This is a genomic window from Micromonospora inaquosa, from assembly GCF_003857055.1.
GTDB classification, from domain to species: Bacteria; Actinomycetota; Actinomycetes; order Mycobacteriales; family Micromonosporaceae; genus Micromonospora; species Micromonospora inaquosa.
Window position 1 is genome coordinate 1 of the sequence record NZ_QGSZ01000264.1, and the last position, 42,993, is coordinate 42,993.

Annotated in this window: 39 protein-coding genes; 17 read left to right on the forward strand and 22 right to left on the reverse strand. The window is 70.9% G+C overall.

The genetic code is table 11. The annotated features are described in order from the left end of the window. Positions 1-319: 319 nt before the first annotated feature. On the forward strand, positions 320-601 hold the full coding sequence (locus tag DLJ59_RS23875; RefSeq protein WP_124774843.1) for a hypothetical protein: 282 nt from the start codon (positions 320-322) through the stop codon (positions 599-601). Positions 602-683: 82 nt separating this feature from the next. Here DLJ59_RS23875 and murQ read toward each other — a convergent pair whose 3' ends face one another. After that, on the reverse strand, positions 684-1,577 hold the full coding sequence (gene murQ / locus DLJ59_RS23880; RefSeq protein WP_124774844.1) for an N-acetylmuramic acid 6-phosphate etherase: 894 nt from the start codon (positions 1,575-1,577) through the stop codon (positions 684-686). Between the two features lie 261 nt (positions 1,578-1,838). Here murQ and DLJ59_RS23885 point away from each other — a divergent pair, with 261 nt between their 5' ends. From DLJ59_RS23885 to DLJ59_RS23895, 3 genes are read left to right on the forward strand one after another with little or no spacing between them, the layout of a single operon-like run. Continuing rightward, positions 1,839-3,398 carry a sodium:solute symporter gene (locus tag DLJ59_RS23885; RefSeq protein WP_124774845.1) on the forward strand — a complete coding sequence of 520 codons (1,560 nt, stop codon included), beginning with the start codon at positions 1,839-1,841 and terminating at the stop codon, positions 3,396-3,398. Positions 3,399-3,412: 14 nt separating this feature from the next. After that, entirely contained in the window at positions 3,413-4,597 is a 1,185-nt protein-coding gene (locus tag DLJ59_RS23890) for an anhydro-N-acetylmuramic acid kinase (protein WP_124774846.1), read from the forward strand. Positions 4,598-4,620: 23 nt separating this feature from the next. Further along, on the forward strand, positions 4,621-7,506 hold the full coding sequence (locus DLJ59_RS23895; RefSeq protein ID WP_124774847.1) for an FAD-binding and (Fe-S)-binding domain-containing protein: 2,886 nt from the start codon (positions 4,621-4,623) through the stop codon (positions 7,504-7,506). A gap of 124 nt (positions 7,507-7,630) precedes the next feature. Here the strand turns inward: DLJ59_RS23895 and DLJ59_RS23900 are convergent, their stop codons facing one another. The 3 genes from DLJ59_RS23900 to DLJ59_RS23910 form a co-directional block, all read right to left on the reverse strand. Beyond that, complete coding sequence (locus tag DLJ59_RS23900) at positions 7,631-8,857, reverse strand: RNA-guided endonuclease InsQ/TnpB family protein (RefSeq protein ID WP_244236191.1); 1,227 nt, start codon at positions 8,855-8,857, stop codon at positions 7,631-7,633. A gap of 138 nt (positions 8,858-8,995) precedes the next feature. Next, a complete protein-coding gene (locus DLJ59_RS23905; RefSeq protein WP_124774848.1) occupies positions 8,996-11,023 on the reverse strand; it encodes a hypothetical protein in 2,028 nt (675 codons plus the stop codon). Between the two features lie 81 nt (positions 11,024-11,104). After that, positions 11,105-12,349, reverse strand: coding sequence for an MFS transporter (locus tag DLJ59_RS23910; protein ID WP_124774849.1), 1,245 nt, complete (start codon positions 12,347-12,349; stop codon positions 11,105-11,107). A 45-nt stretch (positions 12,350-12,394) separates the two neighbouring features. Between DLJ59_RS23910 and DLJ59_RS23915 the strand changes: the two genes are divergently transcribed. Then, the gene (locus DLJ59_RS23915) at positions 12,395-12,940 is read left to right on the forward strand and encodes a CGNR zinc finger domain-containing protein (RefSeq protein WP_124774850.1); all 546 of its coding nucleotides are present in this window, start codon (positions 12,395-12,397) and stop codon (positions 12,938-12,940) included. An 88-nt stretch (positions 12,941-13,028) separates the two neighbouring features. On the opposite strand, the gene DLJ59_RS23920 is transcribed toward DLJ59_RS23915, so the two are convergent. The 7 genes from DLJ59_RS23920 to DLJ59_RS23950 all read right to left on the reverse strand — a co-directional run bounded on the left by DLJ59_RS23920 (position 13,029) and on the right by DLJ59_RS23950 (position 19,304). Beyond that, positions 13,029-13,217, reverse strand: coding sequence for a hypothetical protein (locus DLJ59_RS23920; RefSeq protein ID WP_124774851.1), 189 nt, complete (start codon positions 13,215-13,217; stop codon positions 13,029-13,031). 91 nt (positions 13,218-13,308) lie between these two features. Next, positions 13,309-13,950, reverse strand: coding sequence for a GNAT family N-acetyltransferase (locus DLJ59_RS23925; RefSeq protein WP_124774852.1), 642 nt, complete (start codon positions 13,948-13,950; stop codon positions 13,309-13,311). A 172-nt stretch (positions 13,951-14,122) separates the two neighbouring features. Further along, positions 14,123-14,977 carry an ABC transporter ATP-binding protein gene (locus DLJ59_RS23930; protein WP_244236192.1) on the reverse strand — a complete coding sequence of 285 codons (855 nt, stop codon included), beginning with the start codon at positions 14,975-14,977 and terminating at the stop codon, positions 14,123-14,125. Next, entirely contained in the window at positions 14,974-15,963 is a 990-nt protein-coding gene (locus DLJ59_RS23935) for a FecCD family ABC transporter permease (protein WP_244236193.1), read from the reverse strand. Before DLJ59_RS23935 ends, DLJ59_RS23930 begins: the two co-directional genes overlap by 4 nt. A 110-nt stretch (positions 15,964-16,073) precedes the next feature. Then, complete coding sequence (locus DLJ59_RS23940) at positions 16,074-16,862, reverse strand: class I SAM-dependent methyltransferase (RefSeq protein ID WP_124774854.1); 789 nt, start codon at positions 16,860-16,862, stop codon at positions 16,074-16,076. After that, a complete protein-coding gene (locus DLJ59_RS23945) occupies positions 16,859-17,767 on the reverse strand; it encodes an ABC transporter substrate-binding protein (protein WP_208648812.1) in 909 nt (302 codons plus the stop codon). The genes DLJ59_RS23940 and DLJ59_RS23945 overlap by 4 nt, the downstream gene beginning before the upstream one ends. Before the next feature lie 307 nt (positions 17,768-18,074). Further along, positions 18,075-19,304 carry a cellulose-binding domain-containing protein gene (locus DLJ59_RS23950; protein ID WP_124774855.1) on the reverse strand — a complete coding sequence of 410 codons (1,230 nt, stop codon included), beginning with the start codon at positions 19,302-19,304 and terminating at the stop codon, positions 18,075-18,077. A gap of 404 nt (positions 19,305-19,708) precedes the next feature. Here DLJ59_RS23950 and DLJ59_RS23955 point away from each other — a divergent pair, with 404 nt between their 5' ends. The 5 genes from DLJ59_RS23955 to DLJ59_RS23975 all read left to right on the forward strand — a co-directional run bounded on the left by DLJ59_RS23955 (position 19,709) and on the right by DLJ59_RS23975 (position 23,314). Beyond that, positions 19,709-20,095, forward strand: a complete 387-nt coding sequence (locus DLJ59_RS23955) for a YciI family protein (protein ID WP_124774856.1) — start codon at positions 19,709-19,711, stop codon at positions 20,093-20,095. Further along, positions 20,095-21,309: an RNA polymerase sigma factor gene (locus tag DLJ59_RS23960; RefSeq protein ID WP_124774857.1), complete on the forward strand. Its 1,215-nt coding sequence runs from the start codon at positions 20,095-20,097 to the stop codon at positions 21,307-21,309. Before DLJ59_RS23955 ends, DLJ59_RS23960 begins: the two co-directional genes overlap by 1 nt. A gap of 255 nt (positions 21,310-21,564) precedes the next feature. After that, positions 21,565-22,056, forward strand: coding sequence for a sigma-70 family RNA polymerase sigma factor (locus tag DLJ59_RS23965; RefSeq protein WP_244236194.1), 492 nt, complete (start codon positions 21,565-21,567; stop codon positions 22,054-22,056). Between the two features lie 14 nt (positions 22,057-22,070). Next, the gene (locus DLJ59_RS23970) at positions 22,071-22,913 is read left to right on the forward strand and encodes a hypothetical protein (RefSeq protein WP_124774858.1); all 843 of its coding nucleotides are present in this window, start codon (positions 22,071-22,073) and stop codon (positions 22,911-22,913) included. A gap of 47 nt (positions 22,914-22,960) precedes the next feature. Next, positions 22,961-23,314, forward strand: a complete 354-nt coding sequence (locus DLJ59_RS23975) for a VOC family protein (protein WP_124774859.1) — start codon at positions 22,961-22,963, stop codon at positions 23,312-23,314. 149 nt (positions 23,315-23,463) lie between these two features. Here DLJ59_RS23975 and DLJ59_RS23980 read toward each other — a convergent pair whose 3' ends face one another. The 4 genes from DLJ59_RS23980 to DLJ59_RS24000 all read right to left on the reverse strand — a co-directional run bounded on the left by DLJ59_RS23980 (position 23,464) and on the right by DLJ59_RS24000 (position 28,363). Next, on the reverse strand, positions 23,464-25,944 hold the full coding sequence (locus DLJ59_RS23980; protein ID WP_124774860.1) for a M14 family zinc carboxypeptidase: 2,481 nt from the start codon (positions 25,942-25,944) through the stop codon (positions 23,464-23,466). Between the two features lie 15 nt (positions 25,945-25,959). Continuing rightward, on the reverse strand, positions 25,960-27,357 hold the full coding sequence (locus DLJ59_RS23985) for a glycoside hydrolase family 6 protein (protein WP_124774861.1): 1,398 nt from the start codon (positions 27,355-27,357) through the stop codon (positions 25,960-25,962). A 232-nt stretch (positions 27,358-27,589) separates the two neighbouring features. Further along, positions 27,590-27,727, reverse strand: coding sequence for a hypothetical protein (locus tag DLJ59_RS23990; RefSeq protein ID WP_244236195.1), 138 nt, complete (start codon positions 27,725-27,727; stop codon positions 27,590-27,592). A 201-nt stretch (positions 27,728-27,928) separates the two neighbouring features. Further along, positions 27,929-28,363 (reverse strand): glutaredoxin domain-containing protein, encoded by a 435-nt coding sequence (locus DLJ59_RS24000; RefSeq protein WP_124774862.1) that lies wholly within the window; start codon positions 28,361-28,363, stop codon positions 27,929-27,931. 261 nt (positions 28,364-28,624) lie between these two features. Here DLJ59_RS24000 and DLJ59_RS24005 point away from each other — a divergent pair, with 261 nt between their 5' ends. The 4 genes from DLJ59_RS24005 to xynC all read left to right on the forward strand — a co-directional run bounded on the left by DLJ59_RS24005 (position 28,625) and on the right by xynC (position 34,453). Beyond that, positions 28,625-30,139 carry a family 43 glycosylhydrolase gene (locus DLJ59_RS24005; RefSeq protein ID WP_124774863.1) on the forward strand — a complete coding sequence of 505 codons (1,515 nt, stop codon included), beginning with the start codon at positions 28,625-28,627 and terminating at the stop codon, positions 30,137-30,139. Between the two features lie 93 nt (positions 30,140-30,232). After that, entirely contained in the window at positions 30,233-31,879 is a 1,647-nt protein-coding gene (locus DLJ59_RS24010; RefSeq protein WP_124774864.1) for an RICIN domain-containing protein, read from the forward strand. 119 nt (positions 31,880-31,998) lie between these two features. Then, positions 31,999-32,523 (forward strand): hypothetical protein, encoded by a 525-nt coding sequence (locus DLJ59_RS24015; RefSeq protein ID WP_124774865.1) that lies wholly within the window; start codon positions 31,999-32,001, stop codon positions 32,521-32,523. A gap of 190 nt (positions 32,524-32,713) precedes the next feature. After that, positions 32,714-34,453 (forward strand): glucuronoarabinoxylan endo-1,4-beta-xylanase XynC, encoded by a 1,740-nt coding sequence (gene xynC, locus DLJ59_RS38335; RefSeq protein WP_124774866.1) that lies wholly within the window; start codon positions 32,714-32,716, stop codon positions 34,451-34,453. Between the two features lie 64 nt (positions 34,454-34,517). Here the strand turns inward: xynC and DLJ59_RS24025 are convergent, their stop codons facing one another. Then, a complete protein-coding gene (locus DLJ59_RS24025; protein WP_124774867.1) occupies positions 34,518-35,783 on the reverse strand; it encodes a prolyl oligopeptidase family serine peptidase in 1,266 nt (421 codons plus the stop codon). Positions 35,784-35,930: 147 nt separating this feature from the next. Here DLJ59_RS24025 and DLJ59_RS24030 point away from each other — a divergent pair, with 147 nt between their 5' ends. The 3 genes from DLJ59_RS24030 to DLJ59_RS24040 all read left to right on the forward strand — a co-directional run bounded on the left by DLJ59_RS24030 (position 35,931) and on the right by DLJ59_RS24040 (position 38,472). Continuing rightward, positions 35,931-37,070 (forward strand): sensor histidine kinase, encoded by a 1,140-nt coding sequence (locus DLJ59_RS24030; protein WP_124774868.1) that lies wholly within the window; start codon positions 35,931-35,933, stop codon positions 37,068-37,070. Beyond that, positions 37,067-37,729, forward strand: coding sequence for a response regulator (locus DLJ59_RS24035; RefSeq protein WP_124774869.1), 663 nt, complete (start codon positions 37,067-37,069; stop codon positions 37,727-37,729). The genes DLJ59_RS24030 and DLJ59_RS24035 overlap by 4 nt, the downstream gene beginning before the upstream one ends. Before the next feature lie 98 nt (positions 37,730-37,827). Next, positions 37,828-38,472 (forward strand): DUF2306 domain-containing protein, encoded by a 645-nt coding sequence (locus DLJ59_RS24040; RefSeq protein ID WP_124774870.1) that lies wholly within the window; start codon positions 37,828-37,830, stop codon positions 38,470-38,472. Here the strand turns inward: DLJ59_RS24040 and DLJ59_RS24045 are convergent. The 6 genes from DLJ59_RS24045 to pcaH all read right to left on the reverse strand — a co-directional run. Beyond that, positions 38,459-39,286, reverse strand: a complete 828-nt coding sequence (locus DLJ59_RS24045) for an IclR family transcriptional regulator (protein WP_244236196.1) — start codon at positions 39,284-39,286, stop codon at positions 38,459-38,461. The two genes, DLJ59_RS24040 and DLJ59_RS24045, sit on opposite strands and share 14 nt — an antisense overlap. After that, positions 39,283-39,663 carry a 4-carboxymuconolactone decarboxylase gene (pcaC, locus tag DLJ59_RS24050; RefSeq protein WP_124774871.1) on the reverse strand — a complete coding sequence of 127 codons (381 nt, stop codon included), beginning with the start codon at positions 39,661-39,663 and terminating at the stop codon, positions 39,283-39,285. The genes DLJ59_RS24045 and pcaC overlap by 4 nt, the downstream gene beginning before the upstream one ends. After that, the gene (gene pcaD / locus DLJ59_RS24055; protein ID WP_124774872.1) at positions 39,660-40,439 is read right to left on the reverse strand and encodes a 3-oxoadipate enol-lactonase; all 780 of its coding nucleotides are present in this window, start codon (positions 40,437-40,439) and stop codon (positions 39,660-39,662) included. The genes pcaC and pcaD overlap by 4 nt, the downstream gene beginning before the upstream one ends. Continuing rightward, positions 40,436-41,776, reverse strand: a complete 1,341-nt coding sequence (gene pcaB, locus DLJ59_RS24060) for a 3-carboxy-cis,cis-muconate cycloisomerase (RefSeq protein WP_124774873.1) — start codon at positions 41,774-41,776, stop codon at positions 40,436-40,438. The genes pcaD and pcaB overlap by 4 nt, the downstream gene beginning before the upstream one ends. Then, positions 41,751-42,323, reverse strand: coding sequence for a protocatechuate 3,4-dioxygenase subunit alpha (pcaG, locus tag DLJ59_RS24065; protein WP_124774874.1), 573 nt, complete (start codon positions 42,321-42,323; stop codon positions 41,751-41,753). The genes pcaB and pcaG overlap by 26 nt, the downstream gene beginning before the upstream one ends. After that, on the reverse strand, positions 42,316-42,993 hold a 678-nt coding region (pcaH, locus tag DLJ59_RS24070; RefSeq protein ID WP_124774875.1), incomplete at its 5' end, for a protocatechuate 3,4-dioxygenase subunit beta. The genes pcaH and pcaG, both read right to left, overlap by 8 nt.

A 42,993-nucleotide genomic window follows, 5' to 3' on the forward strand; every position in this document is an offset into this window, starting at 1 on the left:
GGGTTTACGCTGTGGCACGCGGCCACCGCCAGATATAACGTTATGTCCACAACAGACAGACGATCATGCGGTGGCCGCACCTCGTCCACCAGCCCCAACAGCTACATCTCAAACGGCGGCTGTCGTACTAGCACCAGCGGCGCCGATCCGCCCACGTCAACAGCCGAAGCTCCGCTGCCCGCCCCGCCGCTGTGCCCAGGGCTCACCATCAGCGTCGTCGACCTGCGCGCCACCAGCCGACCGGTGGAGCGCGGCCCTCCCCCGCCCCGACAACTCCTGATCACCCACTCACGTCCACGACGTTGATCAGGAGAGGTTCATGGAAATCGCCGTTATCTGGATCCCCGCCGACATCGAGCCGTCGGAGCCCGCCGTCGAGAGGTGTCTCAGCCACCTTCGCCGACACTCCTACCGATTCGCGGGAACCATGCGGGCACCGTGGGAGACCGTCGAACAGAGCATGATCGACGGGGAGGTGGATGTCGTCGTCGTCGCCGACCTCGCCCACCTACCACCGGATCGGTCCCCCCGGATCGAGCTGGCTACCACCGGCGACGACACGGACGGGGAGCACCCGGCTCCCGACACAGAGTTCAACTGACACCACGAAGCGCCCCGTCCTCCATGGACGGGGCGCTTCGTCGATCTGGTCGGCCCCGGCGGCCGAAGGCTGCCCTGGTGTGTCAGGCTGCGACGGCCGCCCGGACGTCGTCGTCGGCGGCGCGCAGCCGGGCTGCTGCCTCCTCGGCGGTGCAGTTCGCCAGCAGCAGCACGATGGCGGTCTTGGCGTGCCCGTGCGCCGCCGCGAGGGCCCGCGCGGCCGTATCGAGGTCGGTGTCGGCGGCTTCGGCGACGATCCGACGTGCCCGGTCGACGAGCTTCTCGTTGGTGGCGTTCATGTCCACCATCAGGTTGCCGTAGACCTTGCCGAGCCGGGCCATCGCGGCCGTGGAGAGCATGTTGCAGACCAGCTTCTCGGCGGTGCCGGCCTTGAGCCGGGTGGAGCCGGTGAGCACCTCGGGGCCGGTGGGCACCTCGATGGCGACGTCGGCGTGCCGGCTGGTCACCGCGCCCCGGTTGCAGGCCACGGAGACGGTCGCCGCGCCGCGCGCACGGGCGTGATCCAACCCGCCGACCACGTACGGGGTACGACCGCTGGCGGCGAGCCCGACCACCGTGTCGCGGGCGGTCAGGCCGATCGCGTCGAGGTCGGCGACGGCGCGGTTCGGGTCGTCCTCGGCGCCCTCGACGGCGACGCCGAAGGCTCGTGCCCCGCCGGCGAGCAGTCCGACGACCCGGTCCGGCGTGGTACCGAAGGTGGGTGGGATCTCGACGGCGTCGAGCATCCCGATCCGGCCGCTGGTGCCCGCGCCGAGGTAGATCAGCCGGCCGCCCTGGCGAAGCGACGCCACGATGACGTCGACGGCGGCGGCGATGTCCGGCACGGCCCGGCGGACGGCCGCGGCGACCGTCTGGTCCTCGTCGTTCATCGCGAGAAGCAACTCGGTAGGAGACATCCGGTCGAGGTCGCTGGTCTTGTCGTTGCGGGTCTCGGTGCCGAGGGTGCTGAGGTCCACGGGGTGCTCGTTCCTCTCGCTGGTGTTCAGTCACCGGCCGGCGGGGCGCGGATCTGCGGTTGCCCGACGGCCCGGGTCGGCTCGTCGTCGAGCGCGTCCTCGCGACCCGCCGCCGCGGCCAGGCCGAGGCGCAGCCGCGAACAGTCCCCGTATCAGCAGGCTGAAACCACAGCGTAACCAGCCCGGACGGGCGCTGGCAAAAAGTTTCGCGTTACCCTGGTCCAACGTCACTTATTGACAATCGCTGGTTGGGAGCGAGCCGTGCGTCAACTCGACCTCGTCGTGATCGTGCTGTACCTCGTGGTGATCGCGTTCGTCGGACTACGCCTGTCCGGTAAACAGAAGTCCGCCAAGGACTACTTCGTGGGCGAGGGTCGACTGCCCTGGTGGACCGTCTCGTTCTCCGTGGTCGCCACCGAGACCAGCGTCCTGACCGTGATCAGTGTTCCCGGCGGCGCCTACAGCGGTCAGGGCTTCGGCAACGTCGAGCTGGCCCTGGGCTACGTCATCGGCCGGGTCGTCGTGGCCGCGGTGCTGATCCCGCTCTACAAGCGGGGTGGGTTCGTCAGCGCCTACCAGTACCTCGGTGAGCGGTTTGGCCTGAAACTTCAGGGTCTGGCCTCGGTCACGTTCGTCTTCACCCGCCTGCTCGCCGAGGGCGTACGGCTGTTCGCCTCGGCCATCCCCATCAAGCTGCTCCTCGACGAGTTCGGGCTGAACGTCGGCTACCAGGCCATCATCATCGTGCTCACACTCATCACGGTGATCTACACCTACCTCGGTGGCATCAAGGCGGTCATCTGGACCGACGCCATCCAGATGGGGCTGTACCTGGGCGGGGCGATCCTGGCCATCGCGGTCCTCAGCCACGCCGTCGGCTTCGACGGCTACTCGCAGGCCCTCGACGCCGGCAAGTTCCAGCTCTTCGACACCAACTTCACGCTCGCCCACGTGCTCACCAGCCCGTTCGCCCTGCCGACCGCGATCATCGGTGGCGCGATCTTCGCGATGGCCAGCCACGGGTCCGACCAGTTGATCGTCCAGCGCATCCTGTCCACCCGCACGCTGCGCGAGGGGCAGCAGGCGATGATCTCCTCGGGCATCTTCGTGGTGATCCAGTTCGCCGCGTTCTCCCTGGTCGGCGCGCTGCTGTGGTCGTACAACAAGGGTCAGACCTTCAAGGAACTCGGCCTGGACAGCAGCGACAACCTCTACCCGAGCTTCATCCTGCACGCCCTGCCGGTGGGCATTTCGGGTCTGCTGGTGGCCGGCATCCTCGGCGCCGCGATGGGTTCGCTCTCCTCCGCGCTGAACTCGATGTCGAACTCCACAGTCGCCGACTTCATCCACAGCTTCTTCCGGAAGGTCCCGTCGGACGACGTGATGCTCCGGCTCGCCCGGGTGATGACCCTGATCTGGGCGGTGCTGATGGCGATCTTCGCCTGCGCGTTCAGCTCCAGCACCGGAAACGTCTACCTGACCGGTTTGACCATCGCCGGTTACACGTACGGGGCCCTGCTCGGAGCCTTCCTGCTCGGCCGCCTGGTCAAGCGGGCCAACCAGGTCGACGCGGTGATCGCCTTCCTCGTCACCGTGGCGGTGATGACCTACATCGTCCGCTACGTCAAGATCGATGTGACGACGGCCGGGACCACCACCGCCACCGCCATCGCCGCGCAGTGGCTGGTCCCGATCGGCGTCCTGATCACCCTGGTCGTCGGCGCGGTGTCGAGCCGGTTCCACCCGGCCCCGGAGACGCCGTACGACCATGGACGCACCGACGAGGTCGACGACGCGCCAGCGCCCGCCGGCCGGGCGTGAAGAAGGAGGACGTGATGCGTGTGATCGGCCTGATGTCCGGAACCTCCTACGACGGCATCGAAGCCGCCGCGGCCGAACTCGACCTGAGCGGCGACACAGTGCGGATGCGACAGCTGGGCCGGCTCAGCCACCCGTACTCCGACCAGCTACGCACCCAGATCGCCGCCGCACTGCCGCCCGCACCGACCACCACCGAGGCGATCTGCGTGCTGGACACCGGGATCGGCCAGGCCTTCGCCGAGGCCGGCGTGCGGGCCCTCGCCGAGCTGTGCGACGGCCACGCCGACCTGGTCGTCTCGCACGGCCAGACCATGCACCACTGGGTCGAGGCTGGCACGGTGCGGGGCACCCTCCAGCTGGGTCAGCCGGCCTGGATCGCGGAGGCAACCGGCCTTCCGGTCGTGGCCGACCTGCGCAGCCGCGACGTCGCCGCCGGCGGCCAGGGCGCCCCCCTGGTCGCCCTCTTCGACGCACTGCTGCTGGGCGGCCTGCCCGGCGTCCCGGCCGCGCTGAACCTCGGCGGCATCGCCAACATCACCGTCGTCGCGCCCGACGCGGACCCGCTCGCCTTCGACACCGGGCCGGCCAACGCGCTTCTCGACGCCGCCGCGCGGCACTTCAGCGGTGGCACCGAGGAGTACGACCGGGACGGACGCGGGGCGGCCGCCGGGCAGGTGAACCCGGGCCTGCTGCGGCGGCTGCTCGACGAGCCGTACTACCGGCTGCCCGGCCCGAAGACCACCGGCAAAGAGCTCTTCCACATGCCCTACCTGCTCGCCGCCCTCGCCGACGCGCCCACGCCGGATCCGCAGGACGTGTTGGCCACGCTCACCCGGCTGACGGCGGTCACGGTGGCCGAGGCCTGCCGCGAGCACGGCGTCACCCGACTCGTCGTCTCCGGCGGCGGTGCGCACAATCCGACGCTGATGCGGATGATCGCCGACGAGCTGCCCGGCGTCGACCTGTCGTCCAGCGACGACCTGGGCGTCGCGTCGGACGCCAAGGAGGCACTGGCCTTCGCGCTGCTGGGCTACCTGACCGTGCACGGGCTGCCCGGCAGCCTGCGCTCGGGCACCGGCGCGCGGCACGCCTCCGTGCTCGGCACCATCACCCCCGGCCGGCAGCCGTTGCGGTTGCCGACCCCGGTCGGCACCGCCCCCCGCCGACTGCTGATCGCCGCGTCTCCGGTGGCCAACTGACCACCCTCCCGGGAGGATCGCCCATGAGCACCGCCGTACCCGCGCCAACCTCGTCCGGCGTCCGCGCCCGCGAGGTCGCCGAGCTGCTGCGCTCGCGCCTCGGCGATCCGAGCCGGGCCAGCGCCGAGCTGCCCCGGAGGCTCGCGGCGGCACACGACGCCTCGCCGTACCTGTTCGAACCGCAGGCCGTGGTCCGCGCCGCCTCGGCGGCCGAGGTCGGGGCGCTGATGGCCGGCGCCCGGGAGGCCGGCGTGCCGCTGACCCTGCGCGGCGGCGGCACCAGCCTCGCCGGGCAGGCCGGCGGCGCAGGCGTGCTGGTCGACGTCCGCACCGACTGGCGGCACGCCGAGGTCCTCGACGACGGCCGCCGCATCAGGCTCCAGCCGGGCCTGACGATCCGGCAGGCCAACGCCCGACTGGCCCGCTACCGACGTCGGCTCGGCCCGGACCCGGCCAGCGAGGCCGCCTGCACTGTCGGTGGCATGGTGGCCAACAATTCCAGTGGCATGACCTGCGGCACCACCGACAACGCGTACCGCACCATGGAGTCGCTGCGCTTCGTGCTCCCGTCCGGCACCGTCGTCGACTCCGGCGCCCGCGACGCCGACGACCGGCTGCGCGCCGACGAGCCCGAACTGCACGCCGGGCTGCTGCGGCTGCGCGACCGGGTGCGCTCGGCGCCGCAGTCCCGCGCCACCATCGAGCGGCTGTTCGCCATGAAGAACACCATGGGGTACGGGCTGAACTCGCTGCTCGACCACAGCAGCCCGGTCGAGATGCTCGCCCACCTGATGATCGGCAGCGAGGGCACGGTCGGCTTCGTCGCCGAGGCCGTCTTCCGTACCGTCGAGATCCACGACCACGCCGCCACCGGCCTGCTGATCCTGCCCGGTCTCACCGACGCCACCGACGCGTTGCCGGCCCTGCTCGCCGCCGGCGCCCGTACCGCCGAACTGCTCGACGCGGCCGCGCTGCGGGTCAGCCAGCGCGACCCGGGGGCGAGCCCGGCCCTGCGCGGGCTGACCGTCGCCGGCCACGCCGCCCTGCTGGTGGAGTTCACCGAGGAGAGCGCGGAGCGGCTGGCCGCCACACTGGCCGACGCCCGACCCGTGCTCGACCGGCTGCCGACCGTCACCGGCACCGAACTGACCCGCGACCCGCGCGAACGGGCCAACCTCTGGCACCTGCGCAAGGGCCTCTACACCGCCGTCGCCGGCGCTCGCCCGCCCGGCACCACGGCCCTGCTGGAGGACGTCGCGGTGCCGATGCCGCGCCTGACCGGCACCTGCGACGGGCTGATCCGCCTGTTCGACAGGCACGGTTACCCGGACGCGGTGATCTTCGGACACGCCCGCGACGGCAACCTGCACTTCATGCTGACCCAGTCCTTCGACACCCCGGCCGAGATCGACCGCTACGCCCGGTTCACCGACGACATGGTCGACCTGGTGCTGGCCGAAGGGGGCACCCTCAAGGCCGAGCACGGCACCGGCCGAGCCATGGCGCCCTTCGTCCGCCGACAGTACGGCGACGAACTGTACGACGTGATGCGCGAGCTGAAGCGGTTGTGCGACCCGAGTGGCCTGCTCAACCCCGGTGTGCTGCTCAACGACGACCCGACAGTGCACCTGCGGCAGCTCAAGGCCGTCCCGACGGTCGACCCGGAGCTGGACGCCTGCGTCGAGTGCGGCTACTGCGAGCCGGTCTGCCCCACCGCCGACGTCACCACCACCCCCCGGCAGCGCATCGTCCTGCAGCGGCAGATCGCCCTCGCCACCGCCGCCGGCGACGAGGAACGCCGCCGGGAACTGACCGCCGACTACGCGTACGCCGCGGTGGACAGTTGCGCCGCGGACAGCCTCTGCGTCACCGCCTGCCCGGTCGGCATCGACACCGGGGCGGCGATGAAGCGGTTGCGCGCCGAGCGGCACACCCCTCGCGCCCAGCGCACCGCCCGCACCGCCGCACGGCACTGGCAGGCGGCCGTCGCTTGCGTCCGGGCGGGACTGACCGCCGCGCACGCCGTGCCGGCGCCGGTGACCCGCGCCGCCACCGGGGTGATCCGTGGGCTCGGTGCCACCGAACTCGTGCCGCGGTGGAGCGACGACATGCCGCGCGCCGGCGCGCCCCGACCCGCACCCCGCAGCGCGCCGGACGCCCAGGCGGTGTTCTTCGCGGCCTGCGTGGGCAGCCTCTTCGCGTCGGAGGACGGGCCGTCAGGCGGAACGGCTGCGGCGTTCCTGCGTCTCTGCGAACTGGCGCGGGTGCCGCTCGTCGTCCCGACCGGCACGGCCGGCCTGTGCTGCGGAACCCCGTGGCAGTCCAAGGGCTACCCCGCCGGTCACCGCGAGATGGCCGAGCGGACCCTGGCCGCGCTGTGGGCGGCCAGCGACGAGGGTCGCCTGCCCGTCGTCTGCGACGCGTCGTCCTGCACGCACGGGCTGACCCAGCTGACCGCCGCGCTGGCCGAGGAGGACCGGGCACGGTACGCCGCGCTGCGCTTCGTCGACAGCGTGACCTTCACCGCCGAGCAGCTCCTGCCGGCGCTGCCGCAGCCCCGGCGACTGGGCTCACTGGCCCTGCACCCGACCTGCTCCACAGTGCACCTGGACGGCCTCGACGATCTGCGCGCGGTGGCCCAGGCCGTCGCCGACACCGTCACCGTGCCGGACAGCTGGGGGTGCTGCGCCTTCGCCGGTGACCGGGGGCTGCTGCATCCCGAGGTCACGGCAGGCGCCACCGCAACGCAGGCCGCCGAGATCAATCAGCGCGAACACAACGCGTACGCCTCCTGCAACCGCACCTGTGAGATGGGCATGAGCCGGGCCACCGGCCAGCCGTACCGGCATGTGCTCGAGGTTCTCGTCGAGGCGATCGAACCGCCGGCCCAGCCGGTGCCGTATCCATGAGCGCGCCGCCCGCCGCAGAGCTGCGGCGGGCGGCGCGGGTGAGTCGGTGAAGTCCGAGACCGATCGTTGCCGCTGTTGTAGTATTGACGTCCTCTACGCCCTGAAGGGCGAAGATTCCGGTCTGCTATACCCCTGAAGGGGCAAGCTCCCGGTGAGTTACCGCTTCCCTGCGCGGTGCCGGCACGGATGCCGGTCTTATCTGCGCTCCACGGCCGTTGAGGTCCGCCCGTCCGGCGGCCCTGATGTTCCTGGCGGCGTTCACGTCCCGGTCGTGGTCACTGCCACACGGGCAGACCCACGTACGAACATTGAGCGTCATCTTGTCGGTGACGCGGCCGCAGTCCGAGCACATCCGGGTGGACGGGAAGAACCTGTCCACCCGAGCGAAGGTGCGCCCGTACCGGACAGCCTTGTACTCCAGCATGGCCGTGAACTGCGCCCACCCGGCGTCGTGCACCGACTTTGCCAGCCTCGTGCGGCCAAGCCCGCTCACGCACAGGTCCTCGACGTACACCGCTTGGTTGTCGCGGATGATCGCCGTGGACAGCTTGTGCTGCCAGTCCCGCCGGGTGTCGGCCACCCGCGCATGGGCGCGGGCAACCTTCACCACGGCCTTCTTACGCCGGTTGCTGCCCTTAGTCTTGCGGGACAGGTCCTGCTGCAACCGCTTCAGCTTGCGTGCCGCGCGACGCAGGAACTTCGGCGCGGTAACCTTCGTGCCGTCGGACATGACCGCGAAGTGCGTCAGGCCCAGGTCGATACCGATCTCGCAGTCCGTCTCCAGCAGCGGTGCGTCGGTGATCTGCACGACAAACGACGCGAAGTACCGACCCGCCCCGTCCCGGATCACCGTCACCGACGTCGGCATGGCGGGCAGCGTCCGCGACCAGCGCACCTGCACGTCGCCGATCTTCGGCAGCCTGAGCCGTCCGTTGTCCAGCACCTTGAACCGGGCGTTGGCCGTAAACCGGATGGCCTGCCGGTTGTCCTTGCGGGACCGAAACCGAGGCGCAGCCACCGTGCGGCCCTTACGCTTGCCGGAAATTGAGGTAAAGAAGTTGCGGTACGCGGTGTTCAGGTCCGCGAGGGCCTGCTGCAACACCACCGACGACACCTCACCCAGCCACGCACGCTCCGGGGTGAGCTTGGCCGCCGTGACCTGTCGGGACAGCTCGGCGTCCGTCACATATGGCAGGCCAGCCTCCCGCGCCTGCTGACGTGCGCGCAGCCCATCGTTGAACACCACCCGCGCACACCCGAACGCCCGCGCCAACGCTTCCTGCTGGCCCGAGGTCGGGTAGACGCGGAAGTTGAACCGAAGCAGCACCACCACAGTCTGCCATTGGTTCATGGCCGATCCGGGAGACATTCCGGGGCACGCTCGGGCCTTGGCGACCCTCCGCGCGGGCTTTCACCACCGCTTGAAGGGCGGCGCACTAGCCTGCATTTCGGTAGCGTGCCCCGGCCCGCCGGGATGGCGGGCCCGGTGTCACGGGCAGGGTGTCCGCCCGCAGACGTCGACGACCTTTCCGGTGAGCAGGAAGACGACCTTCTGTTTCTGGGCCCCGGCCTGGGCGCGGGGGAACTCGTGCGGGTCGTCGCCGAACTCGGGCCCGGCCGGGGCGAGGTTGGTCGGCGGTGGCGCGTGGGCCGCGCCGCTGTTCCAGATCACCATCGCCGAGCCGGTGTACGGGTAGCGACGGATCGGCGGGATGCCCCAGTACGGTCGCACGTCCAGTGACCAGCCGTCGGCGAGCGCGGGGGTGTGCAGGCGCGCGCCGATAGTGCGCGCCTGCACCTCCGCTGCGGCGGGCGAGACCTGCTGGTCGCCGAAGGCCACGTGCATCAGCACCTGGTGCGCCGGGGTGCGCGGTAGTGGCCGGTCGGTCATGTGCTGGGCGTACCCGTTGGCCTCTGCCCGGTCCCACAACATCTGCAGCAGCGCGAGGATCAACTGCTGGTCGGCCTTGTCCGGGTAGGAGCCGTCCAGCACGCTCTGGAACGGTGCGAAGTCCACGCTGCGTTGCAACAGTGTGGAGTAGTTCATCGCGGGTACGCCGAGCACCGATCGGGTCCAGTCCTGGGCGATGGCGGTGAGCGCGCCTCCGTTGATGCCGCCCTGGCTGTTGCCGTCGTAGTACAGCCCGCCACGCCGATCGATCAGTGGTTGTGCGGTGGCGTCCCGGAACGCCGGGTGGGCGGCGAATCCGTCCGGGTGGATCATCGCGCGGCCCAGGAAGAGGAAGTTCAGAAAGCTCTGCTGCAACCGGTCGGCCACCGCGGGGAAGGCACTGAGGTCGGTGAAGGCACCGGCCACATAGGGGACGTCGGCGGCGGCCATGCCGGTCCAGCTGGTCGCGCAGAAGGTGAAGTTGTGGGTATTCGACATCGTCTTGACGTTGCCCGCGTTGATCTCGGTCGGGCGGCCGAGCAGTCCGTGGCCGTAGAGCGAGAGGTGCGCCGGTCTCGCGGCCGAGGCACTGCGCGGGATGTTGCAGACGAAGTCCGCCGCCACCGTCGCACCGGACGGCGTGGGCAGGGCGTTCGGCGTGGACCGCGTCCCGGCTCCGCCGGCCGGCCCGTAGTGCAGCCGCGAGCCGGGCCCGCCGTCGCCGGTCAGATACGACGGCACACCGATGGTGCCGGTTACCTGCCGGGCGATCAGCGGATCCTGCTCCGGCGGATAGTCGGTGACCTGGGTGACGGTGATCGACGGCGCGGCCCGGCCGAGGTCGGCGAACGCGTCGTCCCGGACCGCCACCATCCGGCCGGTCAGCCCGTGCCGGCTGGCCACCGTGAAGTCCCAGGCCAGGTAGAGGCTGTGCCGCTGGACGCCGGCCCGGGTCAGATCGGTGAGGACCCGCCTCAGCTGCGGCACCCGGGCGTCGTGCCGTTTGAGGCCGGCACCGGTCACGTACGCGGTGAACGTCTTTGGCGCCCGGATCGACCCTCCGTTGCGGTCGCGCAGGCCGCGCAGCCCGACGACGTAGCGGGTGCCCTCGGTCAGCGCCACCGCCGGCCGAATGATCAGCAGCTGCCGGTCGGGTTGGCCGGCGGCGTGTGCGTCCAGCTCGGCCCAGTACGGCGTGCGCTCACCGGTGCGGGTGTTGAGCAGCACGATCGGCGCGTCCGGCGCCAGCGAGCGGCCGATGTCGGTGACCGGCGCGATCCCGCTCGCCGTGGCGTCGAGCCCGGGTACGCGCACCAGGATCGGCGAGCCGGGACTGAACCCGTCCTGCCGGTTCCACTCCGTCGGGTCGATCGGGGTCCCCTGCACGTTCGCGGGCATGGCGGCGGCCGCGAACCGTACCCGTTTGCCGGTGGGGCTGCTCCGATCCGGCACCGTGAAGTAGTCGTTCGGGAACGGCAGCAGACAGGCGGTCGGGTCGATCGGATCGCAGGACGGGTGCCCGACCGGCGCGGTCGGCGGTGCCGCGGGGGCGGCGGTGCCGAGCAGGACGGCGCCTGCTGTCACCAGCACGGACACGGCGAGACGGAGCCCTCTGGAGGTGGTCACACGCATCTCCTTCGATGCTGGACGGCGGATCGATGCTGGGGCTGACGGTGGTGGTGTTCTTCCTACGCTTGTGAAAGAAGCTCAGCAAGCATCGACGCGTCCGCCCGCACCCGAGCACGGGCGCCGTCGCAACAGCAGGCCGCCTGCGATTCCCGCGACGATCGGGAAGGCGGCGACCAGCAGCAGTTGAGCGCTCGCCGACAGTGGGGCGGCGAGGCCCAGGAGCCCGGCGCCGATGGCCGAGGCCGCCACCTTCAGCCCGGCGCCGATGGTGAAGACCTGGGTACGGATCGCCTCGGCGGCCAGTTGATTCCGGGCCAGGAACAGCGCCGCCGCGAACGGCCCGGTGCAGAGGCCCGACAGCGCGAACAGCGCTACGGCCAGTGCCAGGGAGTGCACCGCGGCGGCCAGCGTGAGCGGTACGCCGACCGCGGCCATGGCCCAGACCGTCACCCGGGGCGCGAGGGACGCCGGCAGCGGCCGCCATGCCCAGAGCAGCGATCCCACGAACGCGCCACCGGCGGTCACGCTGAGGAGCAGCCCGGCTCGGGTGGGTTCGTGTGCGGCGGCAGCGAGGGTGGTGGCGACGACGGCCAGACCGCCGAGGCCCAGTTGGCCGAAGCTGGTGGTGAGGGTGATCGTTCGCAGGGCCGGGACCCGGGCGATCGCGCGGGCACCCTCGAACAGGCCGGCCGCTCGTTTCCGCTCCGCCGTGGCGGAGGCGACCAGGCGCAGGGATGCGACGCCGAGGGCGCCGAGCACGGCGGCCACCGCAAGCGCGAGGATGCCGGTGCCCGGATTGGCGGCCGCCGCCACCAGCCCCACCGTCGCCGGCCCGAGCATGCCGGCGACGCTGTAGGACAACGAGTCCAGCGCGAAGGCGCGTGCCTCCTGCCCCGGGCCGGCCAGTGCGGCCAGTCGGCTGGTCAGTCCACCGGTCAGCGCGGGCCCGCAGCACCCCGCCATCGCGAGGACGAGGCAGGTCTGCCACAGCGGCGCGTGACCGAGCAGGGCGACCGGGGCGGCGAGGGCTGCGGCGAAGACGGCGATCGCGCCGGCCAGCACTGCTGCCGGCCGTCGCGACCGGTCGACCAGCGCACCGACCAGGGGCGCGGCCACGACGTGTGGGAGGAGCAGGGTCGCGACCAACGTTCCGCCGACGGCGGCGCTGTCGGTCCGGTCCAGCGCGAGGATCACCAGCGCGACACGTGCGCCTTCGTCGGCGGTACGCGCCAGCAGCGCCGCGGCCAGGTAGTGGGTCAGCCGAGCGCCATCCCGGCGGGTACCGGGATACGCGTACGTCACCTGTTCAACCGGTGATGCCATCGCATCACTCTTGCATCGGATCACGTCACCGGTCAATATGGTGACGTGACGTTCGAGTTCATCGCCGATCGGCCGGTACTGGACTTCCTCCCCACGCTCGCCGAGCGCGGCCACGCCGATGTCGAGCAGCTGACCGCCCCGAGAGATGTCGCCGACTGGGCCGTCCAGGCCGGCATCGTCGAGCGACCGCCCGCTGTGGACGACGCCGGGCTGAGCCACGCCAAAGGGCTCCGAGAGGCGATGTTCCGCCTGGTCCAAGCACTGATCAACGACACCGAGCCGATCCGGGCAGACCGTGAGCTGGTCAATGCGGCCGCGGCGGAGCCGCTACCCGCGCTGCGACTTGAGGCCGACGGGGTGCACCGCGACGGCGACCTGGCCGCCGTCCTGGCCGTTCTGGCGCGCGACTGCCTGGAGTTGCACGCCAGCGACGACCGTCTGGCCCTCCGCTGGTGCGCCGACGAGCACTGCACCCGAGCGTTCGTCGACCGGTCGCGTGGCGCGCGGCGGCGCTGGTGCGGCATGCGCGGCTGTGGAGACCGCGCCAAGGCGGCCGCGTACCGCCAGCGACGGCGCACCCCGGCCCCGTGAGGACCACAGACTCACGGTCGGCGGCCGACAGCCCGATCGTGCTCAGGCTACCGGCCACCGACCGCACCAACGATCACTCACGGAAAGGTCACGCGGTGATCACCGGCCAGGCGTAGGCGAGCAGGGCGCAGGCGGCACCCAGAAGCGCGAGCGAGACACCCCTCGTGGGCAGCGGCAGGGCGGCGAGCACGATCAGGATGACGGCGATGACGTAGAGAAATGCCTGGGCCGACATGGTGTTCTCCTCGATCAGGGGTGGTGGGCGGCTGCCCTTCATCCGCCGAGATGCCCCCGGGCGTGATCGCGGAAACGTCCCGCCGATCACGGTTCGGCCCACAGTGGTACGACCGGCTCGTCCGGCACAGCGACTACGTCTGGCGGAGAAGCGCCTCAGCGCCCACCGGCCGAAACCCTGCCGCCTGGAAGGCGCGCACGCTGCGCGCGTTCCCGGCCGCCTGCTGGGCCCAGACCGGTTGGCCGTCGGACACCAGATGTCGGGCGGCCGTCGCCAACGCCCGCCCCAGGCCCCGGTGGCGACGCTCGTCGTCGACCTCTATCGCCGCCTCCCAACGGCCGGCCACCCCTCGGCCGAGAACGAGCACCCCACCCTCGGCGGCCCAGACGCGGACGTCGTCACGGCGCCGACGGGCCCTGACCTCGCGGGGATGATCGCCGCCCGCAAGCTCGACCAGCCGCAGTGGCGGCGGCCCGGCAAGGCAACTCGCGACGGTCAGCAGGTCGATCGTGTCCATGGACCGCCGGGTGCGGTCGAGCAGCGCGACCAGAAAACGCGGATTCATCGTGGCCGCCAGCGAGTCACAGTCGAGAGTGGCAAGCGTACGACGAACCCACTCGGGGTCCTCGTCAGTGAACACCACCGAGTGTCCGGTGAAGGCGATGACTCCGGCGTCGCGGCGGCTCGGTTGCGACACCACTGTCGTTCCGCCGTCGGGTGGCGGGAAGTGCCCGTGCGCCGCCGCGTCCAGGATGTCGGCCAGCGTGCGGTCCATGGTCGACCTCTCCTCGGTCTTGGACCGCGCGGCAACCGAGAGCAGACGCGGTCAGGCGCCTCCCGCCCGCAACCGCCGCGCGGACCAAACAGTGTCCAGACATCCTCCCCCGTGAGGTGCGGGGCCGTGTGCCGCGGTGTTCCGGCCCGCGCGTCGGCAGCTCCGTCGGCGCCTACGTCGCGCGGCCGCGGTACCAGATCCGGGGCCGGCCGTCAGCGGCGATGTCCACGTCCGTGCGCACGTGGTAGACCTGCTCGATCCGGCTCGTGGTGAGAACCTCGACGGGCGTACCCGCCGTCACCACCCGGCCGCCGTCCAGAAGCACCAGGCGGTCGCAGTACTGCGCGGCCAGGTTGAGATCGTGAAGGGTCACCACGACGGTGCTGGCCGACCCGGCCAGGAACCGCAGCAACTCCAGTTGATGCCGAATGTCCAGGTGGTTGGTCGGCTCGTCGAGGAGCAGCAGATCCGGTTCCTGCACCAGAGCACGGGCCAGGTCCACCCGCTGCCGCTCACCACCGGAGAGGCTGGACCAGCGCCGCTGCTCGAACCCGGCCAGGCCGGCTTCGGCGAGCGCGCGCCGCGCCAGGTCCAGATCGGCGGCGCCGACCCCGGCAAGACGTGGCCGGTACGGAGTCCGGCCCAGCAGAACCACCTCCAATGCCGACATCTCCACATCGGTGGCCACCTGTTGGGTTACCACCGCGATCCGCCGAGCCAGCGCACGCCGGGGTATCGCGTCCAACGCGACGTCGTCGAGCAGCACCCGCCCGGAATTGGGCCGCGCCAGCCCGGCCAGTAGCCGCAGCAGGCTCGACTTGCCGGAGCCGTTCGGGCCGAGCAGCCCCACCGTGGCGCCCGGTTCGGCGGTGAGCGCCACCCCGGCCAGGATCCGTACGCCAGCCACGCCCCACCCGACGCCGTCCGCGTGCAGCCACGCCGGCACCGTCTCCGCCGGGTACGGATCACCGCCGGTCGCCCGACCACTGCCGCCCATTTCCCGGCGGGCGGTGTCCGACCCGATCACGGTGTGCCCGTCCGCCGTCGCATGACCAGTGCGAACACCGGCACTCCGAGTAGCGCGGTGAGCACACCTACCGGCAGTTCCTGTGGCGAAAAAACGGTACGCGCCACGGTGTCCGCCCAGGTCAGGAAGATCGCGCCGATCACCGCGCAGGTGGGTAGCAACGTACGGTGCCGGGAGCCGAACAGGAACCGTACGGCGTGTGGCACGGTCAACCCGACGAAACCGATGGCACCGCTCGCCGCGACCAGCGCGGCTGCCATCAGGGCGGTGACGGTGAACAGCAGCAGCCGGGTGCGACCGGGAGAGAAGCCGAGCGAGCGAGCGGTGTCGGTGCCGAACGCGAACACGTCCAGCGCGGTCGCGCTGGCCCAGCAGACCAGCAGGCCGACGCCGACAACCACGGCGCTCAGCGCCACCGACGGCCAGGAGGCGGCCGTCAGCGAACCCAGCAGCCAGAACGTCACGCTACGGGTGTCCTGGGTGTGCGCGTCGGAGATCACGATCAAGCTGGTCACCGCACTGAAGAGCTGCGAGACGGCTACCCCGGCGAGAACGATCCGGGTCGGCTCGCCGGCCCGCCGGCCGGCCAGTAGCAGCACCGCGCCGAACGCGGCCATACTGCCGACAAACGCGCCGGTGGTCAGGTCGACCGGGCCCGCGCCGATCTGAACTCCGAGTACCAGCACCGCCACCGCGCCGGTGGAGGCGCCGGAGGAGACACCGAGCAGGAACGGGTCGGCCAGCGGATTACGCGTGAGCGCCTGTAGCACCGCCCCACACACCGCCAGACCGGCACCGACCAACGCGGCCAACAGCACCCGGGGCAGTCGGAGATCCCACACGATGCTGTCCGGCAGCGCCGGTAACGGGTGTACCGGCACGCCCACGTGGCTGGCCACCGCGCGTAGAACGCTGTCGACCGGCAGATCGGCCGAGCCCACGCTGACCGCCGCCGCGATGCTGACCAGCAGCAGGAGCAGGGCCAACGGCAGGAGGTACCGGCCGCTTCTCGAGATGCGGGCAGGGGGTGACGAGTCCCATGGCGTCGGCGCGGGCAGGCCGCTCGCCGAGACGAGGGATCGTGCGGCTCGCAGGTTCATCGGCGGGCGAACACCACGTAGTCGTCGAGGTACTGCCAGACCGTGCCGACCTCGGCGAAGCCGGCGGTGCGCAGGGCAGCCAGGTGGAATTCCAGTGACGCCGGGGCTGGCGGCGGCCGGTCGGCGAATCGCCGATCCCGCTCGGCGGCCAGCCCGGCCAGTTCCGGGTGCCGGGCGGCCTCGGCGTACCAGGCGGAGTAGGTGAGCGTTCCGACAGCGAATGCCTCCTGCTGTACCTGCGCGTCGTGCCGGCCGGCGATGTCGCGCAGGGCGGGCGCCGATTCGCCGTAGCGGAAGTGGTCGGCATTGAGCAGCAGGCCACCGACGGGCAGCAGCCGCGCCACGGTGCTGTATACCCGCAGCAGTTGCTCCGGCGAGAGCCAGTGCAGTGCCGTCGAGGTGAGCACGGCGTCGACTCGCCGTCCGGTGAGCGCCTGCTCCCAGCCGTCGGCCACCAGGTCGACGTCGTGGACCTCCACCCGGCCGGTGTACCGGTCCAGGGCACGCCGTGCGACCTGCAGCAGGATCGGGTCGTAGTCGACCGCGACGGTGGTGGCGCGGGGGAACTGGGCCAGGATCCGGTCGCTGATCGCACCGGGGCCGCAGGCCAGATCCAGGATGGCTGGGTCGTCCGGGCAGTGCAGCCGCAGCACCTCGGCCATCGCGTCGAACCGCAGGTCGCGGTGGGCCACGTAGGCGGACTGCTGGTCGTTCCAGAGTTCGAGCAGGCGCCGGGCGGCCGACTGACCCAGCGCGGCGACATCGGTGCCGGCCGGCGGGGTCATCGGGCGGTCCCGTGCAGGTTGGCGCCAACCAGTTCCGCCGCCTGGACGCTGCGGATCGACGGGTCCATCGACGAGCCGGGCACGGTCACGATCCGTCCGGCGACCACCGCGTCCAGCTTCGACGTCACCGGGTTGCGGCGCAGGTAGTCGATCTTCGACTGGGCGCTGTCGCCGTCGCCGCCCCTGCTCAGATCGGCCAGCACGATGACATCCGGGTTGCGCTTGGCGATCTCCCCCCAGTTGCCGGCGGGCCACTTCTGGCTGGCATCGGTGAACGTGTTGCGGACGCCCAGCAGCGAACTGATCGCGTCCGGAACCCCGCCGTGCCCGGCCACGTACGGGGTGCTCGTTCCGGAGTAGTACCAGAGGAGCGACGGGCCGGCGCTCGGCGTGGCCATCGGTGCCGCACCTCGGGCGGCGTCCAACCGACTCTGCTGGTCGTGGATCAGCTTGTCGGCCCGTTCCGGGACGCCGAAGACGCTGGCGATGTCGCGGATCTCATCGAAGATCCCGTCGAAGGTGACCGTCCGGGTCGCGTCCGCCGGCTTCTCGCAGGCGAACTCGGAGAGGTACGCGGGCACGCCGAGCGTGGCCAGGTCAGCGCGGGGGCCCGCAGCGTCCGGAGCGTACGCCGAGGTGTAGGTCGAGTAGACGAAGTCGGGGTTCGCTGCCCGGACCGCCTCCCGCGAGGGGTAGAGCTTGGCCAGTACCGGCACCTTCTCGTACGCGGGGCGCAGGTCGGGCAGCACCGGGTCGGTCTGGTAGCTGGTGCCCGCCATCCGATCGGCGAGACCGAGGCTGAGCATGATCTCGGTGGCGTTCTGTTCCAGTGCGATCGCTCGTTGGGGTGGCGCGGTGACGTTGACAGACACCCCGCAGTTGGTCAGGTGGACCGGGGCGGTCAAGCGGTCTGGCGTGGCTGGCGTGGCGGCTCCACCGTCGGAGCATCCCGCGGCGGCCAGCACCATGCACAGGCCCGCCTTAACGAAAATGGTTTTCATGAGCGGGAACATATCAACAGCGCCTCGGCGGCGTTGCGGGCGGGGGGCGATGCGGCAACTCGCGCCGACGCCGCGCCGTGTTCCGGTGCGCAGCCCGGCCAGGTCGACGCCCACGAAGTCGAGGGTGTGACCCAGGTTCCAGGTCACACCCTCGACACATTCATCAACGTTGCGGGCGCCACTGACGACCGCCGTCCACGACCTCGACGGGTCAGCAGCCGATCCGGCTGGACCCCACCGCGACGTCGTCGTACCAGAGGGTGTCGGCTCCGCCGCCGTAGCTCTCCCAGCCCAGCTTCAGGTCGGTGAGCTGCGGTCGCCAGGTGCGGTTGTACCACTGGCCGTCGATGTCGTGCGTCGGCGCGCCGTCCGCGGTCAGCCCGGTGACTGCGGTGCCGTCCACCCAGGTACGCAACTGACCGGCCGCACCGTCCACCATGAACTCCACGCAGGCCCACCGGTTGGTGGGTAGCGGCAGGCTCTGCGCCACCCCGGCCGGGCTCTGCTCGGGCAGGGTCGCGTCGTCGGAGGCGCGGTTCCATTGCAGGGCGCCGTTCTGGCCACCCAACCGCAGGTCCTTGTTGCCGTCGGCCGCATCGGCCATCGCCATCATCGTGGTGTGTTCGGTGGGCTGGGCGGTGGTGTGCCGGACCCAGATCCGGCCGTACCGGACGTTGCCCACGCTGCTGAGGTTCTTCGTTGACCTGATGAAGACGTGGTTGCAGTAACCGGCGGCGCCGTTGATCCGGACCGACCGGCCGCCACTGTGCGAGGTGGTCGTGTCGATGGCGGCGGTACCAGCGCCGGAACAGTCCGGGCTCACCACGGCCCAGTCACCGGACGGCGTCGACCCGGCCTGGCCCTCGAAGCCGTCGCAGAGCACCGCGCCGGCACACCCGACCGGAGGTTCGGTGGTGGGCGGCGGCGTGGTCGGCGGAGGTGTCGTCGGAGGCGGCGTGGTCGGCGGGGGCGTCGTGGGCGGCGGGGTGGTCGGCGGAGGCGTGGTCGGCGGGGTGGTGGCGCCGTTGCACGGTACGCCGTTCAGGCTGAACCCGGTCGGCGCTCCCGCACTGGAGCCGTACGTGCCCTGCAACCCGAACTCCGTGGAGCCGCCGGCCGGGATGCTGCCGTTGTACGACATGCTGCGGGCGGTCACCGTCGATCCTGACTGGCTGACCGTGGCGTTCCAGCCGCTCGTGACCCGCTCGTCCCCGGCGTACGTCCAGGTGACGGTCCAACTGGAGACGGCCGCGTCCCCCGGGGAGACCTTGATGTTGGCGGTGAATCCCCCGGGCCACTGGTTGGGCGTGTAGTCGACCTGGCAGCCCTGGGCGGCCACGGCCGGGCCGGTGAGCAGGGCCGCTCCGGCGGTGGTCGCGGCGGCGGCCAGCGCGGCGACGACCACCAGGGTCGCGGCGGGGCGGGCACGGAAAATCGTCATGGAAGGTCCTTCTGGATCGAGCTGGGTGGAGGCGGCGTGACGGCGCGTCCTTCGACGGACGCGACGCGACAACGCGCCCTGGATGCGGCGCGGCGGTGCGCCACAGCGACCGGTCGTGCGTACGACCGAAGTGCCCGGCTCGGGGTGGACCTGTCAGTCGCCGACGGCCCGGTCTCCCGGACCCCGGCGGCGCCCACCCTCAATCTATTGACGAATGCCGATTGAATCAAGCGTCGGCGTTCGGGGTTCCGCTCCGACGCCACCCGCCTGGCGTGCTCGCCGACGGGAGAGGTCCGGCGTCGACGGGGAAAGAATGCTCCGGGCCCGTGTCGATCCGCGGACCGTCCGTTCGACGTGGGGATGCTAGGGCCGGGAGACGGCCCCCGTCGGATGAGGAGAACGCGATGTCCAAGTACCTGTTGATCATGCGGGGCACCGATGAGACGAACGCGGCCATGCTGGCCGATCTCGACCAGATGATGGCCGCGACCCACCAGTTCATCGAGGACATGATGAAGGCCGACGTTCTCGTCGCCGCCGAAGGGCTGGACGATCCGCGCCAGGGCGTCGTGGTCGATTTCGGCGGCGAGACACCGGTGGTCACTGACGGCCCGTACGGCGAGACCCGGGAGTTGTTCGGGGGCTATTTCGTGCTCGATGTCGCCACGAAACAGGAGGCGGTCGAGTGGGCCAAGCGGGTCCCGGCGGTCCGCGGCTCCAAGATCGAGGTCCGGCGGGTGGCCGAGGCCGACGAGGTCCCGCTGGGCGGCGAGAGCAACGGCCAGATCTGATGGGTACAGCCGACGTCGAGGCCGTCTGGCGGATGGAGTCGGCCCGGATCGTCGCCGCGCTGACCCGCTTCACCGGTGACTTCGGTCTGGCCGAGGATGCCGCCCAGGAGGCGGTGGCCGAGGCCCTGGTGTCCTGGCCGGGTGCCGCTCCGACCAATCCGGCCGGGTGGCTGATGGCCACGGCCCGGCGGCGGGCGATCGACGCGATCCGCCGCCGGGCCGCCCTCCAGGAGCGATATGCCCTGCTGGCCGCCGACCCCGTGATCGACCAGGAGATCGACAGTGACCGGATCGACGATGACGTGCTGGCGCTGATGTTCGTCAGCTGCCACCCGGTGCTCCCCCGCGAGGCGCGGGTGGCGCTGACTCTGCGGGTGGTGGGCGGCCTGTCCAGCGAGGAGATCGCCCGCGCGTTCCTGGTGCCCGTGCCGACCGTGCAGGCACGCATCACCCGGGGCAAGAAGGCGATCGCGGCGGCCGGAGTGCCGTTCGAGTTGCCACCGGCCGACGAGCGCCGGGAGCGGCTGGGCGGCGTGCTCAGCGTCCTCTATGTGATCTTCACGGAGGGGTCGACGGCCACGTCGGGCGACCGACTGTTGCGCCCCGACGTCGCGTACGAGGCGATCCGGCTGGTGCGCACGCTGGCCGCGCTACAGCCGGACGAGCCGGAGGTGCACGGCCTGCTCGCGTTGTGTGAGCTGACGGCCGCGCGCTTCCCGGCCCGGACCGAGCCGGACGGCACGCCGATCCTCCTCGAGGACCAGGACCGTCGGTTGTGGGACCTCTCGGCGATCCGTCGTGGGCTGGCCGCGCTGGCCAAGGCATCGCAGCACGGTCTCGGCCCGTACAGCCTGCAGGCCGCGATCGCGGCCACTCACGCGTCGGCGCCCTCGGTCGAGGCGACCGACTGGGCCCGGATCGTCCGGCTCTACGAGGCGCTCGGCCGGGTCGCGCCCTCGCCGGTCGTCGAGCTCAACCGGGCCGTCGCCGTCGCCATGGCCTCGGGCCCGGCACCAGCCCTGGCAGTCGTGGACGAGCTGATCGCCTCGAACCGACTCCCCGGCTCGCACCTCGTGCCGACCGTACGCGGTGAGCTGCTGACCCGCCTCGGCCGGCTTCCGGAGGCGCGCGCCGAGCTGGAGCTGGCCGCCCGGCTCTGCGCCAATCAGCGCGAACGCTCAGTGCTGCTCGGCAAGGCGGCCGCGCTGAGCTGACTGCTCCAGCACCGCCGGCCGAATCCGAACCCCGAACGCCCGTCCATGGTCGCAACCTCGCCGACCGGGAACGCCTGGTGATGCAGATCCTGTCCGGTGTCCGCACCGGCTGACACCTCAACGACCACGTCCAGGTTCTCGGCGCAATGGAAGCCGAGCGGCGTGCAACCCCCGGGCGGGAGGGCCGCGTCGTACGGCCGTGAGAGTCAGCGCAGAGAACAGACCCGTGCTGGTCGCCGGAAGGGACAGATCCCGGTGAGGCGGGCCGACGAGACCGACTTCCACGACTTTGTCGCGGGCCGAATGGATCGCTGGCGACGCAGCGCGTTCCTGCTCTGCCAGGACTGGCACACCGCCGACGACGTCGTGTCGGTGACCGTGGCGAAGCTCTACCGGAACTGGCGCACTGCGGGTCGGGCGGACAACCGTGACGCGTACGCCCAGCGGGTCCTGACCCGCGCCTGGCTCGACGAGCGGCGCCGGCCCTGGAAGCGGCGCGAACAGGCGAGCGCGGCGCTGCCGGACGTGGCCGCGACGGATCCGGAGACAGTCACCGACCGCGAAGGACTCGCCGTGTTGCTGCGTTCCCTCGGCCCTAAGCAGCGGGCGGTGCTCGTGCTCCGCTACTACCTGGACTGCTCTGTCGCGGAGACCGCGCAGATCCTCGGCATCTCCACCGGCACCGTCAAGAGTCAATCGGCACGCGGGTTGGCGAACCTGCGCGCCGTCGTCACCGGCCAGTCCTGAGGAAGAGGCAGCAGATGGGTCACCAGTTGTTCGACGAGTTGATCGGGACGCCACCGCCGCCCCGGGTGGACGTGGCGGGCATCGTCCGGCGTGAGCGGCGCGCGAGCCGCGCCCGGCTGGTCGGCGGCCCGCTGGCCGCTGTCCTGGCGGTGGCGGTCGGCGTCGGTGTCGCCGTACACGAACAGGAGCCCGACCGGCCGCTGGCCGCGCCCTCCCCCACGGCCGCCGACGCCGGGTTCCGGCTGGTCTTCGACACCGACGAGAGCGCCGAGGCCAGCGCGAAGCGCCTCGGCGCGGAGTTCGACGCCGCGCTGCGTGCGGTGGCGCCCGGGTCGACGTGGTTCTGGATCCCCGACCACGTGGGCGAGGACCGCCAGCCGGACGGGCGACCGCCCGTGTTCACCCACAGCGGCCGGGACGACATGGTCGGTGGCGGATCCGGTCTGTCGTATCAGGGCCGGAAGGGTCCGTTGGGAGTGTCGATCTCCCCCGACGTCCTCGAACCGGCACCGACCGGCCAGCCGGTCGCTCCCTCGGCACCCGAGGGGCCCGCAGGGTTCCACTGGCCGTGCGAGCTGCCGGAGGGCGCGGGAGACAACCGCTACCACCGCGTCTGTCTGGCCGGGACGACCCCCGGCGGCCTCCGGATGAAGACCGAGACGCTGACCGGGAAGCGGACCGCAAGCGTGCAGCACATCGTCTCGATCCAACTGCCCGGCAACCGGGCGCTCAGCGCGAGCGTCAGCAACCTGGTGGGGGTCGACGAGCAGGCCGTCGCCGCACAGCCGGAGCCGCCGCTCAGCGCCGATCAGCTCAAGGCCGTCGCGGTACGGGTCGCCGAGCGGATCAGGGCCTGACGGTCGGCATAATCAGGGGGCATCGATCCCCTGAGCTGGAGGTCCCCATGCGCGTCATCCGCATTCTGCCCAACCTTCCGGTGGCTGACGTCAGCGCCGCGAAGGGCTTCTACACCGACTTTCTCGGCTTGAGCACTGAGGCGTTCAACCTGGGTTGGGTGGCCCGGTACACCTCCTCCGACCCCGACGTGGCTGTGCAGCTCGTCTCCGGCGACGCGACCGCGCCCGAGGACTCGGTCATCAGCGTGCAGGTGGATGACGTGGACGGTGCCTGTGCCGAGGCACAGCGGCTCGGCTACGAGATCGTGCACCCGCTGACCACCGAGCCGTGGGGCGTGCGCAGGTTCTTCGTCCGCGCTCCGGACGGCAACATCATCAACGTGGCGGCGCACCGCGCCTGAGGCGACCCGGCCCAGGTGCGAGGGATTGACCCGCCCAGACGCCCGTTGTGGGCAGGCCGACGCGGCTGACCGCCGCGCCCTGTTCGTGCAGAAGTTGCCCCGTCGGCGCGGGTGGTCCGCACCGACGGGGCAACTGTCGTCGCAGAGCGTTACCGCTTGGCGATCCTGATCGTCGCGCTGCGGTAGTTGTTGCGCCTGTCGTTCTTCGTCGGGTCGTAGTTCTTCTCGATGTTGCCAGCGCTGTCGACCGAGAACCAACGGAACGTCGTCGTCTCGGTCACGTGGAATACCTGCCCCGGCTCACGGAACTCTGTCGCCGCGTAGCGGGGCGACTCGAGCGTGGGCCGGCTGCCGTCGGTCGTGTAGTAGATGGTGGCCGGCTCGCTGGTCTCGAAGTGCACGTCGACAGGCCCGGAGTAGCGTCCCGCGCCCGGCACCAACTGGGACGTCGGGTTCTTCTTGTCCCTGCCCCAGTCCGCAGCGACCCGGAACATCTCCATGATTCCGTTGGCGTACTCCATCGTCTCGGCGTGGCCGCTGACGAGCTCGGGGTTGCCGTCCCACGCCGGTTGGAACGAACCGCCCTGCCAGTCGCCGGTGGCCGGGTTGTAGACGGAGCCGCCGACCTCCCAGCCGAACGCGTAGATCCCGTAGGTGTGGTACAGGTCCTCGCGTACGTTGCCCGCCGAGGAGTAGAGGACGTCGGACGAGCCGCCGACGTTCTCCGGCGTGACGACGGTTTCCCGGTGCGCCTTGACCTGCGACAGGATCCTGGCGGCGGACTGCCAGTAGAACGCCTCGTCACCCAGCGGCGGGCGCGGCGTGGTGATCCGGCCGTCCGCGATGTAGGCGCCGGGCTGCCAGAAGAGCTGGCCGCCGTTGGAGTGCACCGACATCATGAACTTGATGTTCTTGTACTTCTCGACCAGCCAGATGATGTTCTTCGACTCGGGCTCGGACAGCTCCTCCGGCCCCTGGTAGGTGCCACTGACGCAGTTGGTCGACCCTCCCGCGTAGCCGTCGTGGCCCGACCCGACCCGGTAGTTACGGTTCAGGTCGACGCCCCAGGAGTTCCGCTGCGCCGGATCGGCGCTCACGTCCGGGCAGTGGTTCGTCATGTTCTTACGCTGCGAGGCGAAGTTGTAGAAGCTGTAGTTCGCCCCGTCGGGGTTGTTGGACAGGATGAAGAAGACATCGGTGTTCTCGACAATCTTCTTCGTCTCCCGGTCGGACCGGTAGTTGTGCACCAGACGTTCGGCCGACTCCAGGCTGGTCGTCGCCGGCACCCACTCGCGGGCGTGGTCCTGCGCCTGGATGAGGACGCCGGGCTTCCTACCGTCACGGTGCTTGCCGATCCGCAGGACCGGGATCGTCGCGGGGCCGCGCGGCACCTCGCCCTCCGGTGCTCCGACGCGCTTCTGGTCGAGGAAGTCGGTCAGCGCGACCGGGCCGGCCGTCGGAGCGACGATGCCGGTGCCCTCGTTGGTGCGGTACGGGTGCGCCCGGTCGATGAGCCCCGCTGAGCGGGTCCGCAGCGCCTCGGCCACCTCTGCGGCCGTGCTCGTCGGCGCACCCGAGGCGTCCGTGGCGAGCAGGACACGGACCGCCTTGCCGGTGACCTCCACCGACAGCGGGAGATTCACCTCCGGCCGGTCCACGAAGTCCACAGTGATGTCGTTGCCGCCCTGGTGACCCCACGCCGCTGAGGTGACGACGACAGCCGCCTGCCCCGTACCGCCGATCTGGGCCTGCGCCTTGCGTTGGTACCCGTTCGTCTGGTTCGGCAGGTAGACGATCTCGGCGATGTCCGGGTACTGACGGGCGATCTCCTTGGCACGGCTGTAGAGCTGCTGCGGGTGCCGGTAGCCGTCCACGAAGTCCGATTTGTAGGACGGGTTCGCCGTCAGCGGCGGCGGGGCGTCCTCGAGCCAGTTGGAGACGGCGCCGGTCGCGACGCCACCGGTGGAACTCGTCAGCTTGATCTTGTTGGGGCGTACGTCGAGTTTGAAGAGGTTCCGGTGGAACATGTACTGCCCCGAGTCGACGAACCGGCTCATCGTCCGGGCGAAGCCGAACGGCGTGCCCTTCCCAGAGTCGTTCTCCAGCTGCATCCCGACGATCGGGTCCGCCTGCTGCCCCTCGGTGGTCCGCGCCTCGACGTAGAGGAAGCCCTGACCCTTTGTGGTGAACCAGTCGGCGCGGACGACGCGTACCGTCGCGTCGTGGTTCGCCGGCTGGGCCGCCCGCGCGCTGGCCGCATCGATGCCAAGGCCACCGTCGGCCTCGTTGCTCCAGGAAAAGCCCGCGTCGTCGCCGAGCAGCTCGACGCCCATCGCCGTGAGTTCGGTGACCTGCTCGGCGGTCACCACCGCTTCGCCCTCGATGCCGTTCGGCACGCGCCGGAGGCCGTGTTCGAGGTCGAAGCCGGCCGCGGCCACCTTGTCCAGCATGTCGGCACCGGTCAGCCTGATGTGCACGAGGCGTACCGACTCACGATCCTCAGGCTGGGATCGGCTGGTGGCGGCTGACGATCCTGTGGGATCCGCGCCCGCAGGGCCGGTCGTCACGAGGATGCTGCCCACCAGGGTGGACAGCGCGAGTAGCGCGATGCGCCGTTGTGATCGCCGCATTCCCCCTCCTTCTGCCTACGACGGGTGATTGCCGGCGGACCGGTCCGGTGAGCCTATGTGCGTTCGCGGCTTCAGCGGCTGACGTCGATCGAATTTGAGCATTCCTTGAGGCGACAGTCGCCAGCCCCGCACCGCCCGCGGGTACGGCGAAGAGATCCTGCCGCGAGGCGGCAGGTAGTTCGGGTCGCACAACGGCTCGTACGGTTGGCCGACGTTCGGGCTGCCGCTGGCGCCATCGGACTCGCCGGGCGGCTTGACCCAGACGTAGGCGTCGATGCCTGGTTCCGGCTCGGCGACTGGACGCTGGCCGAGGCCGGCGCCCCTCTGGTTGCACCAGTTCCCGATCGCTGCCCGCCGGTCGATCCGGCTGCCGTCGACGTAACGGTTCACATCGCTCGAGGGCGCCGGGCCGGTGGGTCGGCTCGGGCCGCCCCAGCCGTTGCGTGAGGTGTCGACGACCACGCCCGCGCTCGGGGAGAAGCCCGCCTCGGTCAACAGACCCCGCAGGTGTCGCACGTAGGGCACCTCGTCGATGAACGGGTTCCAGTCGACCCACTTGGACTGGTACACCGGTTGGCCGTTGATGACATCGTCGGAGCGGAAGTACTCCTCGTGCAGGACGGAGTAGTTGGCGGTGTTGGCGACGAAACCATGAACGTCGGCCAGCGTGCTGCCGGCGGTGGTCGCGGCCTGCGACAGCAGCGCCGTCAGCGGACCGGAGTCCTCCGGCCAGCCGACTTCGGCGTGGTGACTGATGTCGAGATACGAGTAGACATTGGGTACGGTGCCGAGCCGGGCCAGGGCGTACCCGATCCCGTGCTGGTAGGTGCCGCGCGCCAGCGCCTCCTCACAGGCCGCTGTGGCCGCGTACCGGTTGCCGGTGTTGACGACAAGGTCCGGCAGCGAGTTCGGCTCGACGAAGACGACGATCCGCAGGTCGGCGTAGTCGGGAGTGGCGAGGATCTCGACGATCCGATCGACGAACTCCGCCCGGTACCGGGCGAGGTCCCCGATTGACAGCTCACCCTGCGGGGCCTGCCGGCCGCAGTCGCGGCCCGGCAGGTTGTACAGGGTCAACTGGACGAGGTCGGCGTGCTGTGAAACGGCGGCGTCCAGGTGCTCGCGCAGGCCCATCCTCCCGTCGTCTCCCTCGATCCTGGCGATGCGGTCCAGCCAGACCGCTGTCGGCTGTCCGGCGACCGCGTCGCCGCCGGGCTCCGCGGTGGCGTGATCGACCCACTCGGGATTGACGTAGACCTGGGCTCCGACATAGGGATTGGCCGCCCGGTGCGGCGGATCGGCGGCGTTGGCCGGACCGGCGGCGGCGAGCACCCCCACGACGAGGACGGAAACGGCGGCGGCGAGGACCGGCCGCACCCGGACGGGTACGTGTTCCCGGCGTGACATGGTCATGGTGGTAGCCCTCTCAAAACCTGACCCGGCACCGCCCCGCGGCTACCGGCCCGGCCGGTCGCTCCGACCGCGTCGCAGCGCGGCCACAGCCCTGCCAAGTATCCATGTCCTTCTATCTATAACAGCATTATGCAGTACGGGCTTCGGACCGGGGGCCCTACGCGGGCGCGATGGCCGCCATTGCTGTATCTGTGGCCGACCACCGATGCGGCGGCAGACGCCGCGCGCGTGGTCAGAACGTGGCGATCGGGCTGACCGGGCTGCCGGACGTGCCGGCGAAGCGGACCGGTGCGATCGCCAGCTGAAAGTCCCACTGGTCAAACTCGACGGCCGTCGTCGCGCACGCCTCCAGGTACGTGGGCTGCGGCATTCCCGCCACCGTCGCCCTCGCCGCGGCCACCCCGGTCGGCGCCGAGGTGTGGTCTGGGGCGATGCAAGGGCCGGGTCCGCCCCGGGTTCGAGGCCGACCTGTTGATCGTGGACGGCGATCCGACGAGTGACATCGCGGTGCTGCGCCGCAAGCTCGCTGTGCACCTCGCCGGTGACCTCGTGAGGTGAGGGTGTCGCCGGGTCAGGACGAGCGGAGCTGCTCGCGGAACCAGGCCCGGTCGGGGTTCACCACAGCCCGGTCGCCGAGCACGACGGTCGGCACTGTCTCGTTGCCGCCGGCTACCGCCCGGACGGCGGCAGCAGCGGCCGGGTCACGCCAGATGTCCACCCAGTGCGCCCGCCGGGCGAGCCGGCCGAGCGAGAACCGCAGCTGGAGACAGTAGCGACAGCCGGGACGCCAGTACACGATCGGTCGGCCGTCCACCGCGCTGGCCCGCTGCGCTTCGGCGGCGCTCACCGGGCGGGGAAAGGCCCACGGTGACAGCAGCAGCGCGAACACCAGGAAGACCAGCAACTCGACGCCGCCGACGACGGGCAGACCGGCGGTCAGTTGCGCCGCCGCCACCAGCACGCCGCACACCACCATCAGGATCGCCAGCATCCACCGTCGCAGCACGCCGAGGACACTACCCCCAGGTACGCGGATGGCCGGTGCCGCCGCCAGGCGGGCCGCCACCATGCCTTGACATGTATCGATGTTAACGCCAACATAAGTCCGCCACCTGCACGCAACGCCAGCGTCACATTCCCAGCCTTTTCGGGGCTTCTCCCCCAGGCGTTCCCGACACCGCTGCGTGACGTCGACCGAATCGGCCACGGCCGCACGGAACGGTTGTCCGTGCTGGTCAACGGCCGTTCCCGAGCTCGCGGAGGACAGATGCCGCTGCCACTCGCTCCTACCGACCCGCCCACCCGCCGCGCCGCCCGCCGGGGGCCCGCCGGCCGCGGCGGCCGCCGGCGTCTGCGGTCGGTGCTGGCCGCGGTGTTGGTGGTGCTCGCCGTGTCGGCCGGCCTGCCCGTGGCCGGGCCGGCGCACGCCGCACCGGCCGTCAACTACACGAACCCGTTGGCGAACCAGCGCGCCGACCCGCACATCTTCCGGCACACCGACGGCTACTACTACATGACCGCGACGGTCCCGCAGTACGACCGGATCGTGCTGCGCCGGGCGACCACCCTGCAGGGGTTGGCGACGGCGACGGAGACCACGATCTGGAGCCGCCACACCAGCGGAGAAATGGGCGCCCACATCTGGGCGCCAGAAATCCACTTCATCAACAACCGGTGGTACGTCTACTTCGCCGCGGGCCGCACCGATGACGTGTGGCGGATCCGGATGTACGTGCTGGAGAACGCCAACGCCAACCCGTTGACCGGTTCCTGGACCGAACGCGGCCGGATCACCACACCCTGGGACACCTTCAGCCTGGACGCCTCGACCTTCGTCGCCAACGGGGTGCGCTACCTGACCTGGGCACAACAGGAGCCGGCGATCGGAAACAACTCCAACGTCTACCTCGCCCGGATGGGTGCCAACCCATGGCAGATCACCGGCACCGTGACTCGGCTCGTCGTGCCGACGTACGACTGGGAGACCCGCGGCTACCGGGTTGCCGAGGGGCCGGCGGTGATCCAACGCAACGGCCGGATCTTCCTGACCTACTCGGCCAGCGCCACGGACGCCAACTACTGCCTCGGGATGCTGAGCGCCTCCGCCAACGCGAACCTGCTCGACGCCGCCTCCTGGAGCAAGAGCCCCAGCCCGGTGTTCGCCAGCAACGCGGCCACCAGCCAGTACGGCCCCGGCCACAACTCGTTCACGGTCTCGGAGGACGGGCAGAGCGACATCCTCGTCTACCACGACCGGAACTACCGCGACATCTCCGGCGATCCGCTCAACGACCCGAACCGACGCACCCGCCTGCAGAAGGTGTACTGGAACGCCGACGGCACCCCCAACTTCGGCATCCCGGTGCCCGACGGGGCCACACCGGTGCGGTTGCGGTCACATGATCAGGCCAGCAGCTACATCCGGCACTACGACTACCGGGCCCGGATCGAGCCGAACGTGACCAACCTGGCCGACTCCCAGTTCCGCATCGTCACCGGCCTCGCCGGCGGCGGATCGGTGTCGCTGGAGTCGACCAACTTCCCCGGGTACTACCTGCGCCACCGGGGCTTCGCCCTGTACGTCGAGAAGAACGACGGCTCGGCCCTCTTCGGCGGCGACGCGAGCTTCCGTCGCCAGTCCGGCCTCGCCGACAGCTCCGGGATTTCCCTGGAGTCGCAGAACTACCCGGGCCGCCACGTGCGCCACCGCAGCGGACTGCTCTACGTGGAGGCGGTCAGTTCGAGCGCCGACCGCGCCTCGGCCACCTTCCACCTGGAGTAGTCGGCCACCGGTCGAGGTGCCCGCGGTCGTCGACCCCCATCCAGGTTCGCCCGGAGCCAATCCAGCCCGGAGCCAGTCCAGCCAGGAGGAGCGATGCCCTTCACCATCACGAGAAAACCGTCGGTCCGTCGCGGCCGGCGTACGGGCCTGGTGCTCGCACTGATCACCACGCTGGTCGGCGCGGCCGGTGCCGTGCTGGTCGGCGCACCGCCGGCAGCGGCGGCGAACATCGACACCAACGCCTACTACGTGCTGGTCAATCGACACAGCGGCAAGGTCCTCGACGTCCGGGACACCTCGACGGCGGACGGCGCGGTGATCCAGCAGTGGTCCCGTAACGACGGGGCGTGGCAACAGTTCCAGTTCGTCTCCTCCGGCGGCGGCTACTACCGCCTCAAGGCTCGACACAGCGGCAAGGTCGTCGACCTCTGGGAGTGGAACACCGCCGACGGCGCTGACTTCCGTCAGTGGTCCGATCTCAACGGCGCCAACCAGCAGTTTCAGGTCCTCGACTCCGACGGCGGTTACGTCCGGCTGATCAACCGCCACTCGGCGAAGGTGCTGGAGGTCTGGGAGCGGTCCACCGCCGACGGCGGCCGGATCAGTCAGTACGCCGACCTCAACGGCACGAACCAGCAGTGGCAGCTGGTCGCGGTGGGCGGTGGCAGCACACCGCCGACCACCGGCTGTGGCAGCGGGTCGACAAACGCCGAGGCCGTACTGAGCGGGAGCACCTGGACGGCCCGCAACGGCTCGTCGACTGTCTACTCGGGTTCGGACATGCTGTCGGCGATGCAGGCGGCGGTCAACTCGCTCTCGGCGGGTCGTACGTCGAAGCAGCGGGTGGTGGTGCGTGGTTCCGGCTCGATGAGCGCCGGCTCGCGGTTGTCGCTGCCGTCGTACACGACCCTGGCCGTGTGCGGCACGATCAACGTGACCGGGTCGGGCTCGGGCGACCAGGCGCCGGTGTACTCGCGGGGAACCACGGACGTCGAGGTGCAGAACCTCACGCTGACCGGTTCACCGTTGTACGGGATCTTCATGCGCAACGTGAACAACCTGACCCTCGGGCAGATCGACATGCGACTCTCGGCCGGCCTGGGAATCCGCATCGACAACCACGGTGGAGACCGAGCGGTCAAGGTGCGCAACATCCGCATCGACAACGTGTACGTGTCGGGGACCGGTACCCACGGGGTGGAGACGTACGGCGTGGACGGTCTGACGATCGGCACGGTCACGGCGCGGAACACCCGGGACTCCGGCCTGCTGCTCAACGACACGATCAACGCCACGGTGGGCACTGTCGACGCGCAGGGCGCCGGGACGGGCACCGGATACGCGGCGTTCCGGATGGCCAACCGCAACGGCCGGGTGGGTAACTCGTACCCGACCAACATCCGGGTCGGAAACGTGATCGCGTCCGGCGGCGGTCGGGGGATCTTCTGCGTCTCCGAGTCCGGTGGCGCGGTCATCGACCGGGTGACGATCTCGAACACGGGGAACAACTCGATCCTGGTGGAGAACTGCTACAACGTCATCATCGCCGGGGTGTCCGGGACGGTGACGGGCGGTGGCGAGGTGCGGATCGCGGCACGCAGCGAGTTCCCGATCTCCTCCGGCATCCGGTTCCAGAACCTCACGGTCAGCGGCACCAACATCACCCAGAGCCCCTGCGGTGGGGCGAACAACACGATCAGCAACGTCACGAGGGTCAACTCGACCCTGACATGGTGTTGACCCGGTGAAGAGCGGCCGCCCGGTTGGGGCGGCCGCTCTTCACCGGATCGTGGTTGGCGCTTCGGTCCTGGCCGGTCGTGGGGTTTCGTCGGCTGTCGCTTGCGGGTAGCGGATGGTCCATGAACCGCAATCTCGTCAAGGCTCTCCGGGTCGCGTGGGAGCTGCCGGAGTTCCGCTCCGGGGTGCGACACGTCGTCGATCTCGACGAGATCGCGGGGCTGCTGACCACACTGTCCGTCCCGGACCATGACCACGAGGTGGAGCGCAGCCTGCTGAGCCTGCTGCGGTCCGCCCTGGACACTGTCGAAATTCGGGAAGCCGTGTTGCTGCTGCTGGAGCGGGACGAGGTGCGCAGGCCGCTCGTCGCGGCGGCGGTGGAGCCGCTGGCGGACCGACCGGGTCAGGCTGCCGCCATCGCTTCGGCGGCGGAGGATCCCGCCGTGCGGCGTGAGGTGCGGGCGGTGCTGGCCAGCGCCAAGGTGCGCGAGCTGATCTGGCAGGCGATCGAGAACCAGCTGAGCGACAACCGGCTCGGCCTGATCCGCCGGGCGGCGGTGCTGTTCGTGTGGCACCCGCGCGTCCGGCGTCTCGCGTGGGCGGTTCGCCGGCACGGCGTGTTGCGGGAACTACGCCGCAAGCGGTGATCCGTGCCGACCGGTTCCATCGGGGCGACACGCCTTAGCGCCTCTGTTAGCGTTAACAGTCACGGCGATCAATCAGGGCCGGAACGGTCGTCGAGACCACTGGCAACCCCGTGACAGCGCAGCAGACCGGTGCCGACCGGGCCGACGGGACCGCGAGTGCGCGTACCACCACCACCCAGGAGGACAAGACATGACGCAAGATCAGAATGAGCAGGTGACCGGCGAACGGAAAGTGCTGACCCGGCGAACCGTTTTGACGACGATGGGAGCCGTACCGGTCGCAGCGGTAGCGACGGTCGTGGGGGCCACCGAAGCCGTTGCCGCACCGGCCAGCATCAACCCGTCGGCAACGCGGCAGACGATCCGAGGCTTCGGTGCCATGGCCCACGCCGCGTGGATCGGCGACCTGACGGCCGCCCAGCGGGACACGGCATTCGGCACCGGTGAGGGCCGGCTGGGGTTCTCCCTGCTGCGGATCCCCGTCAACGAGAACCAGGCGGACTGGAGCCGCGATCTGGCGACGGCACAGCGCGCTGTTGCCCTCGGAGCCACCGTCTTCGCATCGCCGTGGAACCCGCCGGCCAGCATGATCGAGACCTTCACCCGCGGCAACCAGACCAACGCGAGGCGGCTCCGATACAGCTCGTACGGCGCCTACGCCACGCACCTGAACGACTTCACCGCCCACATGCGCAACAACGGGGTGAACCTGTACGGCATATCGGTGCAGAACGAGCCGGACTACGCGGCCGAGTGGACGTGGTGGACGTCCACGGAAATGCTCCGGTTCCTGCGGGAGAACGCCGGCTCGATCAGCACCAGGGTCATCGCACCGGAGTCCTTCCAGTACGTGAAGTCCGTGTCGGACCCGATCCTCAACGACTCCGCGGCACTCGCCAACGTGGACGTCATCGGCGCCCACCTCTACGGCACGTCGTACGCGAACTTCCCCTACCCACTCTTCAAGCAGAAGGGCGCGGGCAAGGAACTCTGGATGACGGAGGTCTACTACCCCAACAGCAACACCAATTCGGGTGACGCCTGGCCCGAGGCGCTCGACGTGGGGGAACACGTCCACCGCGCCATGGTGGACGCGGAGTTCCAGGCGTACGTCTGGTGGTATCTCCGGCGCAGTTACGGTCCCATGCGGGAGGACGGCCAGATCAGCAAGCGCGGTGCCATGATGGCGCACTTCGCCAGGTTCGTCCGCCCCGGGTACGTACGGATCGACGCGACGGCGAACCCCGCGTCGAACGTCTACGTCTCGGCGTACCGAGGTGGCGACACCGTCGTCATCGTCGCCATCAACAAGAACACCTCGTCGGTGAGCCAGCAGTTCACCCTGTCCAACGCCACAGCGTCCGGCAGTGTCTCGAACTGGCTGACCGACGGGAGCAGGACCGTCGCGCCCCAGGGCGCGCTCAGCATGTCGAACGGTTCGCTCACCGTCACGCTGCCCGCCCGAAGCGTGATGACCTTCGTGACCAGCGTGAGCGCCACCACCCCCGGGGACACCTACAAGTTGGTGAACGTCGACACCGGCCTGGTGCTTGGCGTGCAGAACATGTCCACAGCCGATGGCGGCCTGGCGGTGGTGTGGGGTGACAGCGGCACCGCCGACCACAACTGGGTCCGGATCACCGACGGCAGCGCGTTCCGATTCCGCAACGTCAACAGCGGCAAGGTCCTCGGCGTCGAGAACATGTCGACCGCCGACAACGCCCGCGTCCTGCAGTGGAGCGACAACGGCACCGCCGACCACCGTTGGACTCTGGTGGCCAACAGCGACGGTTCCTACCGGATCCGTAACGTCAACAGCGGCAAGGTGCTGGCCATCCTCAACGGGTCCAGCACCTGGGGAGCCCAGGCCGTCCAGTACGCCGACAACGGCAGCACCCGGAACAACTGGCGCCTGACCCGGGTCAGCTGACAGTCACCGGCTCCGGGTCGACCTCCACGGCCGACCCGGAGCCGAACTTCCGCCTCGGCGCGGATCACCGACTACGGCGGGCCATCCACTGCCAGATGTGGGTGCCGTTGAGACTCGGGTCGTTGCGGGCCACGTAGATCCAGGACCAGTGACCGGGGAACTGGTAGCCGTCCCAGACGACGTGGTCGTACAGGCTGATCAGTGATCCCGGGATGAGGTCGTGGGCGTGGATCGTGTTGGTCTCGGGTGGCACTGTGTCGTCGTCGCGCGAGGTGACCAACCAGGTCGGGGTCCGAATCTCCGCCAACTCCGCGTCGGTGATCAGCGGCGGGCCCTCCCCGCTGAGCGGCTCGACGACACCGCAGATCGGCACCGAGGCGGCGAACAGGTCGGGGTAGGCGACGGTCATCTCCAGGGACATGTAGCCGCCGTTGCTGCAACCGACCACGTAGATCCGGTCCGGGTCGACCCGCTTGCGGCGCACCAGATCCTGGACGATCTCGCGGATCAGCGGGGCGAACCGGGGGCCGTCCTCGATCCAGTAGGAGGTGCTCTGCGGAGCGACGACGTACGCGCCGGAGAAGATCCGCTGTGCCTGCGGGGTGGCGAAGCCGAGCGCTCCCCGGTTGGCGCGCAGTGTGGTCTCGTTGTCGTAGTAGTCGTCGGGCAGCGAGGCGCCCTCGCCGCCGCCGTGCAGCCAGACGATCAGCGGCCGTCGACCGTGCGGGGGCGAGTGGTCGGGAGAGTACAGCCGGTACTTCAGACCGGAGCGCGAGGCGTGGTAACTGAAGGCGTCCACCTCGGGGTTCGACAGTCGGCCCTGCACGAAGCGGTTGATGGTGACCGGCGAGCCGTGGCGCCGGACGATCGGGGTGTTCTGCGTGATGGTGTAGACGAGGTCCAACTGGACGTTGCGGCCCCTGCTCAGGATGTAGCCGAGGGTGCCCCCGCCGGGTTGGCCCTCGGCGTGGCTGAGCTCCAGCACGATGTTCCCGTGCCGGTCGAGCCGGGCTTCGGTCACCGTGCGGTCCAGGTCGTACTCGCTGAAGATCTGATCCCCGGGAGCGATCGGGATCGGGCTGGTGGCCTTGGCGTGCACGCTGAACGTGCCGGGGGTCAGCCCGGCCGGATCGATCGGCCCGAGCCGGCTGGTGTCGAGGGTGACCGAGGTGACCTGCTCGCCGCCGTCGAGGGTTCTCGCGTCGAGGGTGAAGCTCACGCCGGTGGGATGGTGGCCACCGGCGTGGGCGGCGGAGCCGGGCAGGGCGAGGCCGATGGCGGCACCGGCCCCACCGGCCAGCACGGTACGACGAGTGACAGACGTGGACATGCGGCCCCCGCACCTAGCGATGTAGACGTTCGTCGATGGCGTCTCAACGTAACGCGGTGGAGATCCGCTGGCAACCGGGGCCGGCCGCGCGCCCGGTCGTACTTTGGGACGATCTGGAGTCGCACCACCGTTCGTACGATGAGTCCCATGCACCCTCGCCTGCACGCGGTGTTGGCCGAACCGCGGGTCTCCCCCACCCCGACCCGGGCGTGGCGCGACTGGGCGGTGATCGCAGTCCTCGCGCCGGCGATGGTGGTGGAAGGGATCCTCCGCCCCGACCTGCCGTGGCGGGTGGGCTGCGTCGTCGTCGCGCTCGCGCTGCTGCCCACCATCCGGTGGCGGCGGACGAGGCCGCTCGCGATGGTGGTGATCGCGTTCGGCTGCACGACGGTCGCCCCGTTCGTGCTGCCCGGTGATCCCTGTCAACTGTTCACGGCGAGCTTCCTGGTTCTCCTGGTCTACGCGCTGTTCCGCTGGGGCTCCGGCCAGGATGCGGTGCTCGGTTCGTTCTTCGTGGTGGCCAAGGTGACCGCCGCCGGTGCGGTGGGCTCGATCGACGGTGGCGAACTGGTCGCCGGCTTCGCGGTGATGTTCGCCGCCGCCACGCTGGGTGCCGCGGTCCGCTTCCGCGCCGCCGCCCGGCTGCGCGAGCTCGACCAGGTGAAGCTGTTGGAGCGGGAACGGCTCGCCCGTGACCTGCACGACACGGTGGCCCACCACGTGTCGGCGATGGCGATCCGCGCCCAGGCCGGCATCGCCGCGTCGGCGAGCCAGCCGGGCGCCGCCGTCGAGGCGCTGCACACCATCGAGGCCGAGGCGTCCCGTGCGCTTGCCGAGATGCGCGCGATGGTCCGCGTCCTGCGCCGCGGCCAACCCGCCGACCTGGGGCCCAACCCGCAGGTCGCCGACATCGGGCGGCTCGCCGGCCGGTTCCGCACCGGGCCGAGCGTCGACGTGGACCTGCGCGGCGACCTCGGGGACCTTGCGCCCACTGTCGGTTCCGCGCTCTACCGGCTGGCCCAGGAGTCGGTCACCAACGCCCGTCGCCACGCCCGCCACGCCACCCGCATCGAGGTCAGCGTCGCGGCCGACGACACCTCGGTGCGGCTGCGGGTCAGCGACGACGGCGAGGGCGGCGCCTCCCGCCCGACCGGCTCGCCCGGTTTCGGCCTGGTGGGCATGAGGGAGCGCGCCGACCTGCTCGGCGGCACCTGCGAGGCCGGCCCCAACCCCGACCGTGGGTGGACCGTCACGGCCGTGCTTCCGCGCCAGGGGATCGGCGCGTGACGGTTCGCGTGCTGGTGGCGGACGACCAGGAGATCGTCCGCACCGGCCTCACCATCATCCTGAACACGCAGCCCGGCATCGAGGTGGTAGGTGGCGCCGGCGACGGTCGGCAGGCTGTCGAGCTCGCCCGGCGGCTGCGCCCCGACGTGTGCCTGTTCGACATCCGGATGCCGATCATGGACGGTATCGAGGCCACCCGGGCACTCGCCGGGCCGACGGTCCCGGAGCCGCTCGCGGTGGTCGTCATCACGACCTTCGACCTCGACGAGTACGTGTACGCGGCGCTGCGGGCCGGCGCCCGCGGCTTCCTGCTCAAGGAGGCCGGCCCTGACCTGCTCAGCCAGGCCGTGCACGCCGCAGCCAACGGGGACGCGCTGATCGCGCCGAGCGTCACCACCCGGCTGCTGAAGGCGTTCGCCGACGCGGACCCGGCCGCCCCGCGCCAGCAGCCCATCGAGGCGCTCACCGGCCGGGAGGAACAGGTCCTGGCAGCCGTCGCGCGGGGACGCACCAACCAGGAGATCGCCGACGAGCTGTACATCACGTTGAGCACTGTCAAGTCGCACGTCACCAGCCTGATGACCAAGCTGGGGGTGCGTAACCGGGTCGAGGTGGCGATGTGGGCGTACGAGACCAACCGCAGCCGGCGGCACAGGTGACCGACGGAAGTACGACGGCGGCGTCCGACCATGGGCCGGCCGGATCGCGGCCCATGTGCCGATGAGCCAAGGCGGGTGCGGCATCCACCATCGGTGGCATGACGATGCGCGAATGGCGGCTACCGGCCGCGTTGATCCTGCTGGGCCTGATCCCGATGCTCGCCGGAGCGGGACGGCTCACCGAGTTGGGCACCGGGCCGGAGGTCACCCCGGCGAACGCTCGCTTCGTCGCCGATCCGCTGCCGGTGGTGCTGCACATCGTCGGCGCGGTGGTCTACACGATCCTCGGCGCGTTGCAGTTCGTACCCCGTCTGCGCCGTCACGGCTGGCACCGCCGTGCCGGTCGGGTGCTCGTCCCCTGTGGCCTGACTGTCGCGTTCACCGGTCTGTGGATGGCCGTCGCGTACGACCTTCCGGCCCACGACAACGACGTCCTCGCCGGCATGCGGCTCGTCTTCGGCTCGGCCATGGCCGGCTCGATCCTGCTCGGCCTCGCCGCCGTGCGACGCCGCGACATCGCCCAGCACCGAAGGTGGATGGTGCGCGGTTACGCGATCGGCCTCGGCGCCGGCACCCAGGCGTTCACCCACGCGCCGTACCTCATCGCGGTCGGCGAACAGCCCGACGGGAACGTCCGGGCCGCGCTGGTGGTCGCCGGCTGGTTGATCAACCTGGCCGTGGCCGAGTGGTACCTGCGGCGTCCGGCCCGGGTCGCCACCGCGCCGGCCCTTAAGCCGAGCTGAGCCCGAGCCCGTCGGCCGTCGGTGACCGGCTCAGACCGCCCCGGATGTCCTCCTCGATCCGCTTCGCGGCGGCCAGCAGCGGCGGGAGCAGCTCCCGGCGGATCATCTCGAACGACCCCCGGGTGGCGTGCGCGGAGACGTTCACCGCCGCGATCACCGACCCGTTCTCGCCGTGGATCGGCGCGGCCACGGAGCGCAGCCCCTCCTCCAACTCCTGGTCGACGATCGCGTACCCCTGGGCGGCGATCTTCGTCAGAACGGCGCGTAGCTTGGCCGGGTCGGTGACGGTGCGCCTGGTCAGTGGTCGCAACTGCGCCGTGGCGAGGTAGTCGTCCAACCAGTCCACCGGTTGTGCGGCGAGCAGCACCCGGCCCATGGAGGTGGCGTACGCGGGGAACCGGGTGCCGACGCTGATCCCCACCGTCATGATCCGTTTGGTGGGCACCCGGGCGACGTAGACCACCTGGTCGCCGTCGAGCACCGACACCGAGCAGGACTCGTGCACCCGCGCGACCAGCGCCTCCATGTGCCGTTGCGCGACCTCGGGCAGGCTGAGGCTGGACAGGTACGCGTAGCCGAGTTCGAGGATCCGTGCCCGCAGCGAGAAGAGCCGGCCGTCGGTGTGCACGTAGCCCAACTCGACAAGGGTGAGCAGGAACCGGCGCGCCGCGGCCCGGGTCAGCCCGGTCCGTCTGGCCACCTCGCTGAGCGTGAGCTGCGGATGTTCGCCGTCGAACGCCCGGATCACCGCGAGGCCGCGCTCCAGCGACTGAACGAACTCCGGCGACCTCGTCGCCTCCTCGCTCACGCTCACCCGGCCTCCTGCCGCAGGATCTCCCGGGCCACCTTGAACGCCCGGTTCGCCGCCGGTACACCAGCGTAGACGCCGACCTGGAGCAGGACCTCCGCCACCTCCTGCGGGCTCAGCCCGTTGCGCAGCGCGGCCCGGACATGCATCGCCAACTCCTCGTCGTGGTGCAGGGTGGCGAGCACGGCGAGGGTGATGCAACTACGGGTACGTCGATCGAGGCCGGGCCGGCTCCACACCTCACCCCAGGCGTAGCGGGTGATGAAGTCCTGAAAGTCGGCGGTGAACTCGTCAGTGCCGGCGACCGCGCGGTCCACGTGCGCGTCACCCAGCACCTGTCGACGTACCGTCATGCCCGCCTCGTGCCGCTCGCGGTCGTTCATCTGTCACCACGTCCCTCGTGGAAGTGTTCCAACAGGAGTCGGCAGACCTGCTCGGGTTGCTCGACGTTGGCCAGGTGCGCCGCCGCGTCGACCACTGCCAGCCGGGCCTGTGGAATGCGCCCGACGATCTCGCGGGCGTGCGCCACCGGGGTGGCCAGGTCGTCCGCTCCGGCGATGACCAGCGTCGGCGCCGTGACCCGGCCGAGGTCGGGTCGGAGGTCCATCGCGGCTATCGCCTCGCAGCAGGCGGCGTAGCCGGTCGGCGACGTCGCGGTCAGCAGGGCGCGGTGGGTGGCGACCACCTCCGGCCGTGCGGCGGCGAAGGCCGGGGTGAACCAGCGGGCCACCACCGCGCCGGCGATCGTCGGCAGCCCGTCGGCGCGTACCGTCGCGGCTCGTTCCCGCCACTGCTCGGGTGGGCCGAGCGACGCCGACGTGCAGAGCAGGGCCAGCCGCCGCACCCGGTCGGGCGCGTACGTGGCGAGCCACATGCCCACCATGCCGCCGAGGGACAGCCCCGCGTAGTGGACCCACGGCACGTCGAGGTCGTCCAGCGTCCGCAGCAGCTCCCGGCCCAGCAGGTCCAGCGTGTACGGCCCGGGTGGCACCGCCGAGCGGCCGTGGCCGAGGTGGTCGTACCGGATGACCCGGAACCGTTGGGCGAGCGCCGGGACCTGGGGTTCCCACATCGCGGCGGCGGTGCCGAGGGAGCTGCCGAGCAGCAGTACCGGCCCGGCGGCCGGGCCGTCGACGGTGAGATGCAACCGGGTGATCATCCACTCGCTCCCCGGACGGCGGCCAGGGCACTGTCGACGAACCGGTCGGCCGAACCGAGCCAGCGGTGCGGGTCGAGCGCCTCGGCCAGCTCCGTTTCGGACAGGTGGGCGCGGACCTCGGGGTCGGTGAGCAGCGCGGCGCGGAACGACGGTTCGGCGGCGGCGCGGGTCACCAGGTCGTGCGCGACTCGGCGGCCGACGGCGGGCGTCAGCCGCGCGGCGACGGCCTCGGCGAGCAGGAGGCCACCGGTCGCGTCGAGGTTCTCCCGCATCCGCTCTGGACGAACCTGTAGCCCGGCCAGCATCCGGGCGCACCGGGCGGCGGCGCCACCGGCCACGTGCAGCAGGTCGAGCAGCGGCTCCCACTCGGCGTGCCAGGCACCGGCGGCCCGCTCGTGCTCCTGCACCGCCGCGGCGAACAGGGTGGCGACGAGACCGGGACCGCGTCGCGTCGCGGCGGTGACGAGGATCGAGTCCACCGGGTTGCGCTTGTGCGGCATGGCCGAGGAGCCGCCTCGTCCGACACCGCCCTCGGCGACCTCGCCGATCTCGTTCTGGGCGAGCAGGCCGACGTCGAGGGCGACCTTGCCGGCGGCCACGAGGAGCCCACCGAGGGCGGCTGCCAGGTCGAGCCAGGGCTGACGACGGGTGTGCCAGGGCAGCGGACTCGGCGCGAGGCGCAGGTGCGCCGCGAACCGCTCGGCGACCTCGGCACCGACCGGCCCGAACGCGGCCAGGGTGCCGACCGCGCCACCGAGTTGCGCGGGCTGCGCGGCGCGGACCTGATGCAGTCGGTCCCGGGCCTCGGCCAGACCGGTCAACCAGCCGGCCGCCTTGAGCCCGAACGTGGTGGGCGCCGCCTGCTGCCCGAGAGTCCGGGCGACCATCACGGTGTCCCGGTGGGCGTCGGCCAGCTGGGCGACGGCGTCCACGGCGGCGTCGAGGTGAGCCAGCAGCGGCCCGAGCGCCCGCACCGCCACCAGGGCCAGCGCGCTGTCCAGCACATCCTGGCTGGTCGCGCCGAGATGCACCCAGGCTCGGGCCTGCTCCGGCACTGCGGCGGTCAGCTCGCCGAGGAGCGGGACGACCGGGTTGCCCGTGGCGTCGGCCGCCCGGCCGAGGGCCCCCGGGTCGTACCGCTCGGCGCGGCACTGCTCGGCGATCGCCTCGGCCGCCGACGCGGGCAGGATGCCGGTGTCCGCCGCGGCCCGCGCGAGCGCGGCCTCCACGTCGAGCATCGCCTGGAGCACTGCCGGGTCGCTGAGTTCCGCGTCGACGTCCGGGGCGCCGGAGAGGCCGCCGAGCAGGCCGTCAGACGGCGAAGAAGACGGTCTCATGGTCTCCCTGCAGGTGGATGTCGAACCGGAACCCGTCCGCGGCGGGTCTCGCCAGCAGGGTGCCACGGCGCTCGGCGTCGACGCTGCGCAGCACGGGGTCGGCGGCGTTCGCCGCCGGCTCGTCGGGAAAGTAGAGCCGGGTGACGAGGCGGTGCAACAGCCCTCGCCCGAAGACGGACAGCGCCAGGTGAGGGGCTTCGGTACCACCCTCTGGGTCGGGCAGCGAGCCCGGCTTGACGGTCAACAACCGGTACCAGCCCTGCCCGTCGGTCTCGCTCCGCCCGAATCCGCGAAAGCCCGCGAGCGCGGGCGACCGGGCCCCCCGGGGGTCGTCCGGGTGGTCGAACCGGCCGTCCGGGTCGGCCTGCCAGCTCTCCACCATCGCGTCCACCACCGGCGTCCCGGTGCCGTCGACGACCCGACCCCTGATCCAGAACGCGCCCGGCGTGCCCTCGGGTACGACGTAGGGGCCGTCGGGCCAGCGCAGGCCGATGTGCAGGTACGGCCCGACGGTCTGCGCGGGCATGACGCCCAACTGCTCACTCATCGTCGTCCCCGTCCTCGAAGGGGGTGCTCTCCCGGCCACGCAGCACGATGTCGAACTCGTACGCCAGCGCCCACTCCGGTGCCGTGGTGGCGTGGTCGTACCGGGCGATCATCCGTTCCCGTGCCTTCGGGTCGCGGACCGAGTTGAAGATCGGGTCCTGGAAGAAGAGCGGGTCGCCCGGGAAGTACATCTGTGTCACCAGCCGCTGGGTGAACGCGCGGCCGAAGAGGGAGAAGTGGATGTGCGCCGGCCGCCAGGCGTTGTCGTGGTTACGCCAGGGGTAGGCGCCGGGCTGCACGGTGATGAACCGGTACCGCCCCAGGTCGTCGGTGAGCGCCCGACCCACCCCCTCGAAGTGGGGGTCGAGCGGTGCCGGCCAGGTGTCGCGTGCGTCGCGGTACCGGCCGGCGGCGTTGGCCTGCCAGATCTCGACCAGCGTGCGGGGAACCGGTCGGCCGTCACCGTCGCGGACCCGCCCGTGCACGATGATCCGCTGTCCCTGCGGCTCACCGTCGTGCTGGCGGGTCAGGTCGTGGTCGAGCGCGCCGACGCGCCCCTCCCCCAGCAACGGCCCGGTGACCTCGGTCAGCCGCTGCGGCAGGTGGGTCAGTGGATGTCTCGGCGCCCGCGCCACTGTCGACTTGTAGCCGGGGCTGAGCAGGGGTGGGTG

What these genes read in the sequence shown, in the direction of transcription:
- DLJ59_RS23955 (WP_124774856.1), top strand. Translation starts at nt 19,709, where the DNA reads ATGTCCAAGTACCTGTTGATCATGCGGGGCACCGATGAGACGAACGCG.
- pcaC (WP_124774871.1), bottom strand. Translation starts at nt 39,663, where the DNA reads ATGAACGACCGCGAGCGGCACGAGGCGGGCATGACGGTACGTCGACAG.
- DLJ59_RS23875 (WP_124774843.1), top strand. Translation starts at nt 320, where the DNA reads ATGGAAATCGCCGTTATCTGGATCCCCGCCGACATCGAGCCGTCGGAG.
- DLJ59_RS24005 (WP_124774863.1), top strand. Translation starts at nt 28,625, where the DNA reads ATGCCGCTGCCACTCGCTCCTACCGACCCGCCCACCCGCCGCGCCGCC.
- pcaG (WP_124774874.1), bottom strand. Translation starts at nt 42,323, where the DNA reads ATGAGTGAGCAGTTGGGCGTCATGCCCGCGCAGACCGTCGGGCCGTAC.
- DLJ59_RS23910 (WP_124774849.1), bottom strand. Translation starts at nt 12,349, where the DNA reads ATGGCATCACCGGTTGAACAGGTGACGTACGCGTATCCCGGTACCCGC.
- DLJ59_RS23920 (WP_124774851.1), bottom strand. Translation starts at nt 13,217, where the DNA reads ATGAAGGGCAGCCGCCCACCACCCCTGATCGAGGAGAACACCATGTCG.
- DLJ59_RS23940 (WP_124774854.1), bottom strand. Translation starts at nt 16,862, where the DNA reads ATGACCCCGCCGGCCGGCACCGATGTCGCCGCGCTGGGTCAGTCGGCC.
- DLJ59_RS23980 (WP_124774860.1), bottom strand. Translation starts at nt 25,944, where the DNA reads ATGCGGCGATCACAACGGCGCATCGCGCTACTCGCGCTGTCCACCCTG.
- pcaD (WP_124774872.1), bottom strand. Translation starts at nt 40,439, where the DNA reads ATGATCACCCGGTTGCATCTCACCGTCGACGGCCCGGCCGCCGGGCCG.
- DLJ59_RS23985 (WP_124774861.1), bottom strand. Translation starts at nt 27,357, where the DNA reads ATGACCATGTCACGCCGGGAACACGTACCCGTCCGGGTGCGGCCGGTC.
- xynC (WP_124774866.1), top strand. Translation starts at nt 32,714, where the DNA reads ATGACGCAAGATCAGAATGAGCAGGTGACCGGCGAACGGAAAGTGCTG.
- DLJ59_RS24030 (WP_124774868.1), top strand. Translation starts at nt 35,931, where the DNA reads ATGCACCCTCGCCTGCACGCGGTGTTGGCCGAACCGCGGGTCTCCCCC.
- DLJ59_RS23890 (WP_124774846.1), top strand. Translation starts at nt 3,413, where the DNA reads ATGCGTGTGATCGGCCTGATGTCCGGAACCTCCTACGACGGCATCGAA.
- DLJ59_RS23895 (WP_124774847.1), top strand. Translation starts at nt 4,621, where the DNA reads ATGAGCACCGCCGTACCCGCGCCAACCTCGTCCGGCGTCCGCGCCCGC.
- pcaB (WP_124774873.1), bottom strand. Translation starts at nt 41,776, where the DNA reads ATGAGACCGTCTTCTTCGCCGTCTGACGGCCTGCTCGGCGGCCTCTCC.
- DLJ59_RS23975 (WP_124774859.1), top strand. Translation starts at nt 22,961, where the DNA reads ATGCGCGTCATCCGCATTCTGCCCAACCTTCCGGTGGCTGACGTCAGC.
- DLJ59_RS23900 (WP_244236191.1), bottom strand. Translation starts at nt 8,857, where the DNA reads ATGAACCAATGGCAGACTGTGGTGGTGCTGCTTCGGTTCAACTTCCGC.
- DLJ59_RS24040 (WP_124774870.1), top strand. Translation starts at nt 37,828, where the DNA reads ATGACGATGCGCGAATGGCGGCTACCGGCCGCGTTGATCCTGCTGGGC.
- DLJ59_RS24010 (WP_124774864.1), top strand. Translation starts at nt 30,233, where the DNA reads ATGCCCTTCACCATCACGAGAAAACCGTCGGTCCGTCGCGGCCGGCGT.
- DLJ59_RS24025 (WP_124774867.1), bottom strand. Translation starts at nt 35,783, where the DNA reads ATGTCCACGTCTGTCACTCGTCGTACCGTGCTGGCCGGTGGGGCCGGT.
- DLJ59_RS23970 (WP_124774858.1), top strand. Translation starts at nt 22,071, where the DNA reads ATGGGTCACCAGTTGTTCGACGAGTTGATCGGGACGCCACCGCCGCCC.
- DLJ59_RS23925 (WP_124774852.1), bottom strand. Translation starts at nt 13,950, where the DNA reads ATGGACCGCACGCTGGCCGACATCCTGGACGCGGCGGCGCACGGGCAC.
- DLJ59_RS23950 (WP_124774855.1), bottom strand. Translation starts at nt 19,304, where the DNA reads ATGACGATTTTCCGTGCCCGCCCCGCCGCGACCCTGGTGGTCGTCGCC.
- DLJ59_RS24015 (WP_124774865.1), top strand. Translation starts at nt 31,999, where the DNA reads ATGAACCGCAATCTCGTCAAGGCTCTCCGGGTCGCGTGGGAGCTGCCG.
- DLJ59_RS23960 (WP_124774857.1), top strand. Translation starts at nt 20,095, where the DNA reads ATGGGTACAGCCGACGTCGAGGCCGTCTGGCGGATGGAGTCGGCCCGG.
- DLJ59_RS23990 (WP_244236195.1), bottom strand. Translation starts at nt 27,727, where the DNA reads ATGCCGCAGCCCACGTACCTGGAGGCGTGCGCGACGACGGCCGTCGAG.